Origin of the sequence: Shinella sp. H4-D48, from assembly GCF_022637395.1 — a bacterium.
Taxonomy (GTDB): domain Bacteria; phylum Pseudomonadota; class Alphaproteobacteria; order Rhizobiales; family Rhizobiaceae; genus Shinella; species Shinella sedimenti.
This window is the reverse complement of the sequence record NZ_CP093337.1, coordinates 1721513-1776404: the sequence shown is the minus strand read 5'-3', so window position 1 is coordinate 1776404 and position 54892 is coordinate 1721513. Positions and strand designations below refer to the sequence as shown.

The following is a 54892-nucleotide window of genomic DNA, read 5'->3' as shown; positions in this document are numbered from 1 at the left end:
AAACGTCTGCTTCTGGCGAGCGACGATCGTCTCGTAATCCAGCTCCTCAATGACCTGCGGAGTAGGCAACGTCGATAGGTCGACCATGTCGCCCTCCATAGTGCTAAATCGTTAGTGCGACGCGCGCGACCTTGTCCTCAGCGACGCTGTAGTCGCCCAGATGTCCGCGCGGGAAATAGGTGCCGGAAATCACGAGGCCGACCTTGCCGTCAGCGCCGACAGACCGCACGGCGCCGGCCCTCATGCGAAACCGCGGCTCCCATGCGTCGATAGCCGCAGCTGCAGCCGAATAGACGGCCAGAATGTTCTTCCGGATGGTCTTGCTGTCGACGAGATCTGGCAGATCAGAACCGAATGTACGGCGCATGACGCGCGAACCGATGGCCGTCTGGATGATCTTGCCGATCGACTGGTCTGTGTGCTCCCAATCAGTGAGCGGCCTTCCGGTTACGGCGCTTATTCCTGCCGAGTCTCGCATGGGGCTTTTCCTTGATGTCAGCAGGGACATACGGCGCGACAACGCGTCCGCGCGGAGGCGTCAGTTCGGCAGCCTGCTCGTCGGTCAGCGCAAAAGGCTCCCCGGCTGTGCGCCAGTGACCAGCAACCTCGCAGTCGTGCTTTGTCGTGTAGAGTTTCATGAGATCTCCTGAGGTCACTCGCATTCCCACCGCGACGCGCCGGAAATAAGGGAAGCCCCGCATGCGGTAGAGTCCCCATGCCGCGCTATGTCAGCGCCTTCGCACTTCCAGCGGCCAGAGCCTTCGGTGATTGCGTTTACTCCGTGGATTGGGCAGGCGTAGAGATCACCCTTCCTGGCGATCAGCTTGCCTTCGCATTTCCACTTTGATGCCGAAGTGATGACGGAGCCGCCGTGCGAACCGGCGTCTCCAAGACGCACGATCCGCGGCATCAGGCCAGATGCCCGTTGGACGCGGTCAGGGTCATGGTGGCACCATTCATGGAGATAGCCTCCCCGCTCGCCCCGATTACCGTGTCGCCAATCTTGATGTGGAAAGGCACGTCTGCGTTCTCGCGAGCGTTCTCTTCGCTGTAGGTCGAGAGGTCGATGGTCGCGTCCGCCAGATCTCCACTCTCGGAGTGAACGTCGACCTGTTCCCCAGCCGACAGGATGACGTCGATCTTGACGCCTCCGGCGCCGAGCGTTCTGGGCCGTATCCACGGAGTCAGGTATGGCTTTCCGCCTTGCTCCCCGAGTTTCACGCGGTATTTTCCAGCGTTGTCGCCAGTCCCGACTTCAGCCACCTTTCCGGTTCGCTTTCGGTTCCGCCCTCGTCGCTCGATCTCAGCCAGGCGCCCGTAGATATTCGCGATCTGGTCAGGAAGGTTGTCCGGTATCATGCGGCCCCCTACGAGACAGGCACAACTGGAGCGGCGCCGACCTCAACAATGGCGATATCGCCCTCGACGCCGTCAGGCGGCACGATCAGAAGGTTCTCGCCCTCTGTCATCGTGATGCCGTAGCGGCGGAGTTCCGTCTGCCAATCCGTCTCCAAGCCGGCAAGCTGCGCCTGCATCAGCGCCACCTGTGCATTCAGCACAGGGTCACTGACGGTAGCAGCCTTGGCGAAGAACAGCGCCATCGGGCTTTCGGGCTTCAGGGCCCTGCCGCGAACCGGGTCAGGCATCAGCATGACGGTAAGCTTGATCTGCTGGGCAGCCAGCCGGACGCCGGACCCGTCGCTACTCGTGCGGGCCCGTTCGATCAGACCGTTGCCCATGTGGAACTTGCGGAAAATCTCCGCCCATTCATTCTCAGGGTCGGACAGCGTGTCGCCGATCTGGCGCGCAACCACGTCCAACAGAAATTCAAACGCGGCGTCTGTCGCCGGGATTCCAACGCCTACCAGCGTCGTTTCGCCGGTTTCTTCGTTGAGTTCGGTATGCGCCGCCGTCACGCCCATTTCGAACAGAAAGTCCGTCGCGCCGTTGTCAGTCCACGAACGGAGCATATTCTCCTCGGACTTCGCCGCGTCGGCATACACCGAAATGAACGGCTTCTCCTCGTCCGTCCGCAACTCGCCGTCAGCCGTGATATCAAGTGCGCCGATCTGGCTGTCCAGAACGTTGTCGCCGACCAGCGTCTTTCCGCGCAGCGCATAGACCGCGGCCAGGCGCGCAGCAATTCGTGTCAGGGACATGGGGTGGTCCTTGCGTGTGGGCTACGCTTCATTCAAGTTCAGAACGATCCGTGTATGGCTGCGGTCGTCGACGTCAGCCACTTCAAACCAAGGCTCACCCCATCGTGACAGGGCCTTCACCTTGTCGCCCTGCTTTGGCTGGGGCCCCGCGTAGGTCGTGCGATCGATATGCAACTGCGCCTTATCGGCGACGATCCGCGTTCTCCATCCCGCATCCCGACTACCGGCCACGGAAGTATTCTTCCCCTCGCCGACCCGCAGGACGGCTTCAATCTCTATGGCCGGCCTCGTCGGGTCGACGGGGCCACCGGCTTTCGTCAGAAACGACAAACGCACCGGCTCCGCGAACTTATCGTCCACGGCAGCCAGCACCTTGTCGCGCAGTTCGTGAAAGCGGGCAGAAACTGGCATATTATCAATCTCCGCCCGTTTTCTAGTTAGGTGTTCTTGGCGCGCAGCAGGGCGGCAGGACGCGTGCAGATATGCAGTGCGTTTGTCTGGGTCTCGCCGTAGACGCCCTTGTCCATCGGCAGCGCTTCTTGCTTGGCGTAGTACTTCTTCCCGAGGGTATTGACCGTCTCCATATACGGAGCCGGGGCATAGTACGACTTGAACATGCCGCGGGCGCCAACTGGGAAGAACTTCGCCTTGGTCGACTCGACGCCCAGCTTCGTGCCGTCGCCTTCCGCGGCAACCGCACCGTAGTTCTCGAACACAATGCCTCCGAACGTGAAGATCGGGTTCTCGGCGCGGCTCGGCCCCACGTAGCTATCGCGAAGAATCTGAGCTTCCGACCAGCCCTTGTAAGTTTCGCGAACTTCCGCGTGAGAAATCAGCTGGTCAAAGAAGGTGTCGCCGACGAACGCGTGAACATAACTAAAGGGAGAGCCGCCCATATTGGTGCGAGTAGCGCGGATAATGCCCGTGCATGCCTTGCGAAGGATACCTTCTGCCGGATTGGCGTTGTCCAGGTCGAAGTCAACCTCAGCAGCCTGCGTCACGCCGAACTCGGTAAAGAGGTTCAGGCTAGTCGCGTCAGCGTAAGTGACAACGCCCTGCACGGCGCCGAGGCGGCTGTATTCGTTGGTAACTTCAAGGTCGGACATGTTGTCCATGACCTTGTCGAGAACGACAGACATGACCGTCTCGAGTTCCGACTCGGAGCCGAATTTGCGGACGTTCTGGATTTCGTCGGCAATGACCGACCATTCGCGCAGGAAGTGCGGAACCGTGAGGTTCTTCATACTGCGCTTCTGGTTGTCCTTCACGTCACCCTTACCGCCACGGGGCGTCGGGGGGACGAGCTGAAGGGCGTCACCAATTCGCTCGATCGACACGGAGGTGGTAGAAACCGACTTCTCTTCGAACAGGCCAAGAGCCTCAATTCGGCTCGGGCGGTATTCGATTTCATTGATGGCGTCGGTAAGGGAGGTGACGCCGAACGCGTCATCCTTGAATACATTGAGAATGGTCATAGGATGCTCCTAAGAAAAAGGCCGCTCTCAGGCGGCCTATTGTTGATTTTGGCTAGAAGCGTCCGTTAGCGGACGATGATGCCCACTGCGGCAAGCTGGGTATGCTTGGTAGCAATCTTCGTGCCGTCGTTGACCGACGCGTCGTAGGAGAGAGCGTCGCCCTTAACCTGCGCGGCGCGAGATACGACCGCGGCCTTGACGTCAGCCGACGTGGCGTCAACGGCGTTGACGAGAACGGCGATCGCCGTCTGCGCGCCAGCCGTCTCGGTAACGGACGCGTTGGTCGACGGCCAGAACTTGCCGCTTGCCGTGATTTTTCCCAGCACAGTGCCGGGCTTGAGGATGCCCGCGCCGGATGCAATCACGACATTGTCGCGTGCTCGGCCGGCCTCAGCTTCGGAGAGAATGAATTCGCCGTTGTGGCGGCCTTCAGTGAGAATAGTCATATCAGACCGTCCTTTCGGTTACTTCTTGGAGAGCTTGTTTGCGCGTGCGACGGCCTTGGCCCACACTGGCTGCGCGTCACCGCCCTGCTTGCCGCCATTGAGCGTCGCGCCGGCAAGTCGATTGGCTTCGTAGGCTGCAGCCGCGTCATCAGCGCTTTCGGCAGCCACGGGCGCAACAGCCAGGAGCGCCTTTGCCTTCTCGGCGTCTGCGCCATCAGCAAACAGTGCCTCAGCGAGCGCCTCGCGACCCTTGGCCTCATCGAGCGACATAATAGCGGCGCGGCGTTCGCGGTCCGCCTTCAGGGCATCGGCGACGGCCTTGGCCTTATCGGCGTCGAGTTCCGCGAGCTTGGCCTCAGCGGCGGCCTTCTCGGCCTTCATCGTGGCGAGTTCGGCAGCAAGCGCGTCCGCACGTTCTTTCTCAGACATGTCAGTATCCTTGTGATGAGCAGCGGACGACGCTGCGTCGTTGATTTTCGCCATTGACCAGCCCTTGGCCTTCGCCTGGGCGGCGAAACGCTTTGGGGCGTTTGCATAGGCGCGATAGTCATAGGCAGCGACAGGCTTGGCCTTCTGCTCGCCCGTATCGTCAGCGAAGCCCGCCGCGACAGCTTCGTCGCCGTCGTACCAAGTTTCCGCCTTCATGATGTCGCGACATTCCGCAGCGGTCTTTCCGCTGCGACGCGCGTAAAGCTTGGCATAGGCGGTGGCGTACGCCTCGAGTTCCTCGATGGTCTTCGCGTGATCCGCCGAATTGCCGTACGTCACATTAAGCGGGTCGTGGATCATCATCACGGCTCCGTCGGCTACCGTGATCCGGTCTCCCGCCATCGCGATGAGGCTGGCTGCGCTGGCAGCGATACCCTCCACGATAATGTGGACGCTGCCATCATATGTCGCCAGAGCGGCGTGGATGGCCGCTCCGTCAGCTGCGATGCCGCCACCGCTATTAAGCCGAACGGTGATGTCGCCATCCAGTCCGGCCAGGGCGGTCACGACCTCGGCATGGGTGAAGCCGTCGTCAAACCAATCGACGCCGACCGTGCCAGAAAGCGTGACTTCCTGACCTTTGACTTGAACAGTCATTTTGTTTTCCTTATCGGCTAGTAGCGTCGGAATCCGCCGCGCACCGCGAAGCGCTTACGCTTCCCAGCGCAAAGCCCTTCATGGTAGGCGATGAGGCGCTTCAACTCGCTCTTGTCAGCTTGGAAGTAGCGGATCTCGTCCTCACCGAAGCGAGCCTGCTGGACGCCATCACCAGAAACGATGGCTGTGTAAAGCGTCCTAAGCCGTTCGGCTTCCGCGCAATGGTCAATCGGCATCCACGTCCTCCGCGCCTCGCGCAACCCGACCTGTTGACGGCATTGCCGCACCCAACGGGCCGCCACCACCGACACTCCGACCGTAAGGGATCGGAATCCCCTTTTCGTTCATGTCCGCGATCTCTGCGGCTATCTTCTCTCGCGTGACAGCAGCGTCGCGACCCATAAGTGCCGCCTCGTCTTCCGTCGATGATAAGCCGAGCTCGATGCGCTTGGCCGAAGCCATGGTGGCCTTGTAGTCATCCGCCACCGGCTGGGCTGGGCCAGGCCACTCGGCATTGCAGACAAGCTCACGGTTGGCCGCGAATGCCGCGTATCCACCTTTGAACGGTATCTGATCCATACCGATCTTCTCGTCGAGCCAGGACTCGTAGATGGCTTGGCAGAACGGAGCCGCCACACGCTCACGACGGCGCGTGACGATCGGCCATACCGACGACATAGCCATGCGCACCGACGAGTAGTTCGCGTTAGAGTGGTCCATCGCGAAAGCCTCAAAGGTGATGCCAAGGCGGCGGGCCATCTCTCGCTGGAGGTTCTGCGAAAATGGGATGTATTGAGAGCCAGGCGTTGCCGCCGTGTGCATGTGGAATTCTTCGCCTGGGCCAAGGTGGTTGATCCGACCGTGGTCCGACATCGAGATGCCGTTTTCCTTCAGCGCGTCGATCCGGTTGCCCCATACGTCCATAAGGTCCGCGGCAAGATCCGGGTCATCATCCTCAAGCGTCCTGATTGCCTCGAAAGCAGACTCGGAAGGCTCCGGCGACTTGATCGTGGCGGCAAAAGCCGTCTGCAGTAGCGCCGTTGTAAGAGTGGCGTCGGCCAACTGGTCGTACTGTGCCGCGACTTTCAGGATCGGGGCCAGGACAGAGATGCCGCGAACGCTGTCGGGGTTCTCCCCACGGTCCATAACGTGGATCACGCGACGCAGCGGGCCGTTCCACGCGGGCACATCGAAGTCAAAATCCTGCCCGTTCTCGCGTCCAATCAACCTGAACTTGGTTGGAGATCCGCGTTCTGGATCAAGAAAGATGCCCTGATCAAGGCCGATGAACTCATTTGTCTCGCGTTTCAGACGATGAGGTGCCACCAGCGACACTTTCGTGCCCGTTTTGATACCGTGCCGCCTGCGCATGCCCTTTGGCATGAAGTCGATGAGGCCGATGGCCTCTCCGCTAGCGAGATAGTACCTGATAACTCCGTCGAGATGCTCGGCGAGCGTCGTCGTACCGTTAAGGCTGTACTCTTGCGGCCGCCAGACGTGCAGATACCATTCATCCTCGACCAGCCTTGACCACGCGGTGATTTCCGCCGGCGTCCAGCCAAGTTTTGCCAGCTTCGGCCTTGCTGACAGCTTGAGTTCATCTCCAATCGTGTCGGTGATGATCTGGTCGACTGCACCAGCTATCCATCCGCTATTGTGGATGAAATCCCAGGCTAGGGCGGAGGCGCGCTCTGCCGACTCTCGGACACTAACCGCGCCATCACGGGTGACGGCGCGGCGCATTGTCAGGATGCCTGAGCTATTGTCGCGCAGGTACTGTGCGCGGGCACGCTTCACCGTAGGAGCGGCAATCTTGACGCCGGGGGCTTTCACCCGAACCCGTGGCTTGTCGCTCATCGGTATGCCCCCCATCGTTCCCGCTTGCGGCGAGGCGCGCGCTCCTTCTGCTTCCCGTCCCCGGAATCATCGGTAGCGCTCTCTTTGCTTGGCGAATTGTCGTTCGCCGGCTTCTCATCTGCCTTGCTGGATCGTCTGCGCGGCGCCTTATCAAGTTTGTTAGGTAGAGACATTCGTGCCGCCAGTGCCAGTACCAAGCAGTCCCACGCCTCATTTCGGGCGCCGGCCGTCTTGGTTTCCCATTTTCGAGTCGTTCTGCCGCCCACGGTCTTGGTGACTGCGTGCTCTGACGTCAGCTGCGTGAAGTAGTCCGAACTCAGCCCAACGGCCGGAAAGTGAATAGCCCGCGGCGTCGGATCGTTCTCGTTCGGAACGATTGCCAGACGAGACAAGATATCGTCTTTCGCCGTATCGACGCCAATGATGTATGGCTTGTCGCCGCTATTCTTTGTCCGGCTAGCCGTCTTTGGCCAAATCATGCGCGGGGCCTTCGGATCGCGATTTCCGCGACCGATGCACGCATATATCCGTCGACGCTTGCGGTCTCGAGCGAACTTGTAGACCATTTCCGATCGATGGCCCGCGCTGTCGATGCAGACCGCTTGCGCGAAGAGTTTTCGCCCGTCGTCTGTCTCGCACGGCTCTCGGATCAGTCTGTCGAACTCGTCCCATATGGCCAACTTCGACGTGTCACCGTTGATCACCTCGTGACGAGCGACCCAGCTTTCTCCGTTGGCGCCCCAGGCAACAAACGTCGCCTCGATGCGGTCATCCTGAGTATCCGCCCCGACCGTCACCATAACGGCGCCGTCCGGTAGCGTTTCCCAGTTGTACGGCTCGCATCGGCTTTTCAGGACGTCTGGATCGGCAACGTTAACGACTTCCTTGTGCGGCAGGCCAAGCACGAGGTTGACGAACGTCTTCTTGCGCAGCGGGTCCTTGTAAGCAGCTAGCCACTCAATTGCCAAGGCGGACCATGACGCATTGGGAAACAGGCTATAAGCTGCCCAGATATGGAAGCCGGCATGCCCAACGGACGGCTTGTCTGCAATCCACTCCCCGCCATTGATCATGGCGAGTTTGTCGTGCTCCTCGATGCGGCAACCTTTGGCTTCGCAGCGGAAGTGTGCGGTTTCCGTCAGATGGTTGCCGTTCGCATCTTTATCCCACCTGAAGTTTTCCCACTTCAGGCGCTGTTTCGCACCGCAATGCGGGCAAGGAACGTGGTAGTGGCGCTGGTCGCTTTCCTCAAATGACTTTTCGATGCGGCTGATGCCCTGAACCGTTGGCGTGCTGCCAAGGATGATCTTTCGATTCCAGAACGTTTCGGTTCGCTTGGTGCCGAGCGAAATCTGATCGCCCTCATCGCCCGCGCCGTCGGCTGGATAGCCGTCGACCTCGTCAAACGCGACGATGCGCACCGTGATGCGACGGAAGCCAGCCGGGCTGTTCGCCCCAACAAAGGATACCGACGCGCCATTGCGGAATATCCGCTTGTCGACCTTCTGGTTTGCCGCCTTAGAGTTCAGGTCGCCTGCAATCTCCGCCAGAACCGGCGTATCACGCAGCATCGGCGCGATTTCGGTCTGGCTGTAATCTCGAGCGTCACTCTCTTTCGGCTGAACAATGAGGATCGGAGCCGGGTCCTGGTGGATATAATACCCAACCATGTGGTCCAGCATCTTCGTATAGCCGACGCGGGCGCTTTTCATGACCGTGATCTGGCGGACAGTCGGATCGGTCACGGCGTCGAGCATGCCGTCCTGGTAACGGAAGGACTTAAATCTGCCGGTGTCTGCGCTGGTTTCGCGAGACAGATATGCGTATGTGTTGGCCCACTGACTAAGTGTGAGCTTGGGTGGCGGCTTTAGCGCTTCGCTACGGGCTCGGCGCAACCTCGTCAGCAGACGGGCCGAACCTGTGCTGTAGCGACTTGCGGAGGTCTCCGAAGTCTCTTTGCCCATCATCAATCGCCAACTCGTTCAATGCGGCAATCACTTCCTCGTCGATGATGGCCTTGATCTCTTCGGCCGACTTCAAAACGGCAGCCGAAGGCGCCACTTTCGAGCCGATACCCAGAAGCCTGTTTCTGACAACCGCGTACTCGCTGGCCACCGCCACGATTACGTCCTCAATTTCAACGACAGCGCCGCTTTCGCGCTCGAATTCGAGTTGGCGCAGAAGTGCAGCGTAGTTCTCTTTGATGCGCTCAGCTTCAGCCTTCGACCACTTGGCACCGCCTGGTGCGGACACCAACTCTTCAGCGGCTGCTTCAAGGCTCGATGTGTCCGCAAATGCGTCCGCACCTTGCTCCACCGCGGACACGGGATGCTCCCCGCTCCGCCAGTCCAGATCAAGATAACGAGGGTCAATGGTTCCGTCGGCCAAAAGCCTGATATGCTCGGACTTCACCTTCCGGCGGACGACCTTATCATCGCATCCGGCTCGGCGGGCAAACTCCCGAATTGAGATCCCAAGAGCCATGCCCGCGGACACCTTTTCAAACTATCCGATGTGGCGAAGTCGAGGCGTTCGCGCCCGCTGTGCTATTTATGCAACACACGGTCCCTATGGTAGGGGTGTGTTGCAGATGCGCAACATTCCATTCTATCACAGATGCCTCGACCCATCAAGTCACAATCGACATAAATCGAATGAAAATCAACATTTAGATGATTTTTCTCGCGCATCGCATCATGTGTTGCTCTAGAGCAACACTCAACTCAAAGCCCCACCAGCCAGCCTGCGCAAGTAGTGCGTGACGCGCACATCGAGCGCGTCCTTACCCCTATCGAAGGTTGCAGCGGTGTTGCCCGTGGTCGCTTCGGTCGGCAGGACGACATCGGACTTGACCACCTGAAACTTGTTGCCCACCCGCCGGAAGACCTGACCGTTCCAGTTGCCCTTGACCACGCGCTTGGGCCACCAACCGGCTTTCATGAACGTACCGGAAAACACCTGCCGTTGATTGCGAGGCGCTGCGCTCACACCCTTGCGGGTCTCGCGCGCCTTGAAATACTTGAGCCTGATCTCTCCACCCTTGACGGGGATTTCGTAGGCCAGCGTGACAGGAGTGGATCGTATGCGCTTCTTGACCGCCTTGGCGCCCACGCGCTTGGCCAGGCCAGACTGGTCAGCCAGCGCCCTGCCCGTGGCAGTGGCAGCCTTGGCGCCTGTGTCGTTGATTGCGCGGCTGTAGACGCTGCGAGCCCTGCCGTCGCCAAGTTCACGAGCAAGTTGTGTGAAGCGGCGTACGCCGTCGCCTGTGATAGATACGACTAGCATGCGGCAATAGTCGCGCGCTGAACATCTAGGCTGGCAAGCCGCGCCAACGCACGGATCATATAGCCATACGTCATGACAGGATACATCTCGCCCCGCGCCTCATCCATTAGCCAGTGCCTTGCCTCGCCGTCGACGACAATGGTCACGAGCCGATCGTCCTCCATCGGGCGGAAGTCGTCTTCGTAGCTAGTCAGCGTTGCCATGAGCATGACAGCCCTCGCGAGGAAGCGCACCACGAACACCCGGTGCCGGGAGAGCGCATGTAGCGCTGAGATAGCGATGGCAACGGGGGACCGCTCAGAATGCGGGTATCTGAGATGGCAGTGGCATAAAGAAACTGGCAATAGTATATTTAGCGTTTGCAGCCAGAACGCAAAGCAATCATACATTGGTATCGGCAGCAGCCTAATGGACTAGAAGAGCCGGAAAGCATCGCGGGATGCCGGAAGGCGCCGTTGGCTGTGGGGTCGCCCTCATCAAGCGACAATCCAAACCCCGCCGTAGAGGAAAGGAGGCCTATGAGCATTGAAGCAGTAATTCTGATCCTGTCTATACCTGTAACGGTTGTAGCAGTTCTTCAGATCATTGACCGCTATAAGGGTCATTAAATGACATGGCCGGAGTGTCGCCCTGCGAGGCGCTCCGGTTCCACGCACAAAAAAACTCGCTAGGTCATCACCCCTGCGAGTTTTTCTGTATTCATCCAAGATAGAGGCCTTAGACAGAGCCTTGAAGCACGATGAATGTATGTCTGATGTATGCCGGTGTCAACACTTGGGCACCCTACGATGGCAGAGTGTATGCAGGTACCGCCCCTACTACACACCATAGCAAGGTACATGGTGTCTACCACAACTACATACAACACCTGTAGAGAACCATAGCACCGGGGAGCATGCTCGACCCACCAAGCCAATGGTTAGCGGGGTCATGCTCAACCCGGTGCGATCACCATGTCGCGAGAGGAGGCGCGCCACGGCAATGGGGTGACGGGAGCGCATAGCCGAGGCCAGTGGGGCAACCCGTCGGATAAATGACAAGAGGCGCCGTTGCTACGCCGTTGGGGCGAGACTGCCACGTTGGTCCTCTTGTCGAGAGCGGTGCAAACGACGAAAAATTGCGTAGACAATAGATCGCAACCCATGCAGGAATACTGCAAACTGGGGTCTCTCATGCGTACTACACTTTTCGCCGTATTTATCTCTATCGTGGTGCCATCCTTGGCGCATTCCTACTGCTCTGAACCGTCGGCGCCAAGCTGCGCGACACGATTTGGGGCGTTTGACGACGAATGGGAGTTTGATCGTTGCAAGCGCGACATGGAGTCATACAAATCGGAGGTGGAGAGCTACATGTCGTGTCGCAACGACGAGGCGCAACAAGCGATCAACGAAGCCAACCGAGATAACGAGCGCGCAGGCGCGTCGTACAGCGACGCGGTCAGCAGCTTCAATCGGCGAGCCCGCGGTTACTGATTTCGTCTGTGGGTTTCGGAGCAGTCCTGGCGATCTCGCGAGTTTGCACGTCCGCGTTTCGGCAGCGCCCCAAATTGGAAGAGGCCGCGCAGAGGCGGCCTCCGAGATATCTATCCCTTCATTTAAATACGGGGCGACGACCACCCCGACCCGACATCAAGCCGCGATTTTCTTTTCCTCCATCACCGCCAAGCGGGCGGTCTCGTCGACGGCGATCAGTGCGTCAATAGCAGCATCGATCAGCCACGGGCCTGCCTTCTCGGCGTAGGCGGGCGCCTTCCCCATCACTATCCCAATCTCCCTTGCGGTCGCATCGGAAATGGCCAAATCAAGGACCTTCGCGTGATCCCCTAGGAGGCGACGGAGGTGGTCGACGTAATCGCCTGTCTCGACCCGCCGCGCGAGCTCGCACTCCCGACCCGCCGCCTGGGAAATCTCGCCTAGAGGCTTTGGTTTTTTTACTCCGCCGACCCACTGCGGACCCGGCACGAGTGTGTCTTGGCACTGCGCCGCGGGGACCGGGAGATCTGCGAACGCCACCGAGCCGTCCACGCCGTGCTCCTTAAGAAGTGCGCGAGCCTCCTCGACGCCGAACCGGCCGTGTCGGTCTTTCGTGCTGGGTTCCTCCCGCGGAAGCGGATCGTACATGTTCACGATAACTGGCGTTCCCGAGAATGGGCGGCGAAGCGACGTAGCAGCAAACGGTGAAGGAGCGCCTGGCCGGATACGGATGTATGACCAAATGGCTGCCTCTGTCCTTCCCGGCGCCTCTCCGCCCTTTACGCCGCGAGCGCGTTCAACGGGACGGAGCGCCCTGCCTTTTCTGGTGCGGCCCCATTCCACCATCTCGCCATCGCGGAAGACGAGATCGCCGAGCTTGATGTCGACAGTGCCGTTTCGGTGGCGCTTGACCTCTGTCGGCAGATCGGCCCGTTCATAGGTCTTCACGATACGGCCTGTGTGCTCCCATCGCTCGGACCCTGTCACCGTCCAATCAACCGCGCGAAGAAGCTCGGCCTCGGACGGGCGTGTCTCTACCTGTACCTCGTCAGTTTCGTCGTCGGTTGGCTGCGGTGGGATGTAGCCGGATCCGGGATAATTGAGGTTTTTCCAGTGCCTGAGAGCGTACACACGAACCTCGTCGCCACGATGCGCGAGACGCTCAAGAGTTGGCCAGGACAGAACGTCGGGCGCCTTGTTGTCGTTGGCGGGGACGGGCTTGGATTTTTTCGACTTGGTCGGCGCGGGCGTGTGAGAAGCGACCGCCAAGAGGGCCGAGAGTTGACTAAGATCACGATTGCTGGGCGAGTCGCTCATCGAGTTGCTCCTGTGTGCAGAATTTTGGCTTCGGGTTTGGAATGCAGTCGATCGCGTAGGAGAGCGCCGTCGGGATGCCGTCTTTCTCTTCGACGATCTCCGCAGCGCGATACCGCATACCAGCCGCCGCTAGTTGTCTTGCCTCCTCGGCTACCGTGCGAGGCACGCAGAGTGATAGCCGGTAGTCGCAGTCTCGTTTCAGCCGTTCCAGCGAGTCCTCGAGTTCCGTAATCCTAAGCCGGAACGCTTCGATGATCGTGTGAGCTTCCGCGAGGCACGAGCGATAATGCCGGCCTTGGTACTTGGGGTTGGTGGGCGCCATCTGGTCCGCCATCTCGAGCGAAAGCTGGCCGGGTCCGGTGCGGCGCTTCATACCGTGACCCATTCGCTGCCACGGCGACGGTATCTCGTTTCGTCACGGCCGCCGGCTATTGTGGCGATCGTGTTCACCTCCGGATCGATACGCTGGAACAGGGCGATTGCTCCTGCCATGTCGGCGCAGTGGTCCTCCGCCATAACCAGGATGCCGGTTCTGGCTGTGAAATCGTACGAAAGGCCATGGACGGCGCAGGCGAGTTCAGGTTGGTAGACGGGTTGGGCCATGTGAACCTTCTAAATCGTGCGGTCGTGCGTGCTATAGAAAAAGTTCCGCACGCACGATGATGGGGATTTTAATCCCCCCATCGTTCAGAGTGTGATTTGAGTTTTATATCGTGCGGGCGCACGATATTGATTTCGTTCAATTTTCGCGAGGTTTTCCAGTTTTCGTGCGGGCTTTTCGTGCGGCGCACGAACTACGCACGAATGGCTCATTCTTCTTCAGGTTCGTGCGCCCCCCCATGGACGGTTCCGCACGGCAGATTTCTCGTGCATTCGCGTCGCGAACTCGCCTGCCTGTTGCTCTCGATGGCGCTCTGCGCGTATGTCGCCGAGAACATCGAAGCCTGCGGGCGTGATCTTCCAGCGCCGCCCCTCGTACGTGACGAGCTTATCTCGACGCAGCTTATCCGTCGCTCGCCGGGCGCGGTCTTTATGGAACGAGCCATCCTCCCGCTTCCAGCCCAGTGCTTCAGCGATGGCGACGAGCGAAGCCTTGGTATCTCGATCGATGTGGAGAAGAACATCGTCCTCGTCGCGACGTGAAGCCGCGGCCAATCCTTTGACGTCGCTCGCTGACAGCGCTTGCGCCATTACAGTAGGAATGGGGCGCCCCTTGCTATCGGTCAGCCCTGGCGCGGTGATGGTCTTAAGTTCAAGCGTGATCGGATCGAAATCTGGTCCGCGGTGCTTGCCCTGCCAATAGAGCTTGATCGATCCATCTGACTTAGCGAGGGTAAGGTTGCCATCGACCTCAGCAATGAAGGCGCCGCCGCCGCGAGGGAGTAGGTTGTCAGACGTGGCGTTCTTCGTTGGGTGGCATGCAACCATGACGCAGGGGCGCCCTGGCAAAGTCGTCAACATGCGCAGGTCGCGAGCATGCTTGCCGAGTTCCGTATTGCCGTTTTCGTCGGTCCCCTGGAAGAATGCAGCAGAAGTGTCGACAACAATGAGGTCGGCCCCACCGAGAGCCTCGACCTGGGAGTGAATTGCGACCAGCGCTTCCGGCACGCTGAAGCGGTCCCGGATAAAATGAACATCAATTGCATCGAGGTTGAAGCCCGTCTCATACGCCATCCCGATCCACCGCATAGTCACGTCGTCGGGATTCTCGCCTGCGAAATATACGACCCTGCCCTTCTCGATCCCGCGCCCAGCGAGTTCTCCTCCCTCAGCTGCAAGTCGGGCGATTAGGAGCAGGACGGCTGTCTTCCCTGTCCCGGTGGCGCCCGTCATCGAGTAGATAAACCCCTTCTGCGCGACGCCGTCGATGAAGTAGTCGGGCGGGACGAACCCGCTGACGAGTTCCGCGCTCGAGATAATCGTAGGCGTCGGCTTGTTGTCGTTCGCCGCGATCGGGGCGGCCGCCAGCGACAACGCTTCCAGCTCGTCGGTCGAGTGCCCCGCATCAAGCCAATTGGACACGTCACCCTTCGGCGGTAAGCCTGGCAAGTCCACGCGCTTCACGATGGCCATCCCCTGCAGGCGCTCGACTGCCGCCCTTGCCTTCTTGTCCCCCGCATCGTCGTTATCGGCGAGTACAAAGACCTTACGTCCGGCAATAACTGAAACGTCCTCGGGCCACGAGCCGTTTGGGACGGTCGTGGCAAGGTATCCGAGCGAAGCTAGCCGGTCTGCGTCCTTCTCACCTTCGGTGACGAATATGGGATCTTCAACATTTGCCGCTAGGTCGTGCAGCCGATATAGAATCGGCTCACCACGACCAGAAAGCCAGCCGCCATGCCCGTCCGGCTGCCGCTGGAGGAATGACTTAGGCTCAGTGGGGTGGTCGTAGCGCAACACCTGGAACAGAACTTCGCCGTCCGGCGTGGTGTAGTCGTACTCAGCCGTGCAGGAGTAGCCCCGCCGGATGAGATGGGCGTCATAGAACGGCTTGGGGGCATCCTTCGATTTCAAGAGGGCCATGTGCGCGGTCGGATCGTCTGACCGCTGGCCTGGAGAGAAAGCGGGCTCGCCGCAGCGCTCGAGAACCCAGTCTTTCATTGCGACGGGGTCCTCACCGCTGAAGCAGTTCACGAGGATACCGCGAGGCGCGGACGGGTCGACAGTGATGGAGATTTCAGGAGCGCCTTTTTTATGGCCGGGGGCATGCGCGACGACGCGATTTCCGCGGACGACCTTCCCGCCGATGGCGCGCGCGACGGACTGAGGGGTTAGGGTGCTAGTGCTTGGCATTACGGGCAACATCCCCCACGAGTTCAATGAGTTTGTCGGCGATTTCAGGCGCGAACGTAGCGGCAGCGCCGCCACCAATGGCTGGACCAAAAACTCTGTAGCCGCGGTCGCCCCGGATCAGCTTTAAGTCAAACAGCCTGACGCCGGGGAGTACTTCAATGTCGAAACGGGCCAAGGTCTTTCCGCCGTTTGGCTGCGGCCGAATGGCTAGAACCCGCATCAGGACGGCCACCGCTTGTAAACGCGGCTCTCCCCAGCACCTGAGAATGTCCCCGTCCGGCCTATCAAAAGGTCGCTATCGGCGATTTCGGTCAGGCCGAGCGCATCGATGAACCGACCGAATTTGGCTTGGCCGTCGCGCTGCACGCGCTCGTCAGGCGCTTCAAGGGTGAACGAAACAGTATCGACAGAGCCGGTTTGCATGTTGGCAATGCCGACATAGAGAAACAGGTAACGCTGACGCCGAGAAAGGTTAGCTAAGACGACGCGAAACGCATTTACGGCATCGCGTTCTCGGCCGAACTTTTCGTTGAGCGCCTGCCGAACGAGACCAGCTGTCGTTGGATCGGCGCAAAAAATATCGCCAAACTGCCGAATCACGTGATTTCCCTCACGGAAACGTATTCGGCGGCCCCTCGTCGTGCGCTCGGCGGACGCGGGAACCAGGACGGGAGACCCGTCCAAGAAGCCGCAAGCTTCGCAGTCGTCTTGATCACGGTATAGCGTCAAACCGTACCCGCGCACTGGTGTAGATTCTGAGCGCAAAATTCCTCCTCTACCGGCGACGAGGCCGGTCGTGTTGATGATGGTGATGTCTGGTGTTGCGGTTAGGCGGCGAGCTCGGACGCCCTCGCCGAGATCTTTGCCTTGACCCAGTCGGCAACTTCAGACCGGACGAAGGCCACGCGTCTGTCTCCGAGTTCCACGGCAATCGGAAAGCGCCCTTCCGCGCGATATCGGTTCAGCATGCTTCTGGACATCGAGGTCATCCGGCAGGCGTCGTTCAGGCTTATGAGTGTGGGCAAGTTATCGTTGGCATGAATCATGTTCTCTCCTCTCATAAAATGCAGAAGCATCGCGCCCCCATAACTGCAAGATATGCATTAATGCCAAAAAAGTCAATACCGTCTTGCGCACATTATTGATTTATGCGATGTAAGATCACTAACACGTGGAGGCAACGCATTGGCAACGCAGAAAGAATTGATCGCTGTCGTAGCCGAAAATATGGGTGTGCCTATAGAGACAGTGACGGTGATTGATCGATATCTGGCAGAAGCTGGGCTCCGCACCAGGGCCTTACGGGGGCGAGGAACCACGCCCATGACATATGCTGACGCCGCGAACATGATCATCGCGACAGCCTGGGACGCGAACCCGAAGGACGCGGTTAAACTAGTAAAGGACTTTCGTGACCTGCCGGCGAACCGAGTAAGGGAGACGGTTTATGTGGCTAAAGACGCGCTAGGCTCGACGTTCGGCGAAGCCCTATCGAACATGATCGAATCAATTCCAGAGGAGCGTGCGGCCTTCAGCGCGCCTGATGATGCACCGGGGCATATGTCCGTACGGGTAATTATGTATGGGCCGGATCCGAGGGCGGATGTTATCTTTGTAAAAGACGGCGAGGCGAACACGTTTGAATTCGGCCCGATGTTCAGCCGCCCCATCGATCTACGTAGGACTGTGGAGTTTTCTCAGATCACGCTCGGATTCGTCGGCGAAGCAATAGCTGACGGTTTCCCCAAATAGTCCGCCCATGCCTGCATCAGTGCCCTCCTCCGCTCTAGCGCATCGGAGCGAGCATACGATCGCTCAACAGCGTCACCGACGGCATGCCCGAGCGCTGCTTCGGCGATCTCGCGAGGTGCGTGCGCGACTTCAGTTGTCCAGTCCCTGAATGACGACCTGAAGCCATGAGTTGTAAACCCATCGCCTTCGGCCGCCTTACGCGCAGCACCTAGTGTTGCATCGGTGAGCATCTTGCCGTCGCGGACGCTGGGAAAGACGAAATCGTTGACCGATTCCTTCACCATTTTCTTAAGTAGCTTCACCGCTTGATCGGACAGTGGGACCCGATGCTCTTTGCCTTGCTTCGTCCTGATAGCCGGTATGGTCCAAAGCTTTTTCTGCAGATCCATCTCGGACCAGAGGGCGCCCCTCACCTCACCACTTCTTGTGGCCGTCAATACAGCAAGCTCCAAGGCACGCGCCTCGACACCTTTCACTTCCCGAAGCCGTCCCATGAACGCAGCGACGTCGGCGTGAGGCATGGCTGCGTGATGCCTTTTCTTCACCAGGGAATTAGGCTTGTGAAGTACGTGTTCGAGCTGACCACGCCAAGTGGCGGGATTCTCCCCGCTTCGGTGTCCCTCAACTTTCGCAGCATCAAGGACCCGCTCTATCGCTTCCCGTGTCTTCTCGGCGGTTTCCTGCCTGACACCCCAGATTGGGCGCAAAACCTCCAGGACCTCTGCCACAGTGATCGAGTTAATCGCCTTCGGACGCAGAACGGCGGCATGGTTCGTCAGAATGTTACGCCACCTGGCCTCGGTTTTCGCGCCTCGCCAGCGGCCCGCCTTAACCGCCGCATCCACGAACACATCTGCATACTCGCCGAAGGTCATCGGCTTCCTCTCGACCGCCTTGCGCTGCTCTATTGGGTCCACCCCGGCCCGGACTAACTTACGGGCCTCCTCAGCCTTCGCTCGGGCCTCGGCCAGGCCAACGCTGAGCAAAGGTCCGAGGCCGAGTTGGCGACGCTTTCCGTTGTGGGTATAGTCGTATATCCAGTATCGAGCTTCGCCCTTTGTCACCAGCCAAAGGCCGCCGCCGTCGCGCAGCTTCTTCGCGGAGCTGGCCGCAATTGCTTTGACGGTGAGCACATTTCGAGTATGGCTCCCCATTTTCCTTCCCCGCAATTTTCCCCACTTTTGGGGTCGTTGCTAGTAGTAGACACAATGGTCACAATGGGCAAGGAAATCCCGAAACATCAGCATATCAATGTGTTGGAGAGATCAGTATGGTCGCCATGGATGGCTCAACCTTTCCGGCCCGGGGAGCCAAATTCTGAAAGGGGCCGCGTTGTATAGCGAGGCCCCTTTTCAGTTTCCGGACGATCCACCAAAACTTTTCTTCACAGAAGACACCGTGAAGCACGTCATGCAGACGTGCCCGTCCGGTTACATTTCCGATTACCGCAGATTTTCAGGCTGACGCTTGATGTTCATCTGGAGTTCATGGCGGCTGGCGAAGCGGCCGAGGAGCTGCAGCAGCTTGCGCTCCTGCGCTTTGTCGACACCGTTCTTCTGGCAATGAGCCGCGACGTCGATGACGGCGCGGCTCTGCGTTTTTCCGAGCTGGCGATTGTTGATATGTTCGGTCATGGCGGGCCTCCTCGTAAATCACGGGAGAAATCGGCCGGGCCGCACTTTGTTCCCGACCGTTCTTTATATTAGGCAACCATTCCGGCGCCGGTCTGGCCTGCCGTGCGCACAGCGCCATAGTCGCGCTCGTGACGACGGCGGAACGCCTGGCTGCGCTCGCGGGAACCGGCGGAAGGATCGCTGCGCATGACCTCGATCATGCCATCGGCGTAGGTGCCGGTGGCGATATCGTCGTCCGTGTCTGTGCTGGCCTGAAAGAATCCGAAAAGCATGGAGCTCCTCCCTTCATGATCGAACTTGACATGCAACGGACGAAAACGAAATTGGTTTCAGCCGATCGTCCGATAGACGCAAAATTAACCATCTTTGCTAACAGGCCGTTAAAGGTCGGCGCTTTTCGCACAGCCGCCTCATATGCCGCTGATCCACTTCAGCACGATTTTCGTATTGGTGTTTCGCCACATTGGCATTAGCCTTCCTCGACATCGGGTTGGCAGAGGGGCAATCGATGACGAGTGAAGACGTTGCAGACATAGCATTTTCCGGCCACGAGCGGCTGACGCGGGAGACGTTTGCGGAGCGCACGAAGGCGTTGCCCTTGCGCGCGCGCCTCGTGCTGAAGGGACTTCTGGACATCGAGGCGGGCACGCTGGCCATGACGCTGCCTGAAGGACAAGTCTTCGTGATCGAAGGCGAAAGACCGGGACCGGCCGCCGCCGTGACACTCAATAACTGGAACCTCGTTCACCGCGCCGTCACCGGCGGCACGATCGGGGTCGCGGAAAGCTATATGGACGGCGATTGGGAAAGCCCCGATGCCGGTGCCTTTCTCGAACTTGTCCTCATCAATCCGCAGGTCGGGCGTAATTACGCCAACGGCCCCCGCGGCCTCTTTCTTCTCGTCGAGAAATTCCGTCATTGGCTGAACACCAACACGCGCCGTGGCGCGCAGCGCAACATCTCGGCGCATTACGACCTCGGCAACCAGTTCTACTCCCAGTGGCTCGACCCGACGATGACCTATTCGTCGGCGCTTTACACGCGCGGCGCAAACGACCTCACATCGGCGCAGGTCGCGAAGTACCGCGCACTGGCGGAAGCGACCGGCATCGGCCCGAAAGACCATGTTCTGGAGATCGGCTGCGGCTGGGGCGGCTTCGCCGAATTCGCAGCCGGCGAGATCGGTTGCACGGTCACCGGGCTGACGATCAGCCGAGAGCAGCTTGCCTTCGCTCGCGAGCGCATCGCCAAGGCGGGCCTTTCCGACCGGGTGGAGTTGAAGTTCCAGGATTACCGCGACGAGAAGGGCACCTATGACCGCATCGTCTCCATCGAGATGTTCGAGGCGGTGGGAGAAAAGTATTGGCCAGCCTATTTCTCCAAGCTGCATGAATGCCTGAAGCCCGGCGGGCGCGCCGGCCTGCAGATCATCACAATCCTGCAGGAAGCCTATGCGGATTACCGCGCCAACCCGGATTTCATCCAGAAATATGTCTTCCCCGGCGGCATGCTTCCGACGCGGGAGCACCTCGCCACGCTCGGCCGCCAATCCGGCCTGTTCACCGCCTCCGACATGGGGTTCGGCCACGATTATGCCCGCACGCTCGCCGAATGGCGGCACCGCTTCTGGGCCGCGTGGGAGCGCATCGTCCCGCTCGGCTTCGACGAACGCTTCCGCAAGCTGTGGGAGTTCTATTTCTATTACTGCGAGGCAGGGTTCAGGGCGAAAAACATCGATGTTCGGCAGGTGGTCTATACCCGCCCCCTCGCCTGACCCGCCTAGTGGAAAAAATCCCTCAGGATGAACGCTTCGCAGGAACAAGATTTCTTGCAAACAGGCGCCTGCCGGCCGAAAAGACGTTTCCCACCAAGGCAAACCACATGCGAGGCTCGTCTGCCATGTCCATTCTTCCGTCTGTTCTGGATGCCATCGGCAACACGCCGCTGATCCGCCTCAAGGGGCCGTCCGAGGCGACGGGATGCGAGATCCTTGGCAAGGCGGAATTTCTCAATCCCGGCCAGTCCGTGAAGGACCGCGCGGCGCTTTCGATCATCCGCAAGGCGGAAGCGGCCGGAAAGCTACGTCCCGGCGGCGTCATCGTCGAGGGCACGGCCGGCAACACTGGCATCGGGCTGGCTCTGGTCGCCCGTGCGCTCGGCTACCGCGCGGTGATCGTCATTCCGGAAACCCAGAGCCAGGAAAAGAAGGATGCCATTCGCGGGCTCGGCGCCGAACTCGTCGAAGTGCCGGCCGTCGCCTACAAGAACCCGAACAATTACGTGAAGCTCTCCGGCCGTCTCGCCGAACAGCTGGCGAAGACGGAACCGAACGGCGCGATCTGGGCCAACCAGTTCGACAATGTTGCCAACCGCGCGGCCCATGTCGAAACGACCGCACCCGAGATCTGGCGCGACACCGATGGCAAGGTGGACGGCTTCGTCTGCGCCGTCGGCTCTGGCGGTACATTGGCCGGCGTGGCGGAAGGCCTGCGCGCGAAGAACCCGAATATAAAGATCGCCCTCGCCGACCCGAATGGTGCTGCCCTCTATAACTATTACGCCCATGGCGAACTGAAGTCTGAGGGCAGCTCGATCACCGAGGGCATCGGTCAGGGCCGCATCACCGCGAACCTCGACGGCTTCACGCCTGACTATTCCTACCAGATCCCGGATGCGGAGGCCGTTCCGCTGATCTTCGACCTGATCGAGAACGAAGGCATCGCTGTCGGCGGTTCGTCGGGCATCAACATTGCCGGCGCCATCCGTCTGGCAAAGGATCTCGGTCCCGGCCATACGATCGTGACGATCCTGTGCGACTATGCTAACCGCTATCAGTCGAAACTCTTCAACCCGGACTTCCTTGATTCGAAGGGCCTGCCCGTCCCGGGATGGCTGAAGGCGAAATCGGGGATCAAGGTCCCTTACCAGCCGGTCGAATAGGTCTCATGTCCATAGCCACCACTGCCCTGTTTCGCGACGATTTCTATCTTTCGACAAACGAGGCGGTGGTGACGGCGGTGCATGCGGACGGCGGCATCGAGCTGGACCAGACCTGCTTCTATGCCACATCCGGCGGACAGCCCGGCGATACCGGCTTCCTCGAACGGTCGGACGGCAGCAGAATAGCGCTTGGTCCTGCCGTGACCGGCGCGACCAAGGAAATCATCATTCATCGCCCGCTTGCCGACGAGACCCTGCCCATCGTGGGCGAAACGCTTGTCGCACATATCGACTGGGCGCGGCGCTACAAGCTGATGCGCATGCATACGGCCTGCCACCTGCTTTCCGTCGTCTGCCCCTATCCCATCACCGGCGCTGCCGTCGGTGAGGACGAAAGCCGCGTCGATTTCGACATGGCTGACACCATCGACAAGGCCGAGGTGACGGAAAAGCTGATGCGGCTTGTCGGCGAAAACCACCCGATCTTCGTACAATGGATCACGGATGCGGAACTGGCGGCCAATCCCGGCATTGTGAAATCGAAGAATGTGCGCCCGCCGACCGGACTTGGACGGGTGAGTCTGGTCTGCATCGGTGAAAATTCGTCAGTCGACAGCCAGCCCTGCGGCGGCACGCATGTTTCCGAAACGCAGGAAGTCGGCGCCATTCACATCGCGAAGATAGACAAGAAGGGCAAGGAGAACCGTCGGTTCCGCATCCGTTTCGGTGCGCCCGGTTCGGATGCCTGAGAGGAGGACCTGATGTCCAAGGATAAAAGCAAATTCGTCGTTTCGGCGGATTGGGTTGAAAAGCAGCTGGGCGCACCGGAATTCCGTATCGTGGATGCCGCCTGGTATCTGCCCGCGCAAAATCGCAACGGTGCTGCCGAATATGCGAGCGGTCACATTCCCGGCGCCGTCTTCTTCGACCAGGATGTCATTGCCGACCATTCGAGCGGCCTGCCCCATACCGTGCCCTCCCCGGAGTTCTTCGCGTCCGAAGTCGGCAAGCTCGGCATTGCCGATACGGATACGATCGTCGTCTACGACGGGCCCGGCATATTCACCGCCCCGCGCGTCTGGTGGCTGTTCCGCGTGATGGGCGCCAAAAACGTCTTTGTCATGGATGGCGGGCTGGACGGATGGAAGAAGGAGGGCCGGCCGCTCCAGACGGATCTGCCGGAACCCGCACCCGCCTTCTTCCGAACCAATTTCAACCCCTATGCCGTCACCTCTTTCGAGGAAATGCGCGGGATCGTGACGACACGCGCGCGTCAAGTCGCAGACGCCCGTGGTCCCGGTCGCTTTACCGGCGAGGAAGCCGAACCCCGCGCCGGCATGCGCTCGGGCCATATGCCGGGTGCGAAGAACATGCCGTCGGGCACGTTCTCGGTCGATGGCCATTTCAAGGATCTCAATGAACTGCGCGGCCTTTTCGAGGAGGCCGGGATCGATCTGTCCAAGCCTGTCGTCACCAGCTGCGGTTCGGGCGTGACGGCCGCGATCATCACGCTGGCGCTGCATTCGCTCGGGCACGAGGACAACACGCTGTATGACGGTTCCTGGTCGCAATGGGGCGGGCGCGATGATACGCCGGTCGTGACGGGGAAAGACTGAGCATGGCAAGGAAAGTCACACCCGCCCCGATCGCGGTTCATATCACCGCGCTTGAAATGACCGCTCCGCCGAAGCAGAGCCTGCCGGTGCCCGTCAATGTCCACACGGCGATCCTGAACGCGCCGGACATTCCGCTCCCCTTCTACCGCTTTCTCTATCGGCAGGTCGGCAGCCGCTGGCACTGGGTCGATCGCCTGCGTATGGATGATGAAACGCTCGCCGCGACGCTGCATGACAAGCGCAACAACATAACCGTGCTTTACGTGAACGGTGCACCGGCAGGCTTCTTCGAACTGCTCCAGCTCGATGGCGATGTCGTCGAACTCACCCATTTCGGCTTGTTCGAGCATGCGCTCGGGCTTGGCATCGGCAAATGGTTCCTGCTCCAGACACTCTATGCCGCCTGGAACCTCGGACCGAAGCGCGTCAGCGTCACGACGAACAATCTCGACCATCCGCGCGCGCTCCAGCTTTACCAGATGTTCGGCTTTTCGCCTGTGGGTACGCAGGATGCGCAGCTGGTCCCGCTTTCTGATGCCGAGTTGCTGGAGCTGGCCAAACGTGACTGTCTCGCCCCCGCCTGAGGTCGAGCACAACCTCTGGCGGGAACCGGATGCTTCTCCACTCGGCGTTAAACAATCTGAACGGGAGATAAAGGCAGGGTTCAGGTCTGCTTCAGATCGCAGATGGCATCTTCACGCCAACAGATGATCAAGAGATAGGAGACAAGCATGCAACGCCGCGCCTTTCTAACCGCGCTTTCCGCCGCCTTCGCCGCTCCGGCCCTTTCGAGCCTCGCCTTTGCCCAGGAAACGCCGTCGGCAGACGTCATCCTGCGCCGGCTCGACGCCGCCCCGACCCGGCGCATGCGCGAACAGGACCGCGTGACGATCCGTGAGTTCAAGCGCCGGCCGGACCTGCGTGGCGCCGCCCCCTCCATCAATATCCAGTCGATTAACTTCGCTTTCGGCTCGGCGGAAATCCCGCATTCGGAGTATCGCAAGGTGCGCCAGATCGCGCGCGCCATGGAACAGCTGCTACGCCGCCGGCGTCATGCCGTGTTCCTCATCGAAGGCCATACCGATGCGGTCGGCTCCTTCGAATCCAACCAGATCCTGTCGGAACGTCGCGCCGAATCGCTGAAGCGCGTCCTGGTTCGTGAATTCCTCATCCCCGCCCGCGCGCTCGAAACGGTCGGTTACGGCGAGGAATATCTACTGGTTCAGACCCAGCTTGAGGAATGGCGCAATCGCCGCGTCACGCTGCGCCGCATCGACGAGTTCGTGCGCTGATCGCACCACATATGCAGAACGTGAGAGGCCCGGAGCGATCCGGGCCTTTTCGTTTCCGTCTTGCCGCTTAAGCGACGTTGAGAACCGCCTCCGGTGCGACCGATTCGTAACCCAGCGCATCGGCGACAGGCCCGTTCGTCACACGCCCCCTGTGCACGTTGAGGCCGGCGCGAAGGTGCCTGTCCTCGGCAATGGCCTTCAGGCCCTTGTCGGCCAATTGCAGGCCGTAGTGCAGCGTTGCGTTGTTGAGTGCATGTGCCGAGGTGACCGGAACCGCGCCCGGCATGTTGGCGACGCAATAATGCACCACGCCGTCGACCTCGAAGGTCGGCTCGGAATGGGTGGTAGCATGAGATGTCTCGAAGCAGCCGCCCTGGTCGATCGCGACATCGACGATAACAGCACCCTTCTTCATACCCGACAGCATTTCGCGCGTGACAAGCTTCGGCGCGGCAGCACCGGGGATGAGCACCGCACCGATGACGAGATCGGCGGCGAAAACCTCCTCCTCCAGCGCATCGATCGTCGAATAGCGCGTATGGATGCAGCCGCCGAAGAGATCGTCAAGCTGGCGCAGGCGGGGAATGGAACGGTCGAGGATCGCGACATCGGCGCCGAGCCCCGCCGCCATCTTGGCAGCATGAAGGCCCACCACACCGCCACCGATAATGGCGACCTTGGCCGGCAACACGCCCGGCACACCGCCGAGCAGAATGCCACGACCACCATTTGCCTTCTGGAGTGCGGTGGCGCCGGCCTGGATGGAAAGGCGCCCGGCGACCTCGGACATCGGCGCCAGCAGCGGCAGGCCGCCGCGGTCGTCGGTCACCGTTTCGTAGGCGATGGCCGTCACGCCCGACGCCAGCAGGCCGCGGGTCTGTTCGGGATCCGGCGCAAGATGGAGATAGGTGTAGAGAATCTGACCGTCGCGAAGCTGCGCCCATTCGCTTGGCTGCGGCTCCTTGACCTTCACAACCATGTCGGACTTCTGGAAGATATCCGACGCTGCGGCGACGATCCGTGCTCCGGCGGCGCGGTAGGCATCGTCATCGGCGCCGATGCCGGCGCCCGCCCCCGTCTCGACGATGACCTCATGGCCATGAGCGACGTACTCACGGACCGCACCGGGCGTCAGGCCGACCCGATATTCATGATTCTTGATTTCCTTCGGACAACCGACACGCATGCGCGTTCCTTCCCAGTCTGCTTCCGTTGCTCCTCCCGCCGCGTAGGCGGACATCAATGGAAGCAGAGGATGCGCGCAATGTCCTTGCAAAGCGGCTTTACGCAGGTGGCCCATATCGAATAATATTCGAAAAAGGGCAGAAATTCCGAAGGAAATTCGAATGTCTCAACTCGATGCTATCGATACTGCGATACTGAAAGTCATTCAGCAGCACGGCCGCATCTCAAACGCGGAGCTTGCCGAGCGCATCGGGCTCTCGCCCTCGGCCTGTTCGCGCCGCCTCGACATTCTCGAGAAATCCGGCGTCGTGACGGGCTATCATGCCCGCGTGTCCGCCAAGGCGCTCGATTACAAAATGATCGCCATCGTGCACATCTCGCTGTCCGGGCAGTTCGCCAAAACACTCACGGAGTTCGAGGCGGCCGTGAAACTCTGCCCCAATGTGCTGGTCTGCTACCTGATGTCGGGGGAATACGACTACATCCTGCGCGTCGCGGCGAAGGATCTGGAGGACTACGAGCGCATCCACCGAGACTGGCTTTCCGCCCTGCCCCATGTCGTGAAGATCAATTCGAGCTTTGCCCTTCGCGAGGTCATCGACCGGCCGAATGTCGGGATCTAGCACGCCACAACGCGGTTGCGGCCCGCACTCTTGGCGGCGTAGAGACGGGTATCGGCTGCCGACAGCAGCGCATTCAGCGTCGTGCCATCCGTGTAGCTGTTGGCAACGCCGATACTGACCGTCACGGCTATGTCGTCCGGTCGGCGAATTTCGGCTTCCACCAACGCGCGAAGCGCCTCGGCATGCGCTCGCCCGGCCTCCGGCTCAAGATCCTCGCAGATCACCACGAACTCCTCGCCTCCGAAGCGGAAGACGCGGTCGCCGCTGCGCACCGACGCCTGCAGCCGGCCCGCGAGGTCCTTGAGAACACTGTCGCCGGCGAGATGGCCGAAATGATCGTTGATGTCCTTGAAATGATCGGCATCGACGATCATCAGCGCCATGGGTTTGCCCGCGGCCATCATGGATGACAGCATGCGCGGCGCTTCGAACTCCAGCCGGCTGCGATCATAGACACCCGTCAGCGCATCCCGACCCGAGCGGTCCAGCAGATCCTCGTAGCGTTCACGGAACGTGAGATCGGCGAAGATATCGGCAATCGGCCGCGGCGAAACCGGAATGGCCGAGATACGCGAATAATAGAGATAGATCGAAATCAGCACTGCATAGGCGCAGGCCGCCATCATCTTGGCGATCCAGCCACCCCAGAAAACGGCGATCGGCGCACCGTTGAGGAAATTCAGCGCCGCGTAGAAACCGATCTGGTCGAAGGTGAGGACTGCGATGCCAGCGACGAAGAAACGCATGGTCGTGCTCTTCTTGAAGACGCGGCCGAGGCGCTCATAGAGCAGGATAATGGCGAGCGAATCCACATAGAGCAGCATCGTGCCCCACAGCATCAGCCAGCCCATCTCGTCGATGAAGGCAAGGTCCGCGACGCGCCCGGGCACCGCGCCGATGGTCTGATGGTGGCGCAGAAAGAAACTCAATCCCACCGTCAGGAAATTGCCGGCGAGAAGTCCGTAGATGGGCGCGCGGACGACAGCCGCATCCTCCTTCACATAAAGGAGCAGGATCATCATCAACTTGCCGGAAAACAGCACGGACGAGCCGGGTGAGATCACGCCAAACGGCAATTCGATATAGAAGACGGCGGCGAGATAGGTCTCGAGAAAATGCATCACGCCGAGTGCGGCGACGAAGACACCGATGCCAAGCTGGTGGCGCAGATGCAGGATCGCCACCATGAACACGAAATAGAATCCGGCCTCGATGAGAAGCAAGATCAGATTTTCAGTTCCCATGTCCGGCCCGTCGCGTCATCGACCGCCTTTCGGCCGCCTCATTCAGTGATGTTTCAGCCGATACAGGCAAACACGCCGGTTCTCCAGCGCCCTAAAGCAACGGTTGCCATTTTTTCGAATAATGGTTTCGATCGCCTGGACGTCAGACCTGCCGGCTTTCCACGCCATCGGCAAAAAGCGATGCGCCATGCTGGTCGGCGATCTGCTTGGCCTTGCGGAAAGCCGTGGCCACCGTATCGTCGCGCGAGGTGAATATATCCGCGCGGATGAAGCTGCGGACCAGAACCCTGTCGCCGTCGTGCTTTTCGATTCGCCCGGCAAGACGGTACTGGCTGCCCTCCTGGATCGGGGCTGCGACGAGAAGAAGGTCGTTATAGGCCTCGGTTTCCTCGACAACCTTTGCCGGAGATGCCGAGCCGCCGCCGCGACCGAAGAGTTTTGAGAAGAAAGAAGCCATGTGCGTTTGCTACCACAGGCCATGGCGCCCTCCAAGTGCAGAGCGCCATGCTGACGGTTCTCCTAGATGATGAGGTTGGCGAGAATCTCGTTTTCGGTGATGTCCTGATAGCCGAGCCCTGCCGCATTGAAAGCCGCCCTCAGCGCCGTGAAGTTCTCCGGCGCCTTCGTCTCGATGCCGATCAGGATGGAGCCGAAGTTGCGGGCTGATTTCTTCAGATACTCGAAGCGGGCGATATCGTCGTCGGGGCCGAGCATGTTGAGGAAGTCGCGCAGCGCGCCGGGACGCTGGGCCAGGCGCAGGATGAAGTATTTCTTGAGGCCCGCGTGGCGCATCGCGCGTTCCTTGACATCAGGCAGGCGCTCGAAATCGAAGTTCCCGCCGGAGACGACCACAACCACCGTCTTGCCTTCAAGCGCCTCACGCCCAAGCGCCTCCAGCGCCGTCAGAGACAGCGCCCCTGCCGGCTCGAGCACGACACCTTCCACATTGAGCATATCGACCATCGTGACACAGATCGCATTCTCGGACAGGAGCATCACCTGGTCGGACGAAAAGCGCTTGAGGGCGTCGAAGTTGAGCGCACCGATCTGCGCGACGGCCGCGCCGTCGACGAAGTTGTCCACCTTGTCGAGCGTCACGACCGCGCCGCTCTCGAGACTGCGCTTGAGGCTCGGCGCGCCTTCCGGCTCGCAGAACAGGAAACCCGTGGGATCGATGACATCCTTGAAGTAACCCGTTACGCCGGAGGCCAGCCCCCCGCCGCCAACCGGCAGCACCACGAGATCTGGCAGCCTGCCCTCTCCGAGCTGTGCGGCGATCTCGGCCGCGACCGTCGCCTGCCCCTCGATGATGTCGACGTGGTCGAAGGGCGGAACCATCAGCGCGCCGGTGGCCTCGGCATGGTCGCGGGCCGCCTTGTAGCACTGGTCGAAAAAGTCGCCAACGAGCCGGATCGTGACGAACTCGCCGCCGAACATGCGGGTCTTGTCGATCTTCTGCTGCGGCGTTGTCACCGGCATGAAGACGACGCCCGGCACGCCGAAATGGCGGCAGACAAAGGCGAAGCCCTGTGCGTGGTTGCCGGCGGACGCGCAAACGAAGCTGCGTGCGCCCTGTGGATCGGCCAGCACCTTGCGCAGAAAGTTGAACGCCCCCCTGATCTTGTAGGAGCGCACAGGCGAGAGATCCTCGCGCTTGAGGTAGACCTCCGCGCCATAGCGGGCGGAGAGATGTTCGTTGAGCTGGAGCGGCGTTTCGGGAAAAAGCCCGCGCAAGGCCTCCAGGGCTGCGTCGACGTCGGATGTCATGCTGTGGTCCGTCTTCGGTTGGGATGCGGTTCGGTAGGCTGCATGTCGTGCCTTCGGCAAGGACAGAGACAGACAAAGACGATCATTCTTCCGACCCTTATGCGATCCCGTGGCTCGCCCATGCGTGGCAGGGCGCAGCCAATCCCATCACCCCGGGGCGTCCTTGAGTTTGGACGTCGCAGAGGCTATGGCATATCGACGCGACGGTTTCCACCCGCCCTGGCCGAGATGGCCTCATTGAGACCAACCTTGAACGCCACGATCTTCCGTTCCGCCATCAATATCGCCGCCATCGTCGGCATGTACATGTCCGTGGCGATGCTCGTCCCGGCCTTTATCGACGTCTATTACGGCCATCCCGATTCGGAAGTCTTCTTCTTGTCCGCCTTCTTCACCGGCGGCCTTTCGCTTGCCACGGCCGCGGCCACCCGTTCCGGCCCACCGCCCTTCAACAAGCGCATGGGCTTTCTCGTCGTGAACATGCTGTGGCTTTCGGCCAGCATCATCGGCTCCATCCCGCTGTGGCTGTCCTCGATGAAGCTCAGCTACGCGCAGGCCTTCTTCGAATCGGTCTCCGCGATCAGCACGACCGGATCCACCGTCATCGTCGGACTGGATCACGCGCCACCCGGAATCCTGATGTGGCGGTCATTGCTGCACTGGCTCGGCGGCGTCGGGATCCTCGCGCTCGGCCTTTTCATCATGCCCTACCTGCGCGTCGGCGGGATGTCCTTTTTCAAGCTGGAATCGTCTGATACCGCCGACAAGCCGTTCGCCCGCATAGCGAGCTATACACGCGCGTTCCTCGCAATCTATGTGTCGATCACCCTCATTTGCGCCGTCACCTATGCGGCCCTGGGCATGACCCGATTCGATGCGTTGAACCACGCCATGTCGACGGTCGCGACCGGCGGTCTTTCGACGCATGATGCCTCCTTCGGCTACTTCAAGAGCTTGCCGCTCCTGTGGGCCGCCACCTTCTTCATGACGCTTTCCAGCCTGCCGTTCTCGGTCCTCATCCTGTTCGTGGTGCGTGGCCGGATCGATGCCTGGCGAGACCCGCAGATCCGCGTCTTTCTCGGCTATCTCGTGCTGTTCGCCATCGCTGCCAGCATTTTTCAGCGGCTGCAGAACGGCGTGAGCTTCCACGAGGCGCTGGCGCATTCCTTCTTCACCGTCTCCTCGATCCTGTCCACGACAGGCTTCGTCAGCGATGACTATACGAAGTGGGGCCATTTCATCGTGGCACTCGCCTTCGTAGCAACCTTCATGGGCGGCTGTTCGGGCTCCACCGCGGGCGGCCTCAAGGCCTACCGGCTGATCATCCTGTTCAATTTCATGCGCACCGGCCTCTACCGCCTGATCTATCCCGATGGCATTCATGCCGTGCGCTACGGGACCATGACGGTGGATGTCGATTTCCAGCGCACGGTCTTCCTGTTTTTCCTCACCTATGTGAGCATATCTGCGATCGGCGCCATCCTGCTCGGCCTCATGGGCTATGACGTTCTGACGGCCGTCTCGGCCGCTGCCACCTCCCTCTCCAACGTTGGCCCGGGCGTCACGGAGGCCATCGGCCCGTCGGGTTCGTTCGCGATTTTTCACGATGCCGCACTCTACCTTCTCTCGTTCCTCATGCTGCTCGGTCGTCTGGAAATCCTCACCGTGCTTGTCATTCTGACGCCGCTGTTCTGGAAAAGCTGACCGGGTACAGCCCGTCGGGCGTTCTTGACTGTTGTCACGCTTCTTCGCATCTTGCCGAAATCGGCTGGAGGAAGACGGAATGTTCGTTTCGAAGTCACTGTTGCCCCTGTTTCTTGCCGCGTCGCTGGCACCGCCGGCGCTTGCCGGACCGCTTGTCGATGCCGCAAGGAAGGCCGAGGAACAGGCCGTGGCCGGTGATCCCGTGGGGGCACACAACACCATCCGCGACGCCTTCGGCGCCTTCTCCGCCACGCTCCCCTTCACGATCGGCAAGGCTGTGTTCGTCGCCGCGCCTCCCGAGGGATACGGCATGTACGCAACGCGTCACACGTCGGAGTTCAAATCCGGAGAAGCCTTGATTTCCTATGTTGAGCCCGTCGGCCTCACCTGGCGGGCGGTCGATGGCGGCAATCTGGAATCGCATTTCACCGTCGATCTCGAACTGCTCGATCCAAAGGGCGCTAAATTGGCCGAACAGAAGGCATTCGGCTCTTTTGATTTCAAGGGGACCGTGCGCAACCAGGAAGTCTTCGCCAAGCTGACGCTCAATCTCAGCGGCCCGCCCGCCGGCGATTACGTGCTGCGCTACCGTTTTCGCGACACGGCGAGCGGTGCCGTCGCCATCAGCGAACAACCCTTCAAGATCGTGCAATAAGCCGGCTACCGAAGTTTTCCACAGGCTTTGAGAGAATTGTGACAAGGCCGAATCCGTGCTTTCCAGCGCATGGGCGCTGAATTATGACAGCGACATGACAACCCCAGCCATGTAAGGGGCACCCATGCTCTCGCTGTTTCGCAAACTCATGCCGCGTGAAGACCGATTCTTCGACCTCTTCGAGCGCCATTCCCGCACCGTCGTCGGCGCTGCCGAAGCGCTCCAGGCCGTCCTGGCCGGCGGCCCGGACATGGAAAAACACTGCGACCGCATCGTCGCGCTGGAAGACGAGGCGGACGCGATTACGGCCGAGGTGCTGCTTGCCGTGCGCCGCAGCTTCATCACGCCTTTCGACCGCGGCGACATCAAGGACCTGATCCAGTCGATGGATGACGCCATCGACATGATGCACAAGATGGTCAAGACCATCCGCCTCTACGAGCAGACGAGCTTCCAGCCCGGTATGCAGGAAATGGGCGCGGCCGTCGTCAAGGCCGCCCATCTCATCGCCGAAGCCATTCCTCTGCTCGACAAGGTGGGCGTGCACGCCGATCGCCTCAGCACGATTGCCCAGGAAGTGACCCGTGTCGAAGGACGCTCCGACGAACTGCACGATCAGGGCGTGAAAGAACTCTTCAAGACCTACGGCAAGACCGACCCGATGGCCTATATCATCGGCAGCGAGATCTACAGCGAACTGGAGAAGGTCGTCGACCGCTTCGAGGACGTGGCAGACGAAATCAGCGGCATCGTGATCGAGAACGTCTGATGGACGCCACCCTCGCCCTGCCGCTGCTCATCGCCCTCGTGGGCATCGCGCTGCTCTTTGACTTCCTGAACGGCCTGCACGACGCGGCGAACTCCATCGCCACCATCGTCTCCACGCGTGTTCTTCGCCCGCAATATGCCGTCATGTGGGCGGCGTTCTTCAATTTCATTGCCTTCCTGTTCTTCGGCCTGCATGTGGCCGAAACGCTCGGCAAGGGCATCATCGACCCCTCTATCGTCAGCCCGCTCGTGATCTTCTCTGCCCTTATGGGAGCGATCATCTGGAACGTGGTGACCTGGATCTTCGGCATTCCCTCGAGCTCCTCGCATGCGCTGATCGGTGGCCTGGTGGGCGCAGGCCTTGCCAAGACGGGCTTCGACGCCGTCGTCTGGAGCGGCCTGATCAAGACGGCGAGCGCCATCTTCCTGTCGCCCGCCATCGGCTTCTTCCTCGCCCTGATCCTGGTCCTCACCGTGTCCTGGATCTTCGTGCGCCAGACACCGTTTGCCGTCGATCGCACCTTTCGCGTGATGCAGTTCATCTCGGCCTCGCTCTATTCGCTCGGCCATGGCGGCAACGACGCCCAGAAGACGATGGGCATCATCGCGGTGCTTCTCTATTCGCAGGGCTATCTCGGCGGAGAATTCTACGTGCCCTTCTGGGTGGTCATCACCTGCCAGGCCGCCATGGCGCTCGGCACGCTGATGGGCGGCTGGCGCATCGTCCACACGATGGGCTCGAAGATCACCCGTCTCAACCCGATGCAGGGCTTCTGCGCGGAAACCGGCGGGGCAATAACCCTCTTTGCCGCCACCTGGCTCGGTATTCCCGTCTCGACAACGCACACCATCACCGGCGCCATCATCGGTGTCGGCGCGGCCCGTCGCGTCACGGCCGTCCGCTGGGGCCTTGCCGGCAACATCGTCTGGGCATGGATCATCACCCTGCCCTCGGCCGCGGCCATCTCGGCCTTGTTCTACCTGGTGTTTGCCGCCATTTCGGGCTGATCAAAAAACGGAAAAGCCCGGTGACAGCAACATCACCGGGCTTGCGTCGTATCAAACGGCGACAACTGGCACCATCACGGCCGCCCGGATACCTCAGAAGCCGGACTCTTCGCTCTCCAGATCGCTTCCCTCGCAGGCAGATACATTGGCGACCTCATAGGTCGTCTTGCCCACGCCAGCCGGCGGAACGGGCGTCAGCGTGACGATGACGTAGCATTCGGAGTTCTGCACCCGCCATTCGATCTGCCCATTGTCGCGCGTGCGAACCTGCTCCAGCGTATCGAACGGTCTCTCGCCCATGGCCGACGAAACCTTGTTACTGCCAATGACCGCCTGAACCTGCTCGGCCGCATCGTAGAACCCGGAAAGTGCCGCCGATGCCGGCATTGCGAGGCCGAGCAGTACGAAAGGTGCGAAAAACGCGTATCTCATGAAGTCCTATTCCCTACCGTAAAAATGAATTGCCGCCATTGTGCACCAATCCCGCCCGACGCAAACCGCATCGGCACCGGATTACGCGGTAAAAACAAAACAATGAAAGACACCCGGCCCGGCCGGATTTCCCCGCCCCCGATCTAGCACCAGCGCCGCGCTTGTCAAACGCCAGAAGAGAACCTGACGCATGAAGGCGCCGTCAGCGGATCTAGCGACCTCGACAAGTCGAAATTCCCGGGCGAACATCTGACGGTTTTAAAGAAATTCTCTGTTGAAGAGATCAAGGTGGTGAGCGCGCAGGGATTCGAACCCTGGACCTACTGATTAAAAGTCAGTTGCTCTACCGGCTGAGCTACGCGCTCCCAGGCGGTGCGAAGCGCCCCGCGGAAGTGGGCGGAACATATGCAGGAGGTTGTGCATGGTCAACCCGGAAAATGCACGGGAAAACAGCTTTTGCAACGGACTGTGGATCGCCTCGCCCTCGCGGGAAGCCGCCGCGGCCGGTTGGCTCAGTGGACGGTGTATTTCATGAGGCCGAGCGACCAGTTGACGCTGCGATTCTCCACATCGCGCGTCCAGGTCTGCTTGAGCGTGCCGGCGATGTCGGCGATGGTGGTGCGCGCATCCAGTTCCTTGGTCAGTCCGTAACCGTTCGGAGCCACGCCTGTGAGATCGACGTCGTCGGCAACGACGATGGCGACCAGCACATTCTCGCTGGGGCCCTCGGCCTCGAAATCGAAGCCGTAATAATCGTCGGGAATGGTGATCGGCGTGCCGGGCGCCAATCGCGTGATCTTCTGCGCCGCTTCATTCGGAAATATCTGCGTCGCCTTGCCGTCCGTGTCGACGTCGTAAAGGATGAGATGGCCGCCCGTGCGGCTTGTCACGGAAATGCGGAAACTGTCGCCGTTCTTGAGATGATCCGAGGACAGCGCGACCGCGACATCGCCGCTCTCGGCCTTGCCGAGGATGTCGCCGATGGCATCGACCGGGTCGGCTGCCACATACGCGGTCTGCGCCGTGTCCTCGACCTTGACCTCTTCGATTTTGCCGTAATCCGGCGTTTGCTGTTGTGTGTCGGTGGCGGAAACCGTTGGGCTTGAGGCGCTGGCGCCAAGCAGGGCATAGTTCACCTCGAGCTGCGGATCGAGGCCCTGGCACTGGCTTTGCGCCGCGCAATAGGCCTGTGACTGCTTCTTGACGTATTCGAGCAGTTCCGCATTCGAGACGATACCATTACCGTTGCTGTCGGCGGCCGAAATCTCGTGGCCGTTGACATAGGATAGCGTGAAGACGCCGTGACGCTCCTCCGGCGGCAGGCGCGTATCGTCCCAGGCGACCTGGTAGGAGGAGGCCGCACTCCACGCTTCCACCCCGCTCTCCTTGGCGACGACGGGCTTCACCAGGGCGACATCGACGCGCAGGCCGCGCGTTTTCACGGCGTCGGCCGGTTTGGCATGGGGTCGCGGCAGGAAGCGGGCGCTTTCCATGGCGTCGCCGACTTCCGTCGACAGGGACCGCGAGATGGTGCCGGAATGGCAGGCATCGATGACGATGGTGACGGCGCGGTCCTTGAGCCTGGCGAGCATGGCGTCGATCTCGTCGTCGAGGATCACGTTCGACCAGTCCCCGTCGCCGGCCACGATGTCATAGGTCGACAGCGCCTCGTCCAGACCATCCTCCTCGTCGCCGCTCACATCCTTCACCTGCAGGCCGTGGCCGGAAAAGTAGAGGTAGACGCGGTCGCCCGGCTGCGTGCCATTGACGAGCCATTCGTCGATGCTGGAGAGGATGGCGGCCCGCGTCGCCTGCGCGTCACGCAGAACGCGAACGGCGTCCGCCCCGTAGCCGAGCTTTTCCTTCAGCAGTTTTTCGATGAGCGGAACATCGTTCTTCGGGCCTTCCAGGAACATCTTTTCCGGCAGGTTCGCATAGGTGCCAATGCCGATCACCAGCGCGCGGTCCGCAGCGGCGGCGACGGCGGGCAACGACAGCGAAAGCAGAAGGGCAGCGGCATAACGGATCATCAGAGCGTTTCCCGCGTATAGAGGGGCTGGATGGCGACACTGGCCTCCTTGCCGTCGAGACGCGTGACGAGCGCCTGCAGCAGGGTTTGCGGTGTTACCTTCGGATCGGCAAGCACGGCGCCAATGGCATCGACCGGCTCCGCCGTCCAGATGGTGATCAGATGGTCTGCACCATAGGGTTTCACCACCTCGACATCCGTCAGCTTGAACTGCCCGCTTTCGGTGCCCGCCGCCTGCATGTCAAGGAACTGCACCTCGCCCGTATTGGCGAGATTGAAGACGAGCATATTGGGAAAGCGGCCGGGCGGTGCATCAAAGCGCAGGCGATCGCCGGCGGCGTAGATATCGCGGGCAGGCTTGAGCGAGACCGATCCCGGATTCTGGCTCGCCATGGCTTTCAGAAAATCCAGCAGCACGAACTTGTCGACGACCGACTGGATTCGGTCCGCCCCGATATTCTCGCCCGCAACATCGCCATTCGGCGTGTAGAACACGCCGCTATCCACATCCCAGCGAAACGGCGTGCCGGTGCCTTCGGCATTGCTCGGCCGCTCGGCGGCTCCGGTGATCTCCAGAGCGATCTGGCCCGTCCAGCCAAGATCCTTAGCCGGCTTCATGACTTTGTGTGCCGCGCCTGTTGCAGCGCCTTCGGCCGTATCGACCGGAAGACCGCGCGTCAGCCGCACCACGACCTCGCTTTCCGAGCGCGCCACCTGCGGCATGAAATTGGGCACCTGCAGGGCTTCAGAACGGTTCTTCACGTTGCTGAAGATATAGTCCTCCAGCTCGATGCGGGTGATCACGCCGTCGCCGTCGCGATCCGCGCTGCCCTCGACGGCGCGGGCAAAGCTCCAGCTCAAGGCGCCGCGGGGCTCTCCGTCGATAATGACCTCCGGCGTCGGCTGGCTTTCGAGCGAAGCGGCGAGCACCGTCACCTGCTTGAAGTCGATTTCCTTGACCTTCGCGCCCTCGATCGCCTCCTGCGACGGGGCTGCGAGCTTCACCGTCACCGCCGGCGCAAGGCGTGTCTTGCCTGTGATCGATCGGCTCATGCCACCGGAAAAGCAGCTGTCGGACACGAAGAGCACATGCACACCCTTGCTCTCGGCCTCACCGAACCAGGCATTCATCTCGTTGTCGACGATGATCTCGTTGAAGGTCTCGTTGGCGCGGTTGCGGTCGAAGCCGGGCAGCTGGAGAAATTCATCCAGCCCATCGGCCTCGTCGCCCGGAATGAGTTCGGGCATTTGCGCGCCGTGGCCGGCATAAGTGAAGATGATCGTATCGCCCGCGGCAGCTTTCGCTACAAGGTCCGTCCAGGCCTTGCGGATATCGTCCTTGCGCGCCTGTTCGTTCGTGAATTTGACGACATCGAACCCTGCGGACGACATCGCGCGATAGACATCCTCGGCATCACGCACCGCGCCGTCCAGGCTCACGTCGTTGGGATATTTATCGACGCCGACCACGAGCCCGTAAGTCTGTGCGGCAAGCACCGGGGCGGGAAGCGCCAAGGCAATCGAAAACGCGAGCAGGCGGTAGAGGGGTCTGCGCATCCTCATTCCACGTCCACTTCCACGCGACGGTGCAACTGGTTCAGTGTTTCCGTGTCATAGGCGCTGGCATCGTCCGGCTTGAAAGGCTCGTCCTCGCCCTTCCCGACCGTGGCGATCGTGCCGGGATAGCCGGCATCGTGCAGATAGGCCTTCAGCGTCTCGGCGCGGGCGAGCGAAAGCTTGTAGTTCGCGGCCGCGGAACCGACTGGATCCGTATGGCCGATCAGCGTGATGGCGGTCGGCTTCACCGCCTTAAGGCATTCGGAAAGATCCTTGGCCGCCTCAACGCCATCAGGCGTGAAATCCGCCGTCCCGAAGACATAACGCACGGGCGTCGACTTCTTCTTGATCTTCACGCCGCGGAAGGAGACCTTGCAGCCACCGCGCATGGCCAATTGTACCGGTCGTGGCGCGGCAAGGCGCATCTCGCTGGCCAGCTTGTCGAGCCGCAGGATGTATTGCTCGTCGGGCGCCATCCATTCCGGCGTCAGCGTCTCGTTCGATCCGTCCTCCAGCGCCATCTGATAGAAGCGGGCGGCGGCCTCGTAGTCCTTGCGCTCGCGCGCGAGATCGCCCAGCGCGTCGAACACCTGCCAAGGGCCGCCATATGCCTTCTGGAGGTTCTCCAGTTCAACCCGGTGCGCGTCGAGCCTGTCACCGCCGGAGACCGCCGTCGAAATGCGGTTGAAGGCGGTGAGGCCGGCGATGCGGCCGACCAGCGTGCGCTCGTTGGCGCTGCAATTGGCAGTACCGGCCGTCTCCGCGATTGAATGCGCCTTCTGCGCGTCGCCGGCGTTGAATGCCTCGACAACCCCCTTGAAGGCGTCGCAGGTAGCGGCGGCCGGCGCAGCACCGGCCAGCACGAAGAATGTCGCCGCAAGGGAACGCATCAGCATTGTCGGTTCAGCCCTCATATTCTCGAATCGTCAGGCAGGGGTGCGGTCACCCCTGCCCCACTGTCACTTGATCTCGAATGTCACCATCTGGAGACCGCTCGCACCATTGTCCTGCTCGGCCTGCTTTGCAAGGTTGATTGCAAGCCCGCGGGTCAATGGCAGCTTCGACTTCGCCGCCAGCTGCCGGGCCTTTTCGGGCGTCAGCTTCTGGTCGCCCAGCCCGCCGATACGGCAGAAGGCAATCAGGGTTTCGCCGTCCGACGGCATATCGAAGGTGAGATTGCCGGTACCCGCCTGCGGGATGAGACGGCGTTCGCCCGGATTGAGCGTGGTATTGCCGATCATCACATCCGGGATGATTTCCACCTTGCCCGTATCCTCGACATACACGACCTGCAATTCGCAGGCATGGTTGGTGGAAAGCTCGAAGCTCAGGTAATCGCCCACCTTCGCGCTTGTCGAAGCCACATGCACGGCAAGCTTCACCTTGTCGGCCTGCGCCTTGTCGTCCTGCTTGTAGGCAGGAACGGCATAGGCCGTCTGGGCGTTGTCGGTGGTCGGCTGGGTATGAGCGGTGTTGATGGCCACGGTCTCATGATTGACACCGCGCTTCAGCGGCTGGAGCTGCTGCAATGGCTCCAGCATGAGGGCGAATTGCTCCTCCACCTCGACGCGCGGGATGGTGGAGCCCGCCTCGAGCGTCGCGACCCAGTCGAGCCCGATGCGCAACGCATTGACGTCGTTGACGCGGCGGATATCGGAGGCGAACTCCTCCGGCGTCATGTCGAATTCGGCAGCCAGCTGCTCGAAATTCAGTTCGTCCTCATACTTGTCGGCGAAGTAGGTGAAGATTTCCGCCCCGCCCGGCGCCTTCAGACTGGTCTTGCCGCCGCCAGCCGTTGCTTCGGTAATGCCGAGACGGTCGAGCGCGCTGACGAAACGTTCGGTGTCGCGCTTGTACGCCTCGTTCAGCTTTTCCTGCGGCACATAGACGGCGAGCAGTTCGTCCTGCTGGTCCTTGGAGAACAGCGTGGAGGTCTGAATATGCTCGCGCAGCTGGTCGCGCTTCGACAGAATGCCGTCGAAATGGCAGTCGAAGCAGGACCGGGCATTGACGATCTCCACCCCCTTGCCGATCGGCCGCTTGCGGAAGGATACGATGGCCGTCGGGCCGATATCGAGCTGATCGCCCTTGTTGGTTGAGAGGTAATAGCCCTGCATGCCGTTGGGAAGCGAGAAAATCATCTCGCCGCCATCGTGCTCGAAGGGTTCGAGCCCCGCCTTCAGCCGCACGCCTTCCGGCCCGGCCGGGAAGCGCTTCAGCACCTGACGGCCAACATCGCCGGCAAAGTCGTAGGACTTCCAGTAATAGCCGCCGAACGGCATGTCGTGCCGTTCCAGCATGCGGTTGTGATCCGAAACCCCAGACGAGCCGTCCGCGAAACCGGCGCGCACGATGCGGCGGCGCTCGATATTCTGCTCGACATTCACCCCGAAGCGCTTTTCCAGCTCGATGATGTTGGTCGGCAGCTTCATCAGGCGGTTATAGACCTTCGGCCGCGCGCCGTTGCTCATGAACCAATCGACGCGCATGATCGGCAACTGCGTATGCGTGGCCTTGGCGAGCGCATGCAGCTGCGAATTGCTGGCCGGATCGACGCCGTAGAAATACTCGTTGATCAGGAAGTCGTAGTCGTCCTCGCTCCATTGGAGGTCGCGAAGGTCGATGCGCACAAGCAGGCCGTCAGAGCCTTCGACTTCCTCCGGAATGACAAGCTCCGGTCCGTAGGACAGCGAATTGACGAGCTTCTTGAAGCCGCCCGCCAGCACCTTCATGCGCTTGAGGAAGGTCTCGTGCGTCTCACAGCTCATCATGCCGTTATACTGGTCGCGATAGCTGAAATAGCGCATGAACGGCTGGTCGTGTTCGTCCACCTTGGAGATGTCACGTAGCGCAAGGTCCACGAAATCGAGATATTTCAGCATCGGCCGCGAGCGCTGCGTCTGGCTCGCGGAAACCGCCGTCGGAATTGAAGCCTTGTTCAACGAGTTGATCCAGTTGGCAAGGCTCTGCACCTCCGCATCGTCGGGCCGCTTGCCGAGCGGCATGCGGCCGCTGGTAACGCTGGTGTAAAGCAGCGACTTGGATGCGTCGCCGGGCGTCACGAACGCCGGATTGGCGGCAATCGAGGCAAGGTCGCCCGAAGGGAACGAGCCCTGCGAGCTTTCACCCGGACCATGGCAGTTGCGGCAATATTTTCCGATGAACGCATCGGCAGCGGATGCGAATTCCGCACTGCCACCGCCGGCCGTCAGCGCCGTCTCGGCCGTGGCCTCGCTGCACACGGGTGTCGCGCTGGTTTCCACCGGCGTCACCTTGACCTCGCGGTCCGCAAGGAAGGCATACATGGCCTGGCGGTCTTCGTCGGAAAGCGCCGAAAGCCCCTTCGCGATGTGGCGCATCACGGGATCGGCCAGCGGCGAACCGGAGAGCTTCTTGCCCTCCTCGATCAGCCCCTTGGTAAAGACCTCATGCGAGGCAAGGCCACCCATGCGCGCCTTGGTGATATCGGGCGCAACCGCGCCGGTCAGCCCTTTCTCGCCCTCATAAGCGCGTGCAAGGTCGAGGCCGTAGGTGGCGGTGCGCGGCGTATGGCAATCGCCGCAACCGCCGACATTCTCCACGAGGTAGCGGCCGCGCTCCATCTGGGTCTCTTCACGCGACTGGTACGCCGGCACGGTGAAATGGCTGCGCTTCCACAACGTGATCGTCGTCTGCCGGCTGAAAGGAAATGCGATCTCGTGCTCCTTCGAGGCCGCGTCCGATTGCGGCAGCGTCTCGATATAGGCCTTGATATCGAGCACGTCCTCCGGCTTCATGCCGCCATAGGACGTGTAAGGCATGACCGGGTAGAGATTATCCCCCTCCTTGTCGAGGCCGGCCATCACGGCATTCAGGAAGTCGGCATTCGACCAGCCGCCGATGCCGTTCGGATGCGCCGAGATGTTCGGTGCGAAGAATTTTCCGATGGCAGTCTGCATCTCCATACCGCCGGAAAGCAGTTCTGTATTGTCGCCGGAGCCATGGCAGGCACCGCAGCCGGCGGCGCCGAACAGCACCTTGCCGTTCTCGGCATTCGCCTGGTAGGTGCCGTAGGCATCCGGCGTGAACGGATCGATGGCGAATGCCCCGGTCGGACAGAACGCCATCATCGCCAGGCCGAGAAGCGCGCCAAGGCGCGGCATCGGGCAGAAAAGTGCCATATTGAACGCGCGCATGGCTTGTCCCTCACTCCAAAAAGCCGGATGCCCGGCTGGAAATCTGATCTCTCCGACAATTCCGCATACAAAACCGCCGCGCAGTTTCCGCGGGAACTGCCCTAGCGAAATTCGAAACGTTCGAACTCGACGCGGCGCGGTGGCTTGCCGAGTTCCCTCAATCCCTTTTCGATAGCCAGCCGGAGCGGTGGCGGCCCGCAGAACCACAGGTCGGCTTCTGCGGGATCCATCGCCGTTCCGGACACGAGCTTTGCCGCGTCGAGCCGCCCGTCGGTCGCGGAATTATGCAGGACGAAGCTGAAATTGCCGAGCTTTTCGGCCTGCGCGCGGAACGTCTCGACACCGATCGCCTCCGCACCATCGCGCACGCAGTACACCATGTGGATGTCTTGGCCCTCGTCGCCCGTCAGCCGGCTCGCCATGGCGAGGAACGGCGTCACACCAATGCCGCCGGCAAGCCAGATCTGCTTCTTGCCACCGCGTTTGTGGTTGAAATGACCGTATCCGCCCTCCAGCGTCAGCGCATCGCCAACAGCCACCGTTTCCCGCAATGCTTTCGTATAGTCGCCGAGCGGCTTGATGGCGAAGCGCACCGTGCCGTCCTCATCGATACCCGCGATGGTGAAGGGATGCGGCTCGCGCAGCCCGGCCTTGTTGACGCGGAAAAAGCCGAATTGGCCGGGCAACGCCTTCAGCTTGCTGCGGATGGGCTTTGCCGTGATGATCGTTGCGCCCTCGTGGCGCTCGACATCCACAACCTGGTATTTTCGCGTGCGAATCCAGGGCAGAAGCTGCGTATAGGCATAGCTGACGATGCCGAGCAGCGCGAAGAGGTTGAGATAGACCGCCAGCAGCGCCGTGCTGTCATAGGGGCGCTTGATGAACATCTGGTGGAAGGCGACCAGCACGAAAAGCAGGCCGATGAACCGATGGGTGAAGCGCCAGTACTGATAGGGGATCTGGAAGCGCGTCTTCGGAATGACCTTCACGATGCTGAGGACAAGCAGGAAGACGAAGCCGTAGAAGGCCCATTCGCCGGCCGTCTTGGCGAGCCTGTTGAGATCGCCCGTGAGCGAAAGCCCCTGGAAATCGGGCGCCACGAAATAGTGCACGAGGATAAGACAGAGCACCGCGATGCCGATCTTGCGGTGGAAATGATAGATGCGGTCGAGCCCGCCGAACAGCCGTTCCACCAGCGGCGGCCGCGTGGCCATGAACTGCGCGATCGCCATCGCGACGAAGGCCATCGAGGAGGCCATCAGGGACAGGGTCGTTCCGCCATTGGTATGGCTGACCGCCGGAACGGCAAGCACGCCGGCGATCACGATCAGCAGAGTCGCGACGATGGAACCCGCGGTCAATCTATCCCCCAAGATGGAACTGAACGGTCCTGAATGCCGGCATGCTTGCAAGGACGCATGACATTCGTCAACCGCAATCCTCCTATCGACGGGTGGTCACGCGGCTTTATTCGCCGCCTTTTGGCGCACAGTCCAAAAAGCTGCAAACCGTGAGAATGGGCCGAGCCAGATCGCGACGAGCCTCCACCCGTCAGTCGAATCGACAGGTAAAGGACAAATCCGCCCCGAAGCCTCTTTGTGAACGGCTCGTAATGCAGCAATCAGGCATCTGATATATCAGCGCCCTTGCTATCCGCTTTGCGACATGCCACCAAGTGATATATCAACGGAGTATCCGCATGACGGTATCAGCGGCCTCGCAGGCCCACCTCGCCTATCTCGCCCTCGAGGGTCTGATCGTCACCCTGAAGCTGAAACCCGGGGCGCTCGTGACCGAAAAGCAGCTGATCGAGCTTTCGGGTCACGGCCGCACGCCGGTGCGCGAGGCGATCCAGAAGCTGGAATGGCAGGGGCTTATCGTGGTGCGGCCGCGCGCCGGCCTGCAGATCGCGGCAATCCGTCCGGATGATCACGCCGACGTCATGACCACGCGCCGCCAGCTGGAGCCGCTGGCTGCCGCACTGGTCGCCCGCCATGCCAGCGACGCGCAACGCGAACGGCTGGTCGCCTGCGCACAGGCCATGACCGCCTGTTCTATCAACTCGGATATCGAAGGCTTCCTCGCCGCCGACAAGACCTTCGACGAGATCCTGGAGGAGGCCTGCCCCAACCGGTTCCTCATTGCCGCCCTCGCCTCGCTGCAAACCCATGCACGACGCCTGTGGTTCACCCGCGCCGATAGCCGCCGCATGGATCGCTCCGTCGACCTGCATGTTAAGGTCATCCGCGCCATCCGCAACGGCGATCCCGCCGCCGCATCGGCCGCAATGACGGACCTATTGGAAGAACTGTCCGGCTGAAACGAAAACGGCGGCCCGAAGGCCGCCGCTTTGTGAAATGGATCGCCGTCGTTCAGTCGACGAAGGCGCGCTCGATGACGAACTCGGCGGGCTTGCTGTTGGCGCCCTCCGTGAGGCCGGCCTGCTCAAGCAGCGCCTTGGTCTCCTTGAGCATCGCCGAAGAGCCGCAGATCATGCCGCGGTCGACGGCCGGATCGAAGCGCGGCAATCCGAGATCGGCAAACATCTTGCCGTTGGAGATGAGGTCCGTGATACGGCCCTTGAACGGAAAGTCCTCACGGGTCACGGTCGCGTAATGGCGCAGCTTGTCGCCAACGACTTCGGCAAGAAATTCGTGATTGCGGATTTCCTCGACCAGATCGAAACCGTATTTCAGTTCAGCCACTTCGCGGCATGTATGAGTCAGGATGACCTCGTCAAACTTCTCATAGGTTTCCGGGTCGCGGATGAGGCTTGCGAAAGGCGCAATGCCCGTGCCGGTCGAGAACATGTAAAGCCGCTTGCCGGGCGTCAGTGCGTCGAGAACGAGCGTGCCGGTCGGCTTCTTGCGCATCAGTACAGTATCGCCCGGCTTGATCTGCTGGAGATGCGAGGTCAGCGGCCCATCCGGCACCTTGATCGAGAAGAATTCCAGCTCCTCGTCCCAGGACGGGCTTGCGATCGAATAGGCGCGGTAGATCGGCTTGTCACCGACCATGAGGCCGATCATGGCGAACTCGCCCGAACGGAAGCGGAAGCTTTCGGGGCGCGTCATGCGGAAGCGGAACAGGTGATCCGTATAATGCTGCACGCTCGTCACCGTCTCGGCGAAAACGCCGGCGGGAATGGTTGCCACAAAGTCTTCGGTCTTGGCCGGTGCGTTCATGTCTGGATCGGTCCTGTCTGCGTCGGAAAATCTTGACGATAGGCAGATATTACATGTTGAGCAGCAAAGGAAGGTATTCCGTTCCAATGCGCCGAATGGCCGCGCAATAGTTTGCCGGCCACTCGATATCGCCTGCGCCCTGCCAAGCGTCCTTGATCTGGCTCAAGTCTACCACAGGATTGCGGCCGTAGCCGGTCGCTGTGATCAACCGGCCGGGAAATCAGGCCCGGCGGCGCCAGCTATACGAGCCAGCATCCTGGGAAGGACGGGCAGTCGGCTGGTAGTGGTTTTCGATGCCGGGAAGACGGTTTTCGGATAGGCGCTTCAGCGCCGTCTCGTTGCTGACCGCAAAGCTGTCGATGCCACAGCGCAGCATCAGCGGGATCTGGTCGATCAGCACATCGCCGACAGCGCGGATCTCGCCGGCATAGGTAAGGCGCGAGCGCAACAGCGAAGCATGGCTGAAGGCGCGGCCGTCGTTGAACGCAGGAAACGCCACCGCGACCAGCGCAATGCGGTCCAGATGCCCCTCCAGCCTGCGCACGTCGTCCGCCGGGTTGATCAGCACGCCGAGGCCGGTCTCATCGCCCTCGGTGACCTTCGCCAGAAAGTCGTCGAGCCCGAGGATCGCCTTTTCGTTCGAGCCCGCCTTGGCGTCTTCGGTTTCGATTACCCAGGGATCATCGGTCACAAAACCGGCTTCGTTCCAGATTTTTGTCATGACCGTTCTCCTCAGGCCGCCGCCGCCGTCTTGTCGCCGTAGAGCGCATCCTTGAAGGGCTGCGGTCCGACGCGACGATAGGCATCGAGGAAGACTTCAGACGGGTCAAGGCGCAGGCCGAGATAGGTGTTCACGATAACCTCCACGGCATCCGTCACCTTTTCCGGCTCGAAACCGCGCCCGATGATCTCGCCGATCGAGGTGTTTTCGTCGCCGGAGCCGCCGAGCGTAATCTGGTAGAGCTCCTCGCCCTTCTTCTCCACGCCCAGAAGACCGATATGGCCGACATGGTGGTGGCCGCAGGCATTAATGCAGCCGGAAATCTTGATCTTCAGCTCACCGATTTCCGCCTGCCGCTCGGGCGAGCCGAAACGGGTCGACAGTTCCTGCGCGACCGGGATCGAACGGGCATTGGCCAGCGCGCAGTAGTCGAGCCCGGGACAGGCGATGATGTCGGTGATCAGGCCGGCATTGGCCGTCGCAAGACCCGCAGCGACCAGACCCCGGTAGACCGGCTCCAGGTCGGCCAGCGCGACATGCGGCAGGATGAGGTTCTGCTCGTGGCTGACGCGGATTTCGTCGAAGGCATATTCCTCGGCGATATCGGCGACGGCCTCCATCTGCGTGTCGGTCGCGTCACCGGGAATGCCGCCGATCGGCTTCAGCGAGATCGTGACCATGCCGTAATCGGGGTGCTTGTGCGGCTGCACGTTGTTCTGCACCCAGCGTGCAAATTCCGGGTCCGCCTTCTTCCACTGCGCGAGGTTCGCCCAGCCTTCGGCACGGGAGCCAAGCTCCGGCGGCGCGAAGTAGGCGGAAATCGCCGCAACATCGCGCTCGGGAAGCTTCAGCTCGGTGTCGCGCAGCTCGGCGAACTCGGCCTCCACCTGGCGCGAAAGTTCCTCCACGCCGGTCTCGTGCACGAGAATCTTGATACGCGCCTTGTACTTGTTGTCGCGGCGGCCGTGCAGGTTGTACACGCGCATGATCGCAGTGGTGTAGGACAGGAGGTCCTGTTTCGGCAGGAAGTCGCGGATCTTCTTGGCGATCATTGGCGTGCGGCCCTGCCCGCCGCCGACATAGACGGCAAAGCCGATTTCGCCCTTTTCGTTCTTCTTCAGGTGCAGGCCGATGTCGTGCACCTGGATGGCGGCGCGGTCGCGCTCGGCACCCGTCACAGCAATCTTGAACTTGCGCGGCAGGAAGGAGAATTCCGGGTGGACGGACGACCACTGGCGCAGGATTTCCGCGTAAGGCCGGGGATCAGCAACCTCATCGGCGGCAGCACCGGCAAAATGGTCGGCCGTGACATTGCGGATGCAATTGCCCGACGTCTGGATAGCATGCATCTCGACGGTCGCGAGATCGGCCAGCGCATCCGGCAGTTCCGAGAGTTTCGGCCAGTTGTACTGGATGTTCTGACGTGTGGTGAAATGTCCGTAGCCGCGGTCGTACTTGCGCGCGACATAGGCCAGCTTGCGCATCTGGCGGCCGCTCAGCGTGCCATAGGGAATGGCGACGCGCAGCATATAGGCGTGCAGCTGCAGATAGACGCCGTTCATCAGGCGCAGCGGCTTGAAGGCATCCTCGGCCAGTTCACCGGACAGGCGGCGCGCGACCTGATCGCGGAACTGCTCCACACGGTCAGAGACAAAGGCGTGGTCGAATTCGTCGTAGCGGTACATTGAAACGTCCTCAGGCGGCCGGCGCGGCCGTCGCAGTCAGGCCGGAATAACCGGCGGCATAGGCAATGGATGGTCCTTCGGCACGGATGCGCTCGCGCATGCGCAAAGGCCGCAGCACGCCGTCGATTTCTTCAACGTCCACGACGTTCACGTCAACCACCTTGTTGTCGGCGAAGGCCTGCTTGCCGGTGGCTTCAAGCGCGTCGACGGCCTCTTTGTGGCGCGCCACGAAGGCGTCCTGGAGATGTTCATTCCAGTTGCCGGCGGCATCGAGCCAGACGGAAATGCCGTCGGAAAGGCGGTTGGCTGTCAGAACCTTGTCGGCCATGTCATGCTCCCAGTGCAGCTGTCGTGCGAACCGGCTCGCGCACGAGCGGCTCGGAATGTTCGAAATTGGCGCCGGCGACGGCATCGCCGATAATCACCATGACCGGGCCGGAAAGCTCGTCACGGTGCTCCAGATCCGGCAGATCCTTGAGCGTTCCGTGCAGCAGACGCTTGTCGCGCCGGCTGGCATTCTCCACCACGGCGACGGTGGTCTCGGCGGGCAGGCCGGCCTCCATCAGCCGTGCGGCAACGGAAGCTGCGACCGTGCGGCCCATATAGACGGCAACGGTGGCGCCCGAAATCGCCAGACGCGCCCAATCCGGCAGAACCGATCCCGTCAGGTCGTGGCCCGTCGTGAAGACGAGCGAGGAGGCAACGCCACGCAGCGTCAGCGGCAGCTCGAAATCGGCCGCCGCGGCAAAGGCGGAGGTGATGCCCGGCACGATCTCATACGTCACGCCGGCCTGCCGGAGTGCTGCCATTTCTTCGCCGGCACGGCCGTAGACAAGCGGATCGCCGGATTTCAGCCGCACGACACGCTTGCCGGCCTTGCCGAGTTCCACCAAGAGATCGTTGATCTCTTCCTGCGATTTGGAGTGGCAGCCCTTGCGCTTGCCGACGGACAGGCGCTCGGCGTCGCGGCGTCCCATATCGACGATCGCCTGCGGCACCAGCGCATCGAAAACGATGACATCGGCTTCCATCATCACGCGCTGCGCACGCAGCGTCAGCAGGTCTTCCGCGCCCGGACCGGCGCCGACGAGCCAGACATGACCCGCTGCCCTGCCCTGTGAATTCAAAAGCGTGTTGGCCGTGCGGCGCGCCAGTTCGATATCCCCGTTGTTGACGGCATCGGCAACCGCACCCTGGAAGAACCGCCGCCAGAAGACGCGGCGCGTCACACCGCGCGGCAGAATGCGATCGACGGCCTCACGGTAGCTGCTGGCAAGGCTCGCGAGACGCCCCAGCGAGGGCGAAAGGATCTGATCGACCTGGGCGCGGATCATCTGCGCCAACACCGGGCCTGCGCCTTCGGTTCCGATCGCCACTGCCAAGGGCGCGCGATTGACGAGCGCCGGCGTGAAGAAATCGCAATAATCCGGCTGATCCACCGCATTGACGGGGATGTGAAGCGCGCGGGCGGCGGTGGAAATGGCGCGATCCGCGGCGCCGTCGCCGGTCGCGGCAAAAACCAGGGTTGCGCCTTCGATGAGCGCACTGGAGAAGGGTGCGCGGATCAGGACAAGCCCCTTCTCCTCGATGAAGCGGGAAAAATCGGCTTCCGGTGCTTCGGCGACAACAACGATGCGGGCGTCCGTGTTGAACAGCAGGCGCGCCTTGGCAAAGGCCTCGTCGCCCTCGCCCACGACAACGACGGTCCTGCCGCTGACGCGGAAGAACGCGGGAAATGTCGAAAGCTTGCTCTGCGCCTCAGTCATGATCCGATCCGGTTGGAGTGTGCGCACTATCGCCAAAAATCGCCAGGAACAAAAGAAACATAAATTCCAATGCCCAAGGCGGGGCGTATTGTTTTGCTCTGCACCCTCGCATTTTGAGCATAAGTCACCGGCTGCCCTTGCCTGCCCGCCGCCGCGCCCGCTAAGGATGGCCATCAAGTCAAAGGGAATTCCCACATGGACCAGGCCACCCTTGCCAAGCGGCTTCTCGACGTCATCCAGTCCGATATCCTGCCCCTGACAAAAGCCGGCGTCGCCGCCGGCAACAAGGTCTTCGGCGCGGCGATCCTGCGCAAGTCCGACCTGTCGCTCGTGCTTGCCGAAACCAACAACGAGACTGAAAATCCGCTGTGGCACGGTGAGGTGCATACGCTGAAGCGCCTCTATGAGCGCGTGGAGAAGCCCGACACCAGGGACTATGTTTTCCTGTCGACGCATGAGCCCTGCTCCATGTGCCTGTCGGCCATCACCTGGGCGGGCTTCGACAATTTCTACTATTTCTTCAGCCATGAGGATTCGCGCGACAGCTTCGCCATTCCGCACGATCTGCGCATCCTCAAGGAAGTCTTCCGGCTGGAGCCGGGCGGCTATGCGAAGACGAACGCCTTCTGGCGCTCGGCCGCCATCGCCGATCTCATCGCGACCGCCGATGACGAGGCAAAGGCGGCGCTGAAGGCACAGGATGCCGAGATCCGCGCGGCCTATGACGCGCTTTCCGCAAGCTATCAATCCGGCAAGGCCGGCAATGCCATCCCGCTGAATTGAGACCCGCCATGCAGCCGAGCCGCGACATAGACCGCCTGATCGAGATCATGCAGGCCCTGCGCCAGCCGGAAACCGGCTGCCCCTGGGATATCGTCCAGACCTTCGAGACCATCAAGCCCTATACGATCGAGGAAGCCTACGAAGTCGCCGACGCGATCGAGCGCAACGACATGGACGACCTCTGCGACGAGTTGGGCGACCTGCTGCTCCAGGTCGTCTTCCATGCGCGGATCGCCGAGGAGCGCGGCGCTTTCGATTTCGGCAACGTTGTTGAGGCCGTCACCCGCAAGATGATCCGCCGTCACCCGCATGTCTTCGAGCGCTCGGATGCGCAGACCCCGGAAGCCGTCAAGCTGCAATGGGATGCGATCAAGCAGGCGGAGAAGCGTGAGCGCAAGGAGCGCCGCGCCCTTCGCGGATTGCCCGACGACCCGCTGCGGGGCCATCTCGGTTCCGTTCAGCGCTCCTTCCCCGCCCTCGTCGAGGCGCTGAAGCTCCAGGAGCGCGCCGCCAAGGTCGGCTTCGACTGGTCGGAACCGGACCCGATCCTCGACAAGATCGAGGAAGAGATCGGTGAACTGCGCTCAGCCCTCGCCGCCGGTGAGCAGAAAGCCGTCGTTGACGAACTTGGCGACCTGATTTTCGCGCTGGTCAATATCGGCCGCCATGTCGGCGCTGATCCCGAAATGGCGCTGCGCGGCACGAACACGAAGTTCCGCAACCGCTTTTCCCATATCGAGGACAGCCTGGCTGCCAATGGTGAAAACCTTGAGGATGCGACATTGGAGCGAATGGAAGCGCTCTGGCAGGCGGCCAAGCAGATCGAGCGAAGCCTCAAGTAACGCAACGTCAATAGAATGACGTTGCGTTATCGTTCCCAGTCCTCGCGCGCCGGCTTGCTGCCGATGCCGAGGCGTCGGTCGAGTTCGGCGGCTTCGGTCTCCGTCAGCCGCAGTTCCAGCCGCACATTTCCGTCTTCCAGGTCCTCGCGCGCATCGACGATCGAGTGATCATAGATCCACGGCAGAAGCTGCAGCTGCATCACGGGTACGATCACGTCGCGGTGGACCAGGACGCCGGAAAGCCGGCGGTTGATCTCGTCAAGCAGAGCGTCCACCCCATCGCCGGAAATGGCGGATACGGCGATGACGTTCGGCTGTGTGGTGGCCTTGTGCACCAACGCTTCGCGCGCCTCGGGCTCAAGCCGGTCGATCTTGTTCCAGACCTCGAGGATGCGCTCGGCGCCGTCCTTCTCATCGATGCCGAGATCGGCAAGGATACGCAGAACGTCGGAGGATTGCGCGCCATTATCCGGGTCGGACATGTCGCGCACATGCAGAATGAGATCCGCCTCCAGCACCTCTTCCAGCGTCGCCCGGAAAGCCGCGACGAGATGCGTCGGCAGGTCGGAGATGAAGCCCACCGTGTCGGAAAGAATGACGGTGCGGCCCTGCGGCAGCTTCATGCGGCGCAGCGTCGGGTCGAGCGTCGCAAACAGCATGTCCTCGGCCAGAACGCCTGCGCCGGTAATGCGGTTGAACAGCGTAGACTTGCCGGCGTTGGTATAGCCGACGAGCGCAACGATGGGATGCGGCACCTTCTTGCGCTTCGAGCGGTGCAGCTGGCGGGTGCGGCGCACCTGCTCCAGTTCGCGCTCCAGCTTGACGATCTTGTCCTGAAGAAGCCGGCGGTCGGCCTCGATCTGCGTTTCACCGGGACCGCCCATGAAGCCCGCGCCACCGCGCTGGCGCTCAAGGTGCGTCCAGCTGCGCACGAGACGGCCGCGCTGGTAGTTGAGATGCGCCAGCTCGACTTGCAGCGTGCCTTCCTTGGTGGAGGCCCGGCGGCCGAAGATTTCGAGGATCAGGCCCGTGCGGTCGATGACCTTGGCGTTCCATTCCTTCTCGAGATTGCGCTGCTGGACCGGTGTCAGCGGATGGTCGACTATGACGAGACCGGCATTGTGCTCGTCGAGCGCCGCCTTGATCTCCTCGATCTTGCCTGTGCCGAGCAGCGTGCCCGGCTTCGGCTGGGCGACCGGCACGAGCGCCGAATGCACGATGGTCAGGTCGATGGCGCGCGCGAGGCCGACGGCCTCTTCCAGCCGCGCTTCGTCGGACCGCGTGATAACGGTCGGATCGGCTTTCCCGCGCGTCTTCAGGACCGGTGCGATGACCACGGCGCGCATGTCGTCCCGGTGCTTTTCAACGTCCGGGACGAGGGAATCCTTGGAAATATCGGATTTGCTAATCTTCGTTGGTCCTGTCAGGAGCCGTTTTCCTCGGTCTCGAACATCTGCAGCGGCTGGCCGGGCATGATAGTCGAGATCGCGTGCTTGTACACGAGCTGCGAATGACCGTCGCGACGGAGCAGGACGCAGAAATTGTCGAAGGAGGTGACAACTCCGGTCAGCTTGACCCCGTTAATGAGAAAGATCGTCAAAGAAATCTTTTGCTTGCGAACGGTATTGAGAAAAAGATCCTGCAGGTTCTGAGAACGTTCCGCCATCGCGCCGCTTCTTTCTGATTGCCGGCCCTTGAGACCGGTTGACTGATAATAAAATGTCCCCGTGGCCGGGAATGAATTTCCGGACCGCCGAGTTTGGTATCAAATCGCGGTCTTCTCCGCAACGTCGAAAAAGGCATCGCGAATTTTCTGCGCGACGATCCCGGGATGGCCGTTGGCGATCGTCCGGCCGTCGATGGAAACGATCGGAAGGCAGATCGTCGTGGCGCCGGTAATGAAAACCTCACGTGCTTCCAGCATCTCGGCGACGGAGAAGCGGCGTTCCTCGACCGGCAGCCCGAGCGTGCCCGCCACATCGATCAGCGTGGTGCGGGTAATGCCGCGCAAAATGCCGCGATCGGCCGGCCGCGTGACGAGCGTGCCCGCCTTGTCGACGATCCAGAGATTCGTGGCCGCCCCCTCCGTCACATTGCCCTCGGCATCGACGAAGATCGCCTCATACCCGCCCGCCTCTTTCGCCTGCTGGCGCGCCAGCACGTTCGGCAGCAGGCCGACGGTCTTGATGTCCACCCTGCCCCAGCGATTGTCCGGCACGGTGAAGGCACTGACGCCTGCCGCGTGTTTTGCTGCAATCGTCGCCTGGTTGAGCGACTTGGCCGTCACGATGAGCGAGGCACGCACGTCGGGCGACGGAAAGACATGGTCGCGGCGCGCCACACCGCGCGAAACCTGCACATAGACCAGGCCATTCACCACGCGGTTGCGCCTGAGCACTTCGCGCATGATGCCGACGAGGGCCCCGCGCGGCATCGGCGGATGGATGCGGATCTCGGAAAGCGAGCGGTCGAGCCGGTCCAGGTGCCGGGTCATGTCCACCAGAAAGCCCTTCATGACCTGGCAGACCTCGTAGACCGCATCGCCAAACATCAGGCCGCGATCCTCGATATGCACCGTCGCATCGGCGTGGCGCACGTAGCGACCGTTCACATAGGCAAAGCGAAGCATGGGCGTTCCTGTTCCGGCGCGAGCGGGAAACGTTCCGTGCGCCTGCGGCTGTCTAGAAATACTGGATACTGACGCGGAAGAGCTGTTCGACGTGGCGCACCGACGCGGCCGCCGCAAACAGCACGACCCGGTCCTTGGCCTTGATCTTGGTGTTGCCGTCCGGCCGGATGACCGTGCCTTCGCGGTAGATGGCGCCGATGCGAATGCCCGCCGGCAGCTCGATTTCGCGCAGCGGCTTCCCGACGAGCATTGAGGTCTCCAGCGCCTCCGCCTCGATGATCTCGGCTGCGCCCTTCTGCACGGCATAGACCGAGCGGATGCGCCCCTTGCGGACATGCTGGAGAATGCCGGAGATCGTGACCGCGCGCGGATTGATATGCGAGTCGATGCCGAGCGTCTTGGTAAAGTCCTCGTAGCTTGGGTCGTTGATCAGCACGAGGTTCTGCTTGCAGCCGAGGCGCTTGGCCATCACGCTGCCGAGAATGTTGATCTGGTCGTTGTTGGTGAGCGCCACAATAAGGTCTGCGTCCTGAATATCGGCCTGGAGCAGCATCTTCTGGTCAAGCGCCGAGCCATGCAGGACGACCGCGCTGCGCAGCTTGTCGGCCACGGCCACGGCCCGCTCGCGGTCGCTTTCGATGATCTTCAGCCGGGTCTTAGGCTGATAGTCCTCGATGGCGCGGGCGACGAAATAGCCGATATTGCCCCCGCCGGCGATGACGATGCGCGCCGCCTCCTGCTCCTCGTGGCCGAACAGGGCGAGCGTGCGCCGCACATGCCCCTTGTCGCACACGACATAGGCAAGATCGCCCGAATGCAGCTGATCGGACGAGTTCGGCACGACCAGCTTTCCATTGGAGACAATGCCCGTCACCGTGGCGCTCAGGTCGGGAAACAGCTCGCTCAGCTGCTTCAGCGGCGTCTCGACGACGGGGCAGTCCTCCATGCACTCGATGGCGACCATGACGATTCGGTCGTCGGCGAAGCGCACGACATCGGTCGCACCG

61 protein-coding genes and 1 tRNA gene (2 of these 62 cut by a window edge) are annotated in these 54892 nt (G+C 61.2%); 16 read left to right on the top strand and 46 right to left on the bottom strand.

Features of this window, described 5'->3' with window-relative positions; translation table 11 throughout:
• The 16 genes from MNR02_RS08610 to MNR02_RS08535 form a co-directional block, all read right to left on the bottom strand.
• On the bottom strand, window positions 1–87 hold the start of the coding sequence (locus tag MNR02_RS08610; RefSeq protein WP_241946512.1) for a baseplate J/gp47 family protein. Its footprint begins 789 nt before the window's first position; the window shows 87 of its 876 coding nt (coding positions 1–87); it begins with the start codon at window positions 85–87; its stop codon lies off the left edge, out of view.
• A 16-nt stretch (window positions 88–103) separates the two neighbouring features.
• Window positions 104–478: a GPW/gp25 family protein gene (locus tag MNR02_RS08605; protein WP_241946511.1), complete on the bottom strand. Its 375-nt coding sequence runs from the start codon at window positions 476–478 to the stop codon at window positions 104–106.
• A complete protein-coding gene (locus MNR02_RS08600) occupies window positions 429–638 on the bottom strand; it encodes a hypothetical protein (protein ID WP_241946510.1) in 210 nt (69 codons plus the stop codon). Before MNR02_RS08600 ends, MNR02_RS08605 begins: the two co-directional genes overlap by 50 nt.
• A 14-nt stretch (window positions 639–652) precedes the next feature.
• Complete coding sequence (locus tag MNR02_RS08595) at window positions 653–910, bottom strand: PAAR domain-containing protein (protein ID WP_241946509.1); 258 nt, start codon at window positions 908–910, stop codon at window positions 653–655.
• A complete protein-coding gene (locus MNR02_RS08590) occupies window positions 910–1359 on the bottom strand; it encodes a phage baseplate assembly protein V (RefSeq protein WP_241946508.1) in 450 nt (149 codons plus the stop codon). The genes MNR02_RS08595 and MNR02_RS08590 overlap by 1 nt, the downstream gene beginning before the upstream one ends.
• An 8-nt stretch (window positions 1360–1367) precedes the next feature.
• Window positions 1368–2159, bottom strand: a complete 792-nt coding sequence (locus tag MNR02_RS08585; protein WP_241946507.1) for a hypothetical protein — start codon at window positions 2157–2159, stop codon at window positions 1368–1370.
• A 21-nt stretch (window positions 2160–2180) separates the two neighbouring features.
• Window positions 2181–2570 carry a hypothetical protein gene (locus MNR02_RS08580; RefSeq protein ID WP_241946506.1) on the bottom strand — a complete coding sequence of 130 codons (390 nt, stop codon included), beginning with the start codon at window positions 2568–2570 and terminating at the stop codon, window positions 2181–2183.
• Between the two features lie 26 nt (window positions 2571–2596).
• Window positions 2597–3634 carry a major capsid protein gene (locus tag MNR02_RS08575; protein ID WP_241946505.1) on the bottom strand — a complete coding sequence of 346 codons (1038 nt, stop codon included), beginning with the start codon at window positions 3632–3634 and terminating at the stop codon, window positions 2597–2599.
• 65 nt (window positions 3635–3699) lie between these two features.
• The gene (locus tag MNR02_RS08570; protein WP_241946504.1) at window positions 3700–4080 is read right to left on the bottom strand and encodes a head decoration protein; all 381 of its coding nucleotides are present in this window, start codon (window positions 4078–4080) and stop codon (window positions 3700–3702) included.
• A gap of 18 nt (window positions 4081–4098) precedes the next feature.
• Entirely contained in the window at window positions 4099–5166 is a 1068-nt protein-coding gene (locus MNR02_RS08565) for a head maturation protease, ClpP-related (protein WP_241946503.1), read from the bottom strand.
• 17 nt (window positions 5167–5183) lie between these two features.
• The gene (locus tag MNR02_RS08560) at window positions 5184–5402 is read right to left on the bottom strand and encodes a hypothetical protein (RefSeq protein WP_241946502.1); all 219 of its coding nucleotides are present in this window, start codon (window positions 5400–5402) and stop codon (window positions 5184–5186) included.
• Window positions 5392–7023 carry a phage portal protein gene (locus tag MNR02_RS08555; RefSeq protein ID WP_241946501.1) on the bottom strand — a complete coding sequence of 544 codons (1632 nt, stop codon included), beginning with the start codon at window positions 7021–7023 and terminating at the stop codon, window positions 5392–5394. Before MNR02_RS08555 ends, MNR02_RS08560 begins: the two co-directional genes overlap by 11 nt.
• On the bottom strand, window positions 7020–8780 hold the full coding sequence (locus MNR02_RS08550) for a phage terminase large subunit family protein (RefSeq protein ID WP_241946500.1): 1761 nt from the start codon (window positions 8778–8780) through the stop codon (window positions 7020–7022). The genes MNR02_RS08555 and MNR02_RS08550 overlap by 4 nt, the downstream gene beginning before the upstream one ends.
• 121 nt (window positions 8781–8901) lie before the next feature.
• Window positions 8902–9507: a hypothetical protein gene (locus MNR02_RS08545; protein WP_241946499.1), complete on the bottom strand. Its 606-nt coding sequence runs from the start codon at window positions 9505–9507 to the stop codon at window positions 8902–8904.
• Between the two features lie 234 nt (window positions 9508–9741).
• Window positions 9742–10308 carry a hypothetical protein gene (locus MNR02_RS08540; RefSeq protein ID WP_241946498.1) on the bottom strand — a complete coding sequence of 189 codons (567 nt, stop codon included), beginning with the start codon at window positions 10306–10308 and terminating at the stop codon, window positions 9742–9744.
• A complete protein-coding gene (locus MNR02_RS08535; protein ID WP_241946497.1) occupies window positions 10302–10517 on the bottom strand; it encodes a hypothetical protein in 216 nt (71 codons plus the stop codon). The genes MNR02_RS08540 and MNR02_RS08535 overlap by 7 nt, the downstream gene beginning before the upstream one ends.
• A 963-nt stretch (window positions 10518–11480) precedes the next feature.
• Between MNR02_RS08535 and MNR02_RS08530 the strand changes: the two genes are divergently transcribed.
• Window positions 11481–11783 carry a hypothetical protein gene (locus MNR02_RS08530; protein WP_241946496.1) on the top strand — a complete coding sequence of 101 codons (303 nt, stop codon included), beginning with the start codon at window positions 11481–11483 and terminating at the stop codon, window positions 11781–11783.
• Between the two features lie 156 nt (window positions 11784–11939).
• On the opposite strand, the gene MNR02_RS08525 is transcribed toward MNR02_RS08530, so the two are convergent.
• From MNR02_RS08525 to MNR02_RS08495, 7 genes are all read right to left on the bottom strand, one after another.
• Complete coding sequence (locus tag MNR02_RS08525) at window positions 11940–13100, bottom strand: hypothetical protein (RefSeq protein WP_241946495.1); 1161 nt, start codon at window positions 13098–13100, stop codon at window positions 11940–11942.
• A complete protein-coding gene (locus tag MNR02_RS08520) occupies window positions 13075–13473 on the bottom strand; it encodes a hypothetical protein (RefSeq protein WP_241946494.1) in 399 nt (132 codons plus the stop codon). The genes MNR02_RS08525 and MNR02_RS08520 overlap by 26 nt, the downstream gene beginning before the upstream one ends.
• Window positions 13470–13703, bottom strand: a complete 234-nt coding sequence (locus MNR02_RS08515) for a hypothetical protein (protein WP_241946493.1) — start codon at window positions 13701–13703, stop codon at window positions 13470–13472. The genes MNR02_RS08520 and MNR02_RS08515 overlap by 4 nt, the downstream gene beginning before the upstream one ends.
• 216 nt (window positions 13704–13919) lie before the next feature.
• On the bottom strand, window positions 13920–15701 hold the full coding sequence (locus MNR02_RS08510) for an AAA family ATPase (RefSeq protein WP_241946492.1): 1782 nt from the start codon (window positions 15699–15701) through the stop codon (window positions 13920–13922).
• A gap of 178 nt (window positions 15702–15879) precedes the next feature.
• Window positions 15880–16068 (bottom strand): hypothetical protein, encoded by a 189-nt coding sequence (locus MNR02_RS08505; RefSeq protein ID WP_241946491.1) that lies wholly within the window; start codon window positions 16066–16068, stop codon window positions 15880–15882.
• Between the two features lie 44 nt (window positions 16069–16112).
• Window positions 16113–16493 (bottom strand): hypothetical protein, encoded by a 381-nt coding sequence (locus tag MNR02_RS08500; protein ID WP_241946490.1) that lies wholly within the window; start codon window positions 16491–16493, stop codon window positions 16113–16115.
• A gap of 227 nt (window positions 16494–16720) precedes the next feature.
• Window positions 16721–16939, bottom strand: a complete 219-nt coding sequence (locus MNR02_RS08495) for an AlpA family transcriptional regulator (RefSeq protein ID WP_241946489.1) — start codon at window positions 16937–16939, stop codon at window positions 16721–16723.
• Between the two features lie 277 nt (window positions 16940–17216).
• Here MNR02_RS08495 and MNR02_RS08490 point away from each other — a divergent pair, with 277 nt between their 5' ends.
• Window positions 17217–17645, top strand: a complete 429-nt coding sequence (locus MNR02_RS08490; RefSeq protein WP_241946488.1) for a hypothetical protein — start codon at window positions 17217–17219, stop codon at window positions 17643–17645.
• Here the strand turns inward: MNR02_RS08490 and MNR02_RS08485 are convergent.
• The 3 genes from MNR02_RS08485 to MNR02_RS08475 form a co-directional block, all read right to left on the bottom strand.
• The gene (locus tag MNR02_RS08485) at window positions 17591–18799 is read right to left on the bottom strand and encodes a site-specific integrase (protein ID WP_241946487.1); all 1209 of its coding nucleotides are present in this window, start codon (window positions 18797–18799) and stop codon (window positions 17591–17593) included. The genes MNR02_RS08490 and MNR02_RS08485 overlap by 55 nt on opposite strands.
• A gap of 288 nt (window positions 18800–19087) precedes the next feature.
• Window positions 19088–19279: a hypothetical protein gene (locus MNR02_RS08480; RefSeq protein WP_241595675.1), complete on the bottom strand. Its 192-nt coding sequence runs from the start codon at window positions 19277–19279 to the stop codon at window positions 19088–19090.
• Window positions 19280–19347: 68 nt separating this feature from the next.
• A complete protein-coding gene (locus tag MNR02_RS08475) occupies window positions 19348–19551 on the bottom strand; it encodes a hypothetical protein (RefSeq protein ID WP_241946486.1) in 204 nt (67 codons plus the stop codon).
• 236 nt (window positions 19552–19787) lie between these two features.
• Between MNR02_RS08475 and MNR02_RS08470 the strand changes: the two genes are divergently transcribed.
• The 6 genes from MNR02_RS08470 (at window position 19788) to MNR02_RS08445 (ending at window position 25127) form a co-directional block, all read left to right on the top strand.
• Window positions 19788–21053, top strand: coding sequence for a cyclopropane-fatty-acyl-phospholipid synthase family protein (locus tag MNR02_RS08470; RefSeq protein WP_241946485.1), 1266 nt, complete (start codon window positions 19788–19790; stop codon window positions 21051–21053).
• Window positions 21054–21178: 125 nt separating this feature from the next.
• Window positions 21179–22219 carry a cysteine synthase A gene (locus MNR02_RS08465; protein WP_241946484.1) on the top strand — a complete coding sequence of 347 codons (1041 nt, stop codon included), beginning with the start codon at window positions 21179–21181 and terminating at the stop codon, window positions 22217–22219.
• 5 nt (window positions 22220–22224) lie between these two features.
• Window positions 22225–22968 carry an alanyl-tRNA editing protein gene (locus tag MNR02_RS08460; protein ID WP_370879848.1) on the top strand — a complete coding sequence of 248 codons (744 nt, stop codon included), beginning with the start codon at window positions 22225–22227 and terminating at the stop codon, window positions 22966–22968.
• A 12-nt stretch (window positions 22969–22980) separates the two neighbouring features.
• The gene (sseA, locus tag MNR02_RS08455; protein WP_241946483.1) at window positions 22981–23835 is read left to right on the top strand and encodes a 3-mercaptopyruvate sulfurtransferase; all 855 of its coding nucleotides are present in this window, start codon (window positions 22981–22983) and stop codon (window positions 23833–23835) included.
• 2 nt (window positions 23836–23837) lie between these two features.
• Window positions 23838–24419, top strand: coding sequence for a GNAT family N-acetyltransferase (locus tag MNR02_RS08450; protein WP_241946482.1), 582 nt, complete (start codon window positions 23838–23840; stop codon window positions 24417–24419).
• A gap of 147 nt (window positions 24420–24566) precedes the next feature.
• Entirely contained in the window at window positions 24567–25127 is a 561-nt protein-coding gene (locus tag MNR02_RS08445) for an OmpA family protein (protein ID WP_134651861.1), read from the top strand.
• A 67-nt stretch (window positions 25128–25194) separates the two neighbouring features.
• Here MNR02_RS08445 and ald read toward each other — a convergent pair whose 3' ends face one another.
• The gene (ald, locus tag MNR02_RS08440; protein ID WP_241946481.1) at window positions 25195–26313 is read right to left on the bottom strand and encodes an alanine dehydrogenase; all 1119 of its coding nucleotides are present in this window, start codon (window positions 26311–26313) and stop codon (window positions 25195–25197) included.
• 160 nt (window positions 26314–26473) lie between these two features.
• Between ald and MNR02_RS08435 the strand changes: the two genes are divergently transcribed.
• The gene (locus MNR02_RS08435) at window positions 26474–26935 is read left to right on the top strand and encodes an Lrp/AsnC family transcriptional regulator (RefSeq protein WP_134651863.1); all 462 of its coding nucleotides are present in this window, start codon (window positions 26474–26476) and stop codon (window positions 26933–26935) included.
• On the opposite strand, the gene MNR02_RS08430 is transcribed toward MNR02_RS08435, so the two are convergent.
• The 3 genes from MNR02_RS08430 to ilvA all read right to left on the bottom strand — a co-directional run bounded on the left by MNR02_RS08430 (window position 26932) and on the right by ilvA (window position 29946).
• A complete protein-coding gene (locus MNR02_RS08430; RefSeq protein ID WP_241946480.1) occupies window positions 26932–28179 on the bottom strand; it encodes a diguanylate cyclase in 1248 nt (415 codons plus the stop codon). The genes MNR02_RS08435 and MNR02_RS08430 overlap by 4 nt on opposite strands.
• Before the next feature lie 142 nt (window positions 28180–28321).
• Window positions 28322–28636, bottom strand: a complete 315-nt coding sequence (locus MNR02_RS08425) for an HlyU family transcriptional regulator (protein WP_241595647.1) — start codon at window positions 28634–28636, stop codon at window positions 28322–28324.
• 62 nt (window positions 28637–28698) lie between these two features.
• Window positions 28699–29946, bottom strand: a complete 1248-nt coding sequence (ilvA, locus tag MNR02_RS08420) for a threonine ammonia-lyase (protein WP_241946479.1) — start codon at window positions 29944–29946, stop codon at window positions 28699–28701.
• Between the two features lie 249 nt (window positions 29947–30195).
• Between ilvA and MNR02_RS08415 the strand changes: the two genes are divergently transcribed.
• From MNR02_RS08415 to MNR02_RS08400, 4 genes are all read left to right on the top strand, one after another.
• Entirely contained in the window at window positions 30196–31650 is a 1455-nt protein-coding gene (locus MNR02_RS08415; RefSeq protein WP_241946478.1) for a TrkH family potassium uptake protein, read from the top strand.
• A gap of 79 nt (window positions 31651–31729) precedes the next feature.
• Window positions 31730–32305 carry a hypothetical protein gene (locus MNR02_RS08410; RefSeq protein WP_241946477.1) on the top strand — a complete coding sequence of 192 codons (576 nt, stop codon included), beginning with the start codon at window positions 31730–31732 and terminating at the stop codon, window positions 32303–32305.
• A gap of 124 nt (window positions 32306–32429) precedes the next feature.
• Window positions 32430–33074 (top strand): DUF47 domain-containing protein, encoded by a 645-nt coding sequence (locus MNR02_RS08405; RefSeq protein ID WP_241595635.1) that lies wholly within the window; start codon window positions 32430–32432, stop codon window positions 33072–33074.
• Entirely contained in the window at window positions 33074–34081 is a 1008-nt protein-coding gene (locus MNR02_RS08400; RefSeq protein ID WP_134651877.1) for an inorganic phosphate transporter, read from the top strand. Before MNR02_RS08405 ends, MNR02_RS08400 begins: the two co-directional genes overlap by 1 nt.
• Before the next feature lie 93 nt (window positions 34082–34174).
• Here the strand turns inward: MNR02_RS08400 and MNR02_RS08395 are convergent, their stop codons facing one another.
• The 7 genes from MNR02_RS08395 to MNR02_RS08365 all read right to left on the bottom strand — a co-directional run bounded on the left by MNR02_RS08395 (window position 34175) and on the right by MNR02_RS08365 (window position 43635).
• Window positions 34175–34513, bottom strand: a complete 339-nt coding sequence (locus MNR02_RS08395; RefSeq protein ID WP_241946476.1) for a hypothetical protein — start codon at window positions 34511–34513, stop codon at window positions 34175–34177.
• Between the two features lie 289 nt (window positions 34514–34802).
• Window positions 34803–34878 (bottom strand) — tRNA-Lys (locus tag MNR02_RS08390).
• 147 nt (window positions 34879–35025) lie between these two features.
• Entirely contained in the window at window positions 35026–36543 is a 1518-nt protein-coding gene (locus MNR02_RS08385) for a caspase family protein (protein WP_241946475.1), read from the bottom strand.
• Complete coding sequence (locus MNR02_RS08380) at window positions 36543–38099, bottom strand: caspase family protein (RefSeq protein WP_241948794.1); 1557 nt, start codon at window positions 38097–38099, stop codon at window positions 36543–36545. The genes MNR02_RS08385 and MNR02_RS08380 overlap by 1 nt, the downstream gene beginning before the upstream one ends.
• 2 nt (window positions 38100–38101) lie before the next feature.
• Complete coding sequence (locus MNR02_RS08375) at window positions 38102–38995, bottom strand: OmpA family protein (protein ID WP_241948793.1); 894 nt, start codon at window positions 38993–38995, stop codon at window positions 38102–38104.
• Between the two features lie 63 nt (window positions 38996–39058).
• Entirely contained in the window at window positions 39059–42274 is a 3216-nt protein-coding gene (locus tag MNR02_RS08370; protein ID WP_241948792.1) for a c-type cytochrome, read from the bottom strand.
• Window positions 42275–42375: 101 nt separating this feature from the next.
• Complete coding sequence (locus tag MNR02_RS08365; RefSeq protein ID WP_241595618.1) at window positions 42376–43635, bottom strand: ferric reductase-like transmembrane domain-containing protein; 1260 nt, start codon at window positions 43633–43635, stop codon at window positions 42376–42378.
• Window positions 43636–43973: 338 nt separating this feature from the next.
• On the opposite strand from MNR02_RS08365, the gene MNR02_RS08360 reads away from it, so the two are divergent.
• Window positions 43974–44594: a GntR family transcriptional regulator gene (locus MNR02_RS08360; protein WP_241948791.1), complete on the top strand. Its 621-nt coding sequence runs from the start codon at window positions 43974–43976 to the stop codon at window positions 44592–44594.
• Between the two features lie 52 nt (window positions 44595–44646).
• On the opposite strand, the gene MNR02_RS08355 is transcribed toward MNR02_RS08360, so the two are convergent.
• The 5 genes from MNR02_RS08355 to cysG all read right to left on the bottom strand — a co-directional run bounded on the left by MNR02_RS08355 (window position 44647) and on the right by cysG (window position 49631).
• On the bottom strand, window positions 44647–45459 hold the full coding sequence (locus tag MNR02_RS08355; protein ID WP_241595613.1) for a ferredoxin--NADP reductase: 813 nt from the start codon (window positions 45457–45459) through the stop codon (window positions 44647–44649).
• 220 nt (window positions 45460–45679) lie between these two features.
• Window positions 45680–46180: a DUF934 domain-containing protein gene (locus tag MNR02_RS08350; RefSeq protein WP_241948790.1), complete on the bottom strand. Its 501-nt coding sequence runs from the start codon at window positions 46178–46180 to the stop codon at window positions 45680–45682.
• Between the two features lie 11 nt (window positions 46181–46191).
• Window positions 46192–47865 carry a nitrite/sulfite reductase gene (locus tag MNR02_RS08345; protein ID WP_241948789.1) on the bottom strand — a complete coding sequence of 558 codons (1674 nt, stop codon included), beginning with the start codon at window positions 47863–47865 and terminating at the stop codon, window positions 46192–46194.
• Window positions 47866–47875: 10 nt separating this feature from the next.
• Window positions 47876–48193: a DUF2849 domain-containing protein gene (locus MNR02_RS08340; protein ID WP_241948788.1), complete on the bottom strand. Its 318-nt coding sequence runs from the start codon at window positions 48191–48193 to the stop codon at window positions 47876–47878.
• A gap of 1 nt (window position 48194) precedes the next feature.
• Window positions 48195–49631 carry a siroheme synthase CysG gene (gene cysG, locus MNR02_RS08335; protein ID WP_241948787.1) on the bottom strand — a complete coding sequence of 479 codons (1437 nt, stop codon included), beginning with the start codon at window positions 49629–49631 and terminating at the stop codon, window positions 48195–48197.
• 195 nt (window positions 49632–49826) lie between these two features.
• Here cysG and MNR02_RS08330 point away from each other — a divergent pair, with 195 nt between their 5' ends.
• Both MNR02_RS08330 and mazG read left to right on the top strand, forming a co-directional pair.
• Window positions 49827–50414, top strand: a complete 588-nt coding sequence (locus tag MNR02_RS08330; RefSeq protein WP_241595597.1) for a nucleoside deaminase — start codon at window positions 49827–49829, stop codon at window positions 50412–50414.
• Between the two features lie 8 nt (window positions 50415–50422).
• Entirely contained in the window at window positions 50423–51256 is an 834-nt protein-coding gene (gene mazG / locus MNR02_RS08325; RefSeq protein WP_241948786.1) for a nucleoside triphosphate pyrophosphohydrolase, read from the top strand.
• Window positions 51257–51282: 26 nt separating this feature from the next.
• Here the strand turns inward: mazG and hflX are convergent, their stop codons facing one another.
• The 4 genes from hflX to trkA form a co-directional block, all read right to left on the bottom strand.
• On the bottom strand, window positions 51283–52602 hold the full coding sequence (gene hflX, locus MNR02_RS08320; RefSeq protein WP_241948785.1) for a GTPase HflX: 1320 nt from the start codon (window positions 52600–52602) through the stop codon (window positions 51283–51285).
• A gap of 77 nt (window positions 52603–52679) precedes the next feature.
• Window positions 52680–52922 carry an RNA chaperone Hfq gene (hfq, locus tag MNR02_RS08315; protein ID WP_134652126.1) on the bottom strand — a complete coding sequence of 81 codons (243 nt, stop codon included), beginning with the start codon at window positions 52920–52922 and terminating at the stop codon, window positions 52680–52682.
• Window positions 52923–53021: 99 nt separating this feature from the next.
• Window positions 53022–53885, bottom strand: coding sequence for a D-amino-acid transaminase (locus MNR02_RS08310; protein WP_241948784.1), 864 nt, complete (start codon window positions 53883–53885; stop codon window positions 53022–53024).
• Between the two features lie 52 nt (window positions 53886–53937).
• Window positions 53938–54892, bottom strand: partial view of a Trk system potassium transporter TrkA gene (gene trkA, locus MNR02_RS08305; RefSeq protein WP_241948783.1) — the 3' portion only. Its footprint extends 422 nt past the window's final position; the window shows 955 of its 1377 coding nt (coding positions 423–1377); the start codon falls outside the window, past its right edge; the stop codon is at window positions 53938–53940.

Bases quoted from the DNA above. Each gene is read 5' to 3' on its own strand.
- MNR02_RS08605 (WP_241946511.1), bottom strand. From the start codon at position 478: ATGCGAGACTCGGCAGGAATAAGCGCCGTAACCGGAAGGCCGCTCACT.
- MNR02_RS08600 (WP_241946510.1), bottom strand. From the start codon at position 638: ATGAAACTCTACACGACAAAGCACGACTGCGAGGTTGCTGGTCACTGG.
- MNR02_RS08595 (WP_241946509.1), bottom strand. From the start codon at position 910: ATGCCGCGGATCGTGCGTCTTGGAGACGCCGGTTCGCACGGCGGCTCC.
- MNR02_RS08590 (WP_241946508.1), bottom strand. From the start codon at position 1,359: ATGATACCGGACAACCTTCCTGACCAGATCGCGAATATCTACGGGCGC.
- MNR02_RS08585 (WP_241946507.1), bottom strand. From the start codon at position 2,159: ATGTCCCTGACACGAATTGCTGCGCGCCTGGCCGCGGTCTATGCGCTG.
- MNR02_RS08580 (WP_241946506.1), bottom strand. From the start codon at position 2,570: ATGCCAGTTTCTGCCCGCTTTCACGAACTGCGCGACAAGGTGCTGGCT.
- MNR02_RS08575 (WP_241946505.1), bottom strand. From the start codon at position 3,634: ATGACCATTCTCAATGTATTCAAGGATGACGCGTTCGGCGTCACCTCC.
- MNR02_RS08570 (WP_241946504.1), bottom strand. From the start codon at position 4,080: ATGACTATTCTCACTGAAGGCCGCCACAACGGCGAATTCATTCTCTCC.
- MNR02_RS08565 (WP_241946503.1), bottom strand. From the start codon at position 5,166: ATGACTGTTCAAGTCAAAGGTCAGGAAGTCACGCTTTCTGGCACGGTC.
- MNR02_RS08560 (WP_241946502.1), bottom strand. From the start codon at position 5,402: ATGCCGATTGACCATTGCGCGGAAGCCGAACGGCTTAGGACGCTTTAC.
- MNR02_RS08555 (WP_241946501.1), bottom strand. From the start codon at position 7,023: ATGAGCGACAAGCCACGGGTTCGGGTGAAAGCCCCCGGCGTCAAGATT.
- MNR02_RS08550 (WP_241946500.1), bottom strand. From the start codon at position 8,780: ATGCTCGACGCCGTGACCGATCCGACTGTCCGCCAGATCACGGTCATG.
- MNR02_RS08545 (WP_241946499.1), bottom strand. From the start codon at position 9,507: ATGGCTCTTGGGATCTCAATTCGGGAGTTTGCCCGCCGAGCCGGATGC.
- MNR02_RS08540 (WP_241946498.1), bottom strand. From the start codon at position 10,308: ATGCTAGTCGTATCTATCACAGGCGACGGCGTACGCCGCTTCACACAA.
- MNR02_RS08535 (WP_241946497.1), bottom strand. From the start codon at position 10,517: ATGCTCATGGCAACGCTGACTAGCTACGAAGACGACTTCCGCCCGATG.
- MNR02_RS08530 (WP_241946496.1), top strand. From the start codon at position 11,481: ATGCGTACTACACTTTTCGCCGTATTTATCTCTATCGTGGTGCCATCC.
- MNR02_RS08525 (WP_241946495.1), bottom strand. From the start codon at position 13,100: ATGAGCGACTCGCCCAGCAATCGTGATCTTAGTCAACTCTCGGCCCTC.
- MNR02_RS08520 (WP_241946494.1), bottom strand. From the start codon at position 13,473: ATGAAGCGCCGCACCGGACCCGGCCAGCTTTCGCTCGAGATGGCGGAC.
- MNR02_RS08515 (WP_241946493.1), bottom strand. From the start codon at position 13,703: ATGGCCCAACCCGTCTACCAACCTGAACTCGCCTGCGCCGTCCATGGC.
- MNR02_RS08510 (WP_241946492.1), bottom strand. From the start codon at position 15,701: ATGAAAGACTGGGTTCTCGAGCGCTGCGGCGAGCCCGCTTTCTCTCCA.
- MNR02_RS08495 (WP_241946489.1), bottom strand. From the start codon at position 16,939: ATGATTCATGCCAACGATAACTTGCCCACACTCATAAGCCTGAACGAC.
- MNR02_RS08490 (WP_241946488.1), top strand. From the start codon at position 17,217: ATGACATATGCTGACGCCGCGAACATGATCATCGCGACAGCCTGGGAC.
- MNR02_RS08485 (WP_241946487.1), bottom strand. From the start codon at position 18,799: ATGGGGAGCCATACTCGAAATGTGCTCACCGTCAAAGCAATTGCGGCC.
- MNR02_RS08480 (WP_241595675.1), bottom strand. From the start codon at position 19,279: ATGACCGAACATATCAACAATCGCCAGCTCGGAAAAACGCAGAGCCGC.
- MNR02_RS08475 (WP_241946486.1), bottom strand. From the start codon at position 19,551: ATGCTTTTCGGATTCTTTCAGGCCAGCACAGACACGGACGACGATATC.
- MNR02_RS08470 (WP_241946485.1), top strand. From the start codon at position 19,788: ATGACGAGTGAAGACGTTGCAGACATAGCATTTTCCGGCCACGAGCGG.
- MNR02_RS08465 (WP_241946484.1), top strand. From the start codon at position 21,179: ATGTCCATTCTTCCGTCTGTTCTGGATGCCATCGGCAACACGCCGCTG.
- MNR02_RS08460 (WP_370879848.1), top strand. From the start codon at position 22,225: ATGTCCATAGCCACCACTGCCCTGTTTCGCGACGATTTCTATCTTTCG.
- sseA (WP_241946483.1), top strand. From the start codon at position 22,981: ATGTCCAAGGATAAAAGCAAATTCGTCGTTTCGGCGGATTGGGTTGAA.
- MNR02_RS08450 (WP_241946482.1), top strand. From the start codon at position 23,838: ATGGCAAGGAAAGTCACACCCGCCCCGATCGCGGTTCATATCACCGCG.
- MNR02_RS08445 (WP_134651861.1), top strand. From the start codon at position 24,567: ATGCAACGCCGCGCCTTTCTAACCGCGCTTTCCGCCGCCTTCGCCGCT.
- ald (WP_241946481.1), bottom strand. From the start codon at position 26,313: ATGCGTGTCGGTTGTCCGAAGGAAATCAAGAATCATGAATATCGGGTC.
- MNR02_RS08435 (WP_134651863.1), top strand. From the start codon at position 26,474: ATGTCTCAACTCGATGCTATCGATACTGCGATACTGAAAGTCATTCAG.
- MNR02_RS08430 (WP_241946480.1), bottom strand. From the start codon at position 28,179: ATGGGAACTGAAAATCTGATCTTGCTTCTCATCGAGGCCGGATTCTAT.
- MNR02_RS08425 (WP_241595647.1), bottom strand. From the start codon at position 28,636: ATGGCTTCTTTCTTCTCAAAACTCTTCGGTCGCGGCGGCGGCTCGGCA.
- ilvA (WP_241946479.1), bottom strand. From the start codon at position 29,946: ATGACATCCGACGTCGACGCAGCCCTGGAGGCCTTGCGCGGGCTTTTT.
- MNR02_RS08410 (WP_241946477.1), top strand. From the start codon at position 31,730: ATGTTCGTTTCGAAGTCACTGTTGCCCCTGTTTCTTGCCGCGTCGCTG.
- MNR02_RS08405 (WP_241595635.1), top strand. From the start codon at position 32,430: ATGCTCTCGCTGTTTCGCAAACTCATGCCGCGTGAAGACCGATTCTTC.
- MNR02_RS08400 (WP_134651877.1), top strand. From the start codon at position 33,074: ATGGACGCCACCCTCGCCCTGCCGCTGCTCATCGCCCTCGTGGGCATC.
- MNR02_RS08395 (WP_241946476.1), bottom strand. From the start codon at position 34,513: ATGAGATACGCGTTTTTCGCACCTTTCGTACTGCTCGGCCTCGCAATG.
- MNR02_RS08385 (WP_241946475.1), bottom strand. From the start codon at position 36,543: ATGATCCGTTATGCCGCTGCCCTTCTGCTTTCGCTGTCGTTGCCCGCC.
- MNR02_RS08380 (WP_241948794.1), bottom strand. From the start codon at position 38,099: ATGCGCAGACCCCTCTACCGCCTGCTCGCGTTTTCGATTGCCTTGGCG.
- MNR02_RS08375 (WP_241948793.1), bottom strand. From the start codon at position 38,995: ATGCTGATGCGTTCCCTTGCGGCGACATTCTTCGTGCTGGCCGGTGCT.
- MNR02_RS08370 (WP_241948792.1), bottom strand. From the start codon at position 42,274: ATGCGCGCGTTCAATATGGCACTTTTCTGCCCGATGCCGCGCCTTGGC.
- MNR02_RS08360 (WP_241948791.1), top strand. From the start codon at position 43,974: ATGACGGTATCAGCGGCCTCGCAGGCCCACCTCGCCTATCTCGCCCTC.
- MNR02_RS08355 (WP_241595613.1), bottom strand. From the start codon at position 45,459: ATGAACGCACCGGCCAAGACCGAAGACTTTGTGGCAACCATTCCCGCC.
- MNR02_RS08350 (WP_241948790.1), bottom strand. From the start codon at position 46,180: ATGACAAAAATCTGGAACGAAGCCGGTTTTGTGACCGATGATCCCTGG.
- MNR02_RS08345 (WP_241948789.1), bottom strand. From the start codon at position 47,865: ATGTACCGCTACGACGAATTCGACCACGCCTTTGTCTCTGACCGTGTG.
- MNR02_RS08340 (WP_241948788.1), bottom strand. From the start codon at position 48,193: ATGGCCGACAAGGTTCTGACAGCCAACCGCCTTTCCGACGGCATTTCC.
- cysG (WP_241948787.1), bottom strand. From the start codon at position 49,631: ATGACTGAGGCGCAGAGCAAGCTTTCGACATTTCCCGCGTTCTTCCGC.
- MNR02_RS08330 (WP_241595597.1), top strand. From the start codon at position 49,827: ATGGACCAGGCCACCCTTGCCAAGCGGCTTCTCGACGTCATCCAGTCC.
- mazG (WP_241948786.1), top strand. From the start codon at position 50,423: ATGCAGCCGAGCCGCGACATAGACCGCCTGATCGAGATCATGCAGGCC.
- hflX (WP_241948785.1), bottom strand. From the start codon at position 52,602: ATGCGCGCCGTGGTCATCGCACCGGTCCTGAAGACGCGCGGGAAAGCC.
- hfq (WP_134652126.1), bottom strand. From the start codon at position 52,922: ATGGCGGAACGTTCTCAGAACCTGCAGGATCTTTTTCTCAATACCGTT.
- MNR02_RS08310 (WP_241948784.1), bottom strand. From the start codon at position 53,885: ATGCTTCGCTTTGCCTATGTGAACGGTCGCTACGTGCGCCACGCCGAT.